The sequence below is a fragment of the Nostoc sp. JL33 genome (assembly GCF_017114985.1).
Lineage (GTDB): Bacteria > Cyanobacteriota > Cyanobacteriia > Cyanobacteriales > Nostocaceae > Nostoc.
On sequence record NZ_JABXKP010000059.1, the window covers coordinates 1 to 57671 of the forward strand.

General features: G+C 42.9%; 55 protein-coding genes (1 of these 55 running past the window's edge). 30 read left to right on the forward strand and 25 right to left on the reverse strand.

The genetic code is table 11. The features are described 5' to 3' along the window. Positions 1-179: 179 nt before the first annotated feature. From HWQ23_RS16095 to HWQ23_RS16100, 3 genes are all read right to left on the reverse strand, one after another. Positions 180-371 (reverse strand): DUF6887 family protein, encoded by a 192-nt coding sequence (locus tag HWQ23_RS16095; protein WP_292829885.1) that lies wholly within the window; start codon positions 369-371, stop codon positions 180-182. Continuing rightward, entirely contained in the window at positions 368-493 is a 126-nt protein-coding gene (locus tag HWQ23_RS33675; protein WP_375466624.1) for a DUF6888 family protein, read from the reverse strand. Before HWQ23_RS33675 ends, HWQ23_RS16095 begins: the two co-directional genes overlap by 4 nt. 424 nt (positions 494-917) lie before the next feature. Continuing rightward, positions 918-2132, reverse strand: a complete 1215-nt coding sequence (locus tag HWQ23_RS16100) for a ScyD/ScyE family protein (RefSeq protein WP_292829887.1) — start codon at positions 2130-2132, stop codon at positions 918-920. A 640-nt stretch (positions 2133-2772) separates the two neighbouring features. Between HWQ23_RS16100 and HWQ23_RS16105 the strand changes: the two genes are divergently transcribed. Further along, positions 2773-3324: a hypothetical protein gene (locus HWQ23_RS16105; protein ID WP_292829889.1), complete on the forward strand. Its 552-nt coding sequence runs from the start codon at positions 2773-2775 to the stop codon at positions 3322-3324. A gap of 71 nt (positions 3325-3395) precedes the next feature. Here the strand turns inward: HWQ23_RS16105 and HWQ23_RS16110 are convergent, their stop codons facing one another. Both HWQ23_RS16110 and HWQ23_RS16115 read right to left on the reverse strand, forming a co-directional pair. Next, the gene (locus HWQ23_RS16110) at positions 3396-7094 is read right to left on the reverse strand and encodes a PAS domain S-box protein (protein ID WP_292829891.1); all 3699 of its coding nucleotides are present in this window, start codon (positions 7092-7094) and stop codon (positions 3396-3398) included. Between the two features lies 1 nt (position 7095). Then, positions 7096-7350 carry a helix-turn-helix domain-containing protein gene (locus HWQ23_RS16115; protein ID WP_292829893.1) on the reverse strand — a complete coding sequence of 85 codons (255 nt, stop codon included), beginning with the start codon at positions 7348-7350 and terminating at the stop codon, positions 7096-7098. 339 nt (positions 7351-7689) lie between these two features. On the opposite strand from HWQ23_RS16115, the gene HWQ23_RS16120 reads away from it, so the two are divergent. The 10 genes from HWQ23_RS16120 (at position 7690) to HWQ23_RS16165 (ending at position 19056) form a co-directional block, all read left to right on the forward strand. After that, positions 7690-8718 (forward strand): 1-acyl-sn-glycerol-3-phosphate acyltransferase, encoded by a 1029-nt coding sequence (locus HWQ23_RS16120; protein ID WP_292829895.1) that lies wholly within the window; start codon positions 7690-7692, stop codon positions 8716-8718. Between the two features lie 857 nt (positions 8719-9575). After that, positions 9576-10076, forward strand: a complete 501-nt coding sequence (locus tag HWQ23_RS16125; RefSeq protein ID WP_292829898.1) for a hypothetical protein — start codon at positions 9576-9578, stop codon at positions 10074-10076. A 227-nt stretch (positions 10077-10303) separates the two neighbouring features. After that, complete coding sequence (locus HWQ23_RS16130) at positions 10304-10630, forward strand: DUF6464 family protein (RefSeq protein ID WP_292829900.1); 327 nt, start codon at positions 10304-10306, stop codon at positions 10628-10630. A gap of 260 nt (positions 10631-10890) precedes the next feature. Next, complete coding sequence (locus HWQ23_RS16135) at positions 10891-12153, forward strand: ABC transporter substrate-binding protein (RefSeq protein WP_292829902.1); 1263 nt, start codon at positions 10891-10893, stop codon at positions 12151-12153. A gap of 7 nt (positions 12154-12160) precedes the next feature. Continuing rightward, positions 12161-13111: a branched-chain amino acid ABC transporter permease gene (locus HWQ23_RS16140; protein ID WP_292829904.1), complete on the forward strand. Its 951-nt coding sequence runs from the start codon at positions 12161-12163 to the stop codon at positions 13109-13111. A 289-nt stretch (positions 13112-13400) separates the two neighbouring features. Next, a complete protein-coding gene (locus tag HWQ23_RS16145) occupies positions 13401-14003 on the forward strand; it encodes a Uma2 family endonuclease (protein ID WP_292829906.1) in 603 nt (200 codons plus the stop codon). Positions 14004-14052: 49 nt separating this feature from the next. Beyond that, complete coding sequence (locus HWQ23_RS16150; RefSeq protein WP_292829908.1) at positions 14053-14976, forward strand: branched-chain amino acid ABC transporter permease; 924 nt, start codon at positions 14053-14055, stop codon at positions 14974-14976. Positions 14977-15240: 264 nt separating this feature from the next. Beyond that, positions 15241-16032: an ABC transporter ATP-binding protein gene (locus tag HWQ23_RS16155; RefSeq protein ID WP_292829910.1), complete on the forward strand. Its 792-nt coding sequence runs from the start codon at positions 15241-15243 to the stop codon at positions 16030-16032. A 307-nt stretch (positions 16033-16339) separates the two neighbouring features. Further along, positions 16340-17485: an ATP-binding response regulator gene (locus tag HWQ23_RS16160; RefSeq protein WP_292829912.1), complete on the forward strand. Its 1146-nt coding sequence runs from the start codon at positions 16340-16342 to the stop codon at positions 17483-17485. 188 nt (positions 17486-17673) lie between these two features. Then, positions 17674-19056, forward strand: coding sequence for an aldehyde dehydrogenase (locus tag HWQ23_RS16165; protein WP_292829914.1), 1383 nt, complete (start codon positions 17674-17676; stop codon positions 19054-19056). A 367-nt stretch (positions 19057-19423) separates the two neighbouring features. Here HWQ23_RS16165 and HWQ23_RS16170 read toward each other — a convergent pair whose 3' ends face one another. From HWQ23_RS16170 to HWQ23_RS16180, 3 genes are all read right to left on the reverse strand, one after another. After that, complete coding sequence (locus HWQ23_RS16170; RefSeq protein ID WP_292829916.1) at positions 19424-20029, reverse strand: sulfite oxidase-like oxidoreductase; 606 nt, start codon at positions 20027-20029, stop codon at positions 19424-19426. A gap of 286 nt (positions 20030-20315) precedes the next feature. Further along, positions 20316-20489: a 50S ribosomal protein L32 gene (gene rpmF / locus HWQ23_RS16175; protein WP_094328804.1), complete on the reverse strand. Its 174-nt coding sequence runs from the start codon at positions 20487-20489 to the stop codon at positions 20316-20318. Between the two features lie 184 nt (positions 20490-20673). Beyond that, positions 20674-21165: a hypothetical protein gene (locus HWQ23_RS16180; protein WP_292829918.1), complete on the reverse strand. Its 492-nt coding sequence runs from the start codon at positions 21163-21165 to the stop codon at positions 20674-20676. Positions 21166-21364: 199 nt separating this feature from the next. On the opposite strand from HWQ23_RS16180, the gene HWQ23_RS16185 reads away from it, so the two are divergent. After that, positions 21365-23257 carry a caspase family protein gene (locus HWQ23_RS16185; protein ID WP_292829920.1) on the forward strand — a complete coding sequence of 631 codons (1893 nt, stop codon included), beginning with the start codon at positions 21365-21367 and terminating at the stop codon, positions 23255-23257. Positions 23258-23367: 110 nt separating this feature from the next. Here HWQ23_RS16185 and HWQ23_RS16190 read toward each other — a convergent pair whose 3' ends face one another. Further along, positions 23368-23745, reverse strand: coding sequence for a Mo-dependent nitrogenase C-terminal domain-containing protein (locus HWQ23_RS16190; RefSeq protein WP_292829922.1), 378 nt, complete (start codon positions 23743-23745; stop codon positions 23368-23370). Positions 23746-24272: 527 nt separating this feature from the next. Here HWQ23_RS16190 and HWQ23_RS16195 point away from each other — a divergent pair. Further along, positions 24273-24560, forward strand: a complete 288-nt coding sequence (locus HWQ23_RS16195) for a hypothetical protein (RefSeq protein WP_292829924.1) — start codon at positions 24273-24275, stop codon at positions 24558-24560. Positions 24561-24766: 206 nt separating this feature from the next. On the opposite strand, the gene HWQ23_RS16200 is transcribed toward HWQ23_RS16195, so the two are convergent. The 3 genes from HWQ23_RS16200 to HWQ23_RS16210 all read right to left on the reverse strand — a co-directional run bounded on the left by HWQ23_RS16200 (position 24767) and on the right by HWQ23_RS16210 (position 28858). After that, positions 24767-26539, reverse strand: a complete 1773-nt coding sequence (locus HWQ23_RS16200) for a ribonuclease J (protein WP_292829926.1) — start codon at positions 26537-26539, stop codon at positions 24767-24769. Positions 26540-26818: 279 nt separating this feature from the next. After that, positions 26819-27703: a 4-hydroxy-tetrahydrodipicolinate synthase gene (gene dapA / locus HWQ23_RS16205; protein ID WP_292829927.1), complete on the reverse strand. Its 885-nt coding sequence runs from the start codon at positions 27701-27703 to the stop codon at positions 26819-26821. Positions 27704-27820: 117 nt separating this feature from the next. After that, a complete protein-coding gene (locus HWQ23_RS16210) occupies positions 27821-28858 on the reverse strand; it encodes an aspartate-semialdehyde dehydrogenase (RefSeq protein ID WP_292829928.1) in 1038 nt (345 codons plus the stop codon). A gap of 843 nt (positions 28859-29701) precedes the next feature. Between HWQ23_RS16210 and tig the strand changes: the two genes are divergently transcribed. Then, positions 29702-31141 carry a trigger factor gene (tig, locus tag HWQ23_RS16215; protein ID WP_292829930.1) on the forward strand — a complete coding sequence of 480 codons (1440 nt, stop codon included), beginning with the start codon at positions 29702-29704 and terminating at the stop codon, positions 31139-31141. Positions 31142-31420: 279 nt separating this feature from the next. Here tig and HWQ23_RS16220 read toward each other — a convergent pair whose 3' ends face one another. After that, complete coding sequence (locus tag HWQ23_RS16220) at positions 31421-31615, reverse strand: hypothetical protein (protein ID WP_292829932.1); 195 nt, start codon at positions 31613-31615, stop codon at positions 31421-31423. Between HWQ23_RS16220 and clpP the strand changes: the two genes are divergently transcribed. From clpP to HWQ23_RS16240, 4 genes are all read left to right on the forward strand, one after another. Beyond that, positions 31614-32198 (forward strand): ATP-dependent Clp endopeptidase proteolytic subunit ClpP, encoded by a 585-nt coding sequence (gene clpP, locus HWQ23_RS16225; protein WP_292829934.1) that lies wholly within the window; start codon positions 31614-31616, stop codon positions 32196-32198. The two genes, HWQ23_RS16220 and clpP, sit on opposite strands and share 2 nt — an antisense overlap. 9 nt (positions 32199-32207) lie before the next feature. Next, positions 32208-33548 (forward strand): ATP-dependent protease ATP-binding subunit ClpX, encoded by a 1341-nt coding sequence (gene clpX / locus HWQ23_RS16230; RefSeq protein WP_292829936.1) that lies wholly within the window; start codon positions 32208-32210, stop codon positions 33546-33548. A gap of 114 nt (positions 33549-33662) precedes the next feature. Continuing rightward, positions 33663-34571 carry an alpha/beta fold hydrolase gene (locus HWQ23_RS16235; RefSeq protein WP_292829938.1) on the forward strand — a complete coding sequence of 303 codons (909 nt, stop codon included), beginning with the start codon at positions 33663-33665 and terminating at the stop codon, positions 34569-34571. Positions 34572-34809: 238 nt separating this feature from the next. Then, positions 34810-35418 carry a DUF1963 domain-containing protein gene (locus tag HWQ23_RS16240; RefSeq protein ID WP_292829940.1) on the forward strand — a complete coding sequence of 203 codons (609 nt, stop codon included), beginning with the start codon at positions 34810-34812 and terminating at the stop codon, positions 35416-35418. Positions 35419-35528: 110 nt separating this feature from the next. Here HWQ23_RS16240 and HWQ23_RS16245 read toward each other — a convergent pair whose 3' ends face one another. Next, positions 35529-36512 (reverse strand): GntR family transcriptional regulator, encoded by a 984-nt coding sequence (locus HWQ23_RS16245; RefSeq protein ID WP_292829942.1) that lies wholly within the window; start codon positions 36510-36512, stop codon positions 35529-35531. 343 nt (positions 36513-36855) lie between these two features. Between HWQ23_RS16245 and HWQ23_RS16250 the strand changes: the two genes are divergently transcribed. The 3 genes from HWQ23_RS16250 to HWQ23_RS16260 all read left to right on the forward strand — a co-directional run bounded on the left by HWQ23_RS16250 (position 36856) and on the right by HWQ23_RS16260 (position 39357). Continuing rightward, a complete protein-coding gene (locus HWQ23_RS16250) occupies positions 36856-37596 on the forward strand; it encodes a dienelactone hydrolase family protein (protein ID WP_292829944.1) in 741 nt (246 codons plus the stop codon). A 272-nt stretch (positions 37597-37868) separates the two neighbouring features. Next, entirely contained in the window at positions 37869-38771 is a 903-nt protein-coding gene (locus HWQ23_RS16255) for a S1 RNA-binding domain-containing protein (protein ID WP_292829946.1), read from the forward strand. 352 nt (positions 38772-39123) lie between these two features. After that, entirely contained in the window at positions 39124-39357 is a 234-nt protein-coding gene (locus HWQ23_RS16260) for a DUF433 domain-containing protein (RefSeq protein ID WP_292829948.1), read from the forward strand. Between the two features lie 33 nt (positions 39358-39390). Here HWQ23_RS16260 and HWQ23_RS16265 read toward each other — a convergent pair whose 3' ends face one another. The 4 genes from HWQ23_RS16265 to HWQ23_RS16280 all read right to left on the reverse strand — a co-directional run bounded on the left by HWQ23_RS16265 (position 39391) and on the right by HWQ23_RS16280 (position 40370). Then, entirely contained in the window at positions 39391-39669 is a 279-nt protein-coding gene (locus HWQ23_RS16265; RefSeq protein ID WP_292829950.1) for a hypothetical protein, read from the reverse strand. Next, a complete protein-coding gene (locus tag HWQ23_RS16270; protein ID WP_292829952.1) occupies positions 39638-39925 on the reverse strand; it encodes a BrnT family toxin in 288 nt (95 codons plus the stop codon). The genes HWQ23_RS16265 and HWQ23_RS16270 overlap by 32 nt, the downstream gene beginning before the upstream one ends. 64 nt (positions 39926-39989) lie before the next feature. After that, positions 39990-40211, reverse strand: a complete 222-nt coding sequence (locus HWQ23_RS16275; protein WP_292829954.1) for a hypothetical protein — start codon at positions 40209-40211, stop codon at positions 39990-39992. An 18-nt stretch (positions 40212-40229) separates the two neighbouring features. Continuing rightward, a complete protein-coding gene (locus HWQ23_RS16280) occupies positions 40230-40370 on the reverse strand; it encodes a hypothetical protein (RefSeq protein WP_292829956.1) in 141 nt (46 codons plus the stop codon). A 138-nt stretch (positions 40371-40508) separates the two neighbouring features. On the opposite strand from HWQ23_RS16280, the gene HWQ23_RS16285 reads away from it, so the two are divergent. Together HWQ23_RS16285 and HWQ23_RS16290 are read left to right on the forward strand one after the other, a co-directional pair. After that, positions 40509-41480 (forward strand): hypothetical protein, encoded by a 972-nt coding sequence (locus HWQ23_RS16285; protein WP_292829958.1) that lies wholly within the window; start codon positions 40509-40511, stop codon positions 41478-41480. A gap of 2 nt (positions 41481-41482) precedes the next feature. Continuing rightward, positions 41483-41887: a hypothetical protein gene (locus HWQ23_RS16290; protein ID WP_292829960.1), complete on the forward strand. Its 405-nt coding sequence runs from the start codon at positions 41483-41485 to the stop codon at positions 41885-41887. A gap of 142 nt (positions 41888-42029) precedes the next feature. Here the strand turns inward: HWQ23_RS16290 and HWQ23_RS16295 are convergent, their stop codons facing one another. The 5 genes from HWQ23_RS16295 to HWQ23_RS16315 form a co-directional block, all read right to left on the reverse strand. After that, positions 42030-42473 (reverse strand): DUF29 domain-containing protein, encoded by a 444-nt coding sequence (locus HWQ23_RS16295; RefSeq protein ID WP_292829962.1) that lies wholly within the window; start codon positions 42471-42473, stop codon positions 42030-42032. Between the two features lie 34 nt (positions 42474-42507). Then, on the reverse strand, positions 42508-42765 hold the full coding sequence (locus tag HWQ23_RS16300; RefSeq protein WP_292829964.1) for a BrnA antitoxin family protein: 258 nt from the start codon (positions 42763-42765) through the stop codon (positions 42508-42510). A gap of 28 nt (positions 42766-42793) precedes the next feature. Continuing rightward, the gene (locus tag HWQ23_RS16305; protein WP_292829966.1) at positions 42794-43039 is read right to left on the reverse strand and encodes a BrnT family toxin; all 246 of its coding nucleotides are present in this window, start codon (positions 43037-43039) and stop codon (positions 42794-42796) included. Between the two features lie 83 nt (positions 43040-43122). Then, the gene (locus HWQ23_RS16310; RefSeq protein ID WP_292829968.1) at positions 43123-43401 is read right to left on the reverse strand and encodes a LapA family protein; all 279 of its coding nucleotides are present in this window, start codon (positions 43399-43401) and stop codon (positions 43123-43125) included. Positions 43402-43685: 284 nt separating this feature from the next. Continuing rightward, entirely contained in the window at positions 43686-45101 is a 1416-nt protein-coding gene (locus tag HWQ23_RS16315; protein ID WP_292829970.1) for a phosphoglucomutase/phosphomannomutase family protein, read from the reverse strand. Between the two features lie 158 nt (positions 45102-45259). Here HWQ23_RS16315 and HWQ23_RS16320 point away from each other — a divergent pair, with 158 nt between their 5' ends. The 4 genes from HWQ23_RS16320 to HWQ23_RS16335 all read left to right on the forward strand — a co-directional run bounded on the left by HWQ23_RS16320 (position 45260) and on the right by HWQ23_RS16335 (position 49103). Beyond that, on the forward strand, positions 45260-46114 hold the full coding sequence (locus HWQ23_RS16320) for a PD-(D/E)XK nuclease family protein (RefSeq protein ID WP_292829972.1): 855 nt from the start codon (positions 45260-45262) through the stop codon (positions 46112-46114). Positions 46115-46134: 20 nt separating this feature from the next. Further along, positions 46135-46338, forward strand: coding sequence for a hypothetical protein (locus tag HWQ23_RS16325; RefSeq protein ID WP_292829974.1), 204 nt, complete (start codon positions 46135-46137; stop codon positions 46336-46338). A gap of 263 nt (positions 46339-46601) precedes the next feature. Next, positions 46602-47669, forward strand: a complete 1068-nt coding sequence (locus tag HWQ23_RS16330) for a leucine-rich repeat domain-containing protein (protein WP_292829976.1) — start codon at positions 46602-46604, stop codon at positions 47667-47669. A gap of 555 nt (positions 47670-48224) precedes the next feature. Beyond that, on the forward strand, positions 48225-49103 hold the full coding sequence (locus tag HWQ23_RS16335; protein ID WP_292829978.1) for an N-acetylmuramoyl-L-alanine amidase: 879 nt from the start codon (positions 48225-48227) through the stop codon (positions 49101-49103). A 211-nt stretch (positions 49104-49314) separates the two neighbouring features. On the opposite strand, the gene ribBA is transcribed toward HWQ23_RS16335, so the two are convergent. Further along, complete coding sequence (gene ribBA, locus HWQ23_RS16340; protein WP_292829980.1) at positions 49315-50988, reverse strand: bifunctional 3,4-dihydroxy-2-butanone-4-phosphate synthase/GTP cyclohydrolase II; 1674 nt, start codon at positions 50986-50988, stop codon at positions 49315-49317. A 354-nt stretch (positions 50989-51342) separates the two neighbouring features. Here ribBA and argC point away from each other — a divergent pair, with 354 nt between their 5' ends. Then, a complete protein-coding gene (gene argC, locus HWQ23_RS16345; protein ID WP_292829982.1) occupies positions 51343-52401 on the forward strand; it encodes an N-acetyl-gamma-glutamyl-phosphate reductase in 1059 nt (352 codons plus the stop codon). A gap of 94 nt (positions 52402-52495) precedes the next feature. On the opposite strand, the gene eno is transcribed toward argC, so the two are convergent. Then, positions 52496-53785 carry a phosphopyruvate hydratase gene (gene eno, locus HWQ23_RS16350; RefSeq protein WP_292829984.1) on the reverse strand — a complete coding sequence of 430 codons (1290 nt, stop codon included), beginning with the start codon at positions 53783-53785 and terminating at the stop codon, positions 52496-52498. 256 nt (positions 53786-54041) lie between these two features. Between eno and gloA the strand changes: the two genes are divergently transcribed. After that, entirely contained in the window at positions 54042-54476 is a 435-nt protein-coding gene (gene gloA, locus HWQ23_RS16355; protein WP_292829986.1) for a lactoylglutathione lyase, read from the forward strand. A gap of 790 nt (positions 54477-55266) precedes the next feature. Continuing rightward, a protein-coding gene (clpB, locus tag HWQ23_RS16360) for an ATP-dependent chaperone ClpB (RefSeq protein WP_292829988.1) crosses the window boundary here: on the forward strand, positions 55267-57671 show its 5' portion. It continues 238 nt past the right edge of the window; only the first 2405 of its 2643 coding nucleotides appear in the window; its start codon is at positions 55267-55269; its stop codon lies beyond the right edge, outside the window.

The following is a 57671-nucleotide window of genomic DNA, read 5'->3' on the forward strand; positions in this document are numbered from 1 at the left end:
TCTTAAAGCTCAATTAATGTCTTCTTAGAAGAGTCGTTGAGAAGCCCACACTCAAGAAAGAAAGGGGAGTGTGTGGAGTATGTCACCAGATCCGAATGAACCCGTTATTTCTCCTGATGATTGGGAAATGAATCACAATTTTGAAGTGAATGATTTGTGATCGTTCTTGATACTGAATGCTATCTTTGTCCCTGGCTGACTCTCCTTTCTAATTCCGCCTCTGCTTCTTCAATTGACATTAGCCTTGGGTTTGGATTGGCTGCGTGCAAACGATCGACGTAGGCATGAAACGCTTCGGTATTATCGGGATTCTGTAATACATAAGCTCGTAACTCGGCATCGGTCATATCCATAAAGTTGGTTTGTTTCATTTTGTAACTACCTCCCCATTAGGATAAATTTCTATCTCTATTGTCTCTCCCACCAACATCACTATGCGTTTTGTTCTTTCGTCCATCCGCACTAGATTTATAGGTCGGAGCAAATTGCTCATTCTCAGAGGTTGTTTGAAAAGTGATATGTTGTGATTTTAATCGAATTGTTACCCCCCTTAATCCCCCCTTATAAAGGGGGGAAACAAGAAAAATTCGCTTCCCTCCCCAATATATCGGGGAGGGTTAGGGTGGGGTAAAAAAATATTTGATACATCAATCATGACTTTTCAAACATCCTCTCACCGACATCCGGTAAAAGCTCCGCAATTGTTCTACTGTTAGTTCCAATTTGACCTCATTTTAGGTGTTTGTTCCATAAGGTAAATTAGAGAGTCAAAAATAGTTCTGTTCAAGCGCGATCGCAGCTTCAGCTTTACTATTATAGGACTTACGCAAAATTACATGCTGTAGGGGGAATTCATGAATTGCCCCTACAGGATGTAATCACGGTTTCGGCTATTGTTTGCGTAAGTCCTATATTAATTAGTTATTAAGTCCTTTGGCTTTACCCTTTTGCAACAAAGTAACGCTTGCAGTGCCAACAAGCGCTAATAAGCCCAAAGTAGAACTAGATTCAGGAACAGACTTGGGATTCTCAATTTTGAGAACTTGTCCTTGTCCTGGGCGATCGCCTCGGTTTGTCACATAAATAGCACCATCAGCACCAATAGTCAAAGCAGTAGGAGATTCTAGTCCCTTGCCACTAAGAAGAGTTGTGCGAGTTCCATCGGTCGCTATTTTAATCACAGAACCATCTAGATTACCTTTCCAGAGTGACTGATTAGCGTACTGCAAAGCATATAAATTACCCTGAGGATCAAAAGCTAAGTCAGTAAGTTGGGTAAAGCCATCAGTATAGACTGTTGGTTTACCATCAGAACCAATTCGATAGATATTTGCTTTACCTTCTGGAAAAGGAAAACCAGTTAATTGGCTAATATAATAAGCACCATCTGGGCCTTTGGCAACATTTGTGGGTACTGCTTGGATTTGAAATGGCGATGACGATGCACCAGAGGGAAAAACTGGGTTAGTTAATGTCTGCCGGGGAATTGTGGCGATCGCGTTTAAATTACTTCCATCAGTCCCTACACTGAATAATTCATTGGCACCCGTATCAACTGCAACAATATTATTTCCCTGTAAAAGAAGAGAGAAGGGATTACTAATTACATCGCCTTTATCAGGATTATTTGCAAGTTCATAATTAGCTAAATCAGCAACGCTAGTCCAGGAATTTGTATTGAAATTAGCAGTGATGATTTTTCCTAAGTCTGTGTTACCTAATGTGGCGCGAAATGTGGGATTTGAACCATACCCAACCGCAATATAAGGCTTGCCAGCAGCATCAAATTTGATATCTTGAGGCCCAGAAGTATCAGTACCATCTGATAGTGCTAAAGAAGGAAGCCCTGTAAGTATACGTTTTTGCGTACCATTTCCAATTTTTGTCACTGCACCAGTTGTGCCATAACATAAAGATTGGTTTTCAACGCTCGGTGAAGGAACACAAGCTCCACTTCCGCCTGTTCCTGCTTCTGTGACGTAGAGGCTGCCGTCAGGGCCAAAAGTTAGACCCCGTGGATTATCAAGACCATCGGCAACTACCGAAAACGATGCCGCCTCTGCTGCTCTCATTCCCGAAAAAGCAGCAATACAAACACTCAAAAATGTAATCCCAAATTGGTTTAGTTTCATTAAACCCGTCCGAAAATTAAATTTGCGTAAAGGTAAAGAATACCAGTTGAAATCTGAATTTATTAATTTTGAGTTGAATTATACCATTGATAAAAATCTTTGCAACACATGAATCGGCTGTAGGGACGTAAACCTCACCGATACGTGTCAACTTAATGTGAAAGCCAGTCTAGAATCAGCTTTTAGCAGATTATCTCATTATCTCGTTAAGAGTCTCCGACTGGGAATGCCCCTCATTGAGGCTCCGCCTCCGTAACTTGCGGCACCACCAGGAACTGCATTTCCAGCCTCTGGCTGGAAACGAGGTTTTAAAAGGATTTTGAGCTTAAGTTGACACCAATGAAACCTCACCCCAACCCTCTCCGTGGGTTCGGAGAGGGAGCAAGAATCTTGTTTCTTATCTGGTATATTTGCTTTCACTGAGATGCTCCCCAGTTAGTGGCTGCTTCAGCGTAGCCCGCCGCAGGTATCGCAGTTTCAGCTTTACTATTAAACGGATTTTGCAGTTTCAAAGAATAAAAGAGCAAGATTTATGAAGATTTGAAAAACTATCCTGATTTGCGGATAACGGCAATGTATTTACTAATCTACAGAGTGTTATAGAAATTAAAATACTAGTTGATTTAGTATAAATAATTTTATGTTATCTAATTTAGATTTAGTTCGAGAATTTATCGGCAACTCTATCCAAAAAAAAGATATTTTATTGGCAAATCGTTCTTTAACAGCACAAACAATTTATAACATTAGCAATCTGGCAACAAAGGCTGAAGGCGTAATTGCCACTGTCCAACTAAATACCCCACTAACTGAATTCTTGATTTTGTCTAACTCATCCCATTGGGAATTACTCAATCAGACTTTGCCAGAATCCAATTATTTCCTGAAAGGGAAGATAGATAGTCATAGTTTCTATCACTATCAATACTGCCAAATCCCTAAGAACTATAAGTTGCAATGTACTAAATCTGTCATTTTATGGCGAGCTTGGTGGAAATATCGCAAGAATGCTTTACAACTAGGAATTCAATCGGATCTTTTAATCCAGACACGAGATTCATGGTATCCAATCAGAGATTTAATCATTAGTGATGGAATTCTGTATGTCAAAACTTTAGGACATGAGATAGGAATTGATGCAGATGACTTAGTGATTTGGTTAAGCAAAATTGATGTAAATTCTCAAAATTAGTCATTTGTCATTTGTCATTTGTTATTGCTTAAAGCACAAGGGTTTTGGCTTTTCAAGCGTGCCATTCATCGTTAATTATCTCTTTTTCGAGCTTCCAAGAGTTGTAAAGTTTTCAGATCGCTACAGCTAGAAATCAGGTTAGCGATCGCTCGAAGTAATTTAGCTGGTTCCACAGGCTTGGTGATATGCTGCCCAAATCCGGCGGCAATTGCCTGTTGGTAATCAGCCTCAGCTGCGTAAGCTGTAAGAGCGATCGCCGGAATTTGCCCCCCAAGTTCGGGTAACATCGCTCTGATTTGACGCATCAGCATATAGCCGTCTACTTCCGGCATTCCAATGTCGCTTAAGAGCAGATTTGGCTGGAACTGAGGCATAATTCCTAGTGCTTCCACAGCCGATGCAGCCTGGATTACTACCGCGCCAGACTGCTCCAAAATGAAAGCAATTAACTCTCGCGTATCACGCTCATCATCCACAAGCAGAACTTTCACCCCACTTAGATCGGGCGAATCATCAAGTTGTCTATCAATTTGGTGGCTATTTAGATGAATCTTCACCAGTGGTAGCATGACTGTAAAGGTTGCTCCCTGTTCTTCACCCAAACTTTCTGCCTTAACTGTGCCGCCATGTAGCTCTACGATGTGACGAACAATAGCTAATCCTAATCCCAGTCCGCCAAATTTCCTGGTAGTTGCACCATCAGCTTGTCGGAAGTAGTCAAATACATAGGGTAAAAAATCTGGGCTAATTCCTTTACCTGTATCACGGACTCGAAGTTGAACCTGAGAACCAACAGACTCTAAACTGATTTCTACCTCTCCACCTGGGGGCGTAAACTTAATCGCATTGGAAACTAGATTCCAGATAACTTGCTGCAAACGACCCGAATCACCGGTTACTAGGAATTTTGGGTTGGCCCTTTGGTCTGCTTCCAGCGCAACTTGGATTTCGGATTTGAGATTGTCAGGTTGCTTGTTAAAATCGATAGATTCTAAATTGCTGTGAGGATTTTCTAATCCAAAATCAAAAATCGTAAATCGCAAATTGATAGATTTGGCTTCAGCAGCTAGACGTACAGTTTCTATTGCGGCGGCGATCGCAGTTGACAAATTCACAGAAGTAATATTCAGCCTGAGTTTACCTTGCAAAATGCGAGAAACATCTAGCAAATCTTCAATTAGTTGAGTCTGAAGCTTGGCATTGCGCTCAATAGTTTCCAGAGCGCGAGCGGTAGTTGCTTGATCATACTTTTTAGTTTGCAGTAACTTCGCCCATCCCAGGATCGGGTTTAGCGGCGTGCGAAGTTCGTGGGAAAGAACCGCCAAAAATTCATCTTTGATTCGGTTAGCTTGGACTAATTCCTCTTTTTGCTGCTGTAACGAAGCTATTAACTGAGCGCGTTCCAGAGCAACCGCTACCTGATCGGAGGTTGCTTGTAATAGAGCAATTTCCTCAGAAGTGAAGTGGGTACGCGTGCGGCTGGCAAAGGAGAGGACACCAAGCAGCTTTCCCTGAGCAATTAACGGTTGACCTGCATAGGCTGTGATTCCCAAAGTCTGGAGGATTTGGACATTTGGCTCGGTAGAGTGCAGCAGATTATTGAGGACAATTTGATGGCCTTCTTGCAACACGACTCCGCACATCCCTTGATTAAATTCCAGGTATTCAATTGCTTGAAATACTTCATCAGTAATGCCGTCCCAACCTACTAACCGCAGTTTCTGCTTATTTTCCTGTGTATCGATTAAATAGTGAAAGTAAAAATGCAAATCCATCTGCGCCGAGAGTTTGCTAAACAAGCTGTTCATTAAATCCAAGGGGCGCTCGGTTGAAAGCAAATCGCTGGTTGTTTCAGAGAGCAGCTTGAGTCTTTCGCTGCGCTCTTGCAAGGCTTGTTCTGCAAGCTGACGTTCACGAAGGGCGCGTTCGCGTTCGGTGATGTCAACTGCAACCCCTCCTACCAGGCGTTGTCCAGATGCATCTGCAATCGGAAATTTATATACCAAAAATTCCCCTAGTGTGCCATCTGTGCGTGGGGCAGACTCGATCGCTTCAACAACTTGATTCGTCTCGGCAACCATTCTAATGTTATCGAGGAAGGGTTGAGCGATTTGGGCTGGGTATAGGTCAAAAATATTTTTATTAATTGCCTTATTTGTTCTTAAATCAAATATCCTCAGATAAGTTGGACTCAGGTAAAATACACGCCCGTCTGCATTCGTAATCCATGCTGCGGCGGGAATATTGTCCATAAAAGCTTGAAATTGCTCTTGACTCTGACTCAGCGCTTTTTTAGCTTGTTTGAGATCACTAATATCCAGAATGAATACGACATTCTGCCGAGATCTTAACAGAGAGTAACCAACTACAACCGGGACACAGGAACCATCCTTGCGAATAAATTCCTTCTCATAGGGAGTACAGGTTCCCTTCGCTGTGGCCTCGGCAATAGCCAGTTCATCTAAATATTGGTACTCATGGGGCGTGATATCAGTCCAGCCTAGTCTACCTGCCTGGATATCCTCCTGGGTATAGCCGACAATCCGCAAGAACTCGTCATTGGCTTCAGTGATCTCACCATTTACATCGCCAAAGAGAATACCAACTACATTCGCTTTGAAAAAACTCCTGAGGCGTTCCTCACTTGCTTGGACTGCCTTCTCTGCTTGCTTGCGTTCGCTGATGTCACGGAAGAAAATATCAAGACCATCTTCACAAGGGTAGGCGTGAATCTCCAGCCACAGATCATACTTAGAGGGTAAGTAGTAGTGATGCTCGAAATGGACGGGAATTTGTTCGGCGATCGCCCGTCGATACTGTAGCTCTACATTAGTACCTACTGATAAAGGCCACTCTTCCCAGTGTGACTTACCGATCACCTCTGTGCGAAGTTTGCCGTTAATTCGCTGTGCTTCCGCATTTTGGTAGATGATTCGCCAGTCTCGGTCTAGAGTAATAAATGCATCACTCATGTTTTCCAGAGTGCGGTTGTTCCGCTCATTGGCTTGCTGTAATGCCGCTTCTGCTTGTTTGCGTTCGCTCAAATCAACAACAAAGCCAATAACTGTTTGTTGAGTATCTCCCACCAGGGCAGAACCGAGTAGAACCGGAATGCGATCGCCATCTTTACGAATGTATTCTTTCTCAAATGGCTTACATACTCCGGTAGTTTTCAGTTCTTCCACTGAACGCTCACTCAAAAGAAGATACTCAGGTGGGGTGATCTCGCGCCAGTTAATTTGGTTAGCAGACAAATTTTCTCGCGTATAGCCGACCATTTTCAGAAAAGCATCATTGGCTTCGATGATCGAGCCGTTGTTCACATCAGTTAGGATCACCCCAATGATGTTCGATTCTGCCAGCCGGCTAAACCGCATTTCGCTATTTTGCAACAATTTTAGGCTTGTTTCTGCCTTGCCTCTAGCAGTTCGCAACTCTGAAGAGAGTGCAGTAATTAACAAGGATACTAGTGAGAAGGTGGTTAATCGTACTAAGACGCTTAGGTTAAGAATATCGAACGAGTAGACCGGCTCGATAAAAAAGAAAAAGGCAGTTGTAACAGATAAAGCGATCGCCAATACTCCAAGTCCCATGCCGCCATACCATGCACTGATTGCCACAGCAGCATAAAATAATGTAAATACGCTCGGATCGAAGACTGGCAGCAACAGTTTTGTCAGCAGCATCGCCGCCATGACTGCCAGAATCATCACACCATAGCTTACTAACCAAGAGCGCATCAAAATTTTTTCGGGTACTTTCACGATCATCTTAGAAGTCCTGCGATTGCTCTGCTGTTGGGAGATACTCGTTTACTAGTTTTTCGCCTGGTTTACCCATTTTATGTAACATTTCTTCAATTAGCTTTAGTGCCATCTGTGAAGGCACTGTAGATCCGTTCTCCCAGCGATTGACTGTTCGCAGTGAAACTCCCAACTTGGCTGCAAACTTTTCCTGAGAGAGATTGAGCTGCTGCCGAAGTTCACGGATTAAATCGGAAATTTTTACTGGCTTTCTTAGTTCCATAATAGGAAGATTAGGACAGGTGTCTTGCCATTTGTCTCCAGCTTCAGGAAGAATTTAAACAATCATCAGTTATTATCAATTTTATCTTTTGGCGGAATACTGATATCAGTTATTAAGTGAAGCTGTAAAGCTATAATAAGATTTAAATCAAATATTTGCCTAAGAGGATGTTTGAAAAGTATTGGGCGAATAGAATTCGCTACTACACAAAGCTTAGTCCACCTCCGTAGGCTAATACACTCATCAAGGGTTTTAACCCACGGAGGTGGGTTTTGTTTGTATAGCCAGGGCTAGTAACAAATTAGACTTTTCAAACAACCTCTAATCTATATCACTGTTTTGATTAATCAACACTCCGAAAACCTCCCCAATACTCAACTGAAAAAGGCACCACTTGAAGGCTATAAATTTAGCTGGTTTGATTGGTTTTGTTTATGGTATCCTCCAGGCTGGCTAATTTTATTCAACCGCCATTGGCAGCACTATCAAAACGATCCAGAAGGTTGGAATTGGCTAGAATATGGATTATTTTTAATTCCTGGCGGATTTTATCTGGCGCTGCTGAGTCGCTGGTTGCGTCTTGGCTTTCGTTCACCCCGAAAAGAAATTGGTGAATTTGATCCTAAATATCAACAAGCTTTTGGCGAAGAAGTTCTCGGCCCGATTGTTAAATACTATTTTCGGGGAGAATTGCAACAAGTCGAAAACTTGCCGCCAACAGGGCCATTGATTGTAGCAATGAATCACGCAGGGATGTGTTTTCCTTGGGATTTTTTGACTTTGGGTTATTTATTAACTGAAGCTCAAGGATGGGTGGTACAACCCGTAACAAATCCAGCATTATTTGAACATCCTTGGGTGATTTGGTGGCTACCATCTAAATGGTCGCAGGTTTTGGGTGGTGTGCGAGCCGAATTAGATGATTTTGAGGCAGCGATTGCCCAAGGTAAAATTCTATTATATGCACCCGAAGGTATCCGTGGCCCTCTGAAAGGTTGGAAAAGACGCTATCAACTACAAAAGTTTGATGTGAGCTTTATTCAATTGAGCGATCGCTATCAAGTTCCCATTCTCCCAGTAGTTTGCATCGGGAGTGAATTTTTACATCCTTGGACTGTTAATTTCACCAAATTGCAACGACTAGTCAAATTACCATTCTTGCCTTTCTCGCCTTTAATGTTTGCCTTAATTCTGTTTCCTTCAATGGGAATTTGGGCAATGAGAACTCGTCTGCGTTACTTTATTCAGCCTTTGGAACAAGTAGGGCTGAAAACTCACTCCGGTAAAAGGCGTGTAGCAATCTATCAACAGGCGCAAAAATTACGAGAAAAACTGCAAATTCAAATTACTTTGATGGTAAATAAGTAAGAGCCTTGGCGAATTCTATGAGACTGTTGATCACTTAAGGGACTTCCAAATAAAAAAATACTCAACTACTTCTTGTGGGGTGGTCATTGGTGTCAACTTAACGTAAAACCCTTGTCAAGACGTGATATTCAGTTCTCTGGCTTCCGATCACGATCCGCGTCACCCCACCCTAACCCTCCCCGATGTATTGGGGAGGGAACTGGATTTCTTATTTCCCCCCAATGCATCGGGGGGATTAAGGGGGGTAAAACGCCTGTGGGTGATGCATTTGAACTTAAGTTGACACCAATGAGCTTTTTCTGTGCCCTTACGAAAGATATGGTTTTTAACCTTGACTCATATTTGGTATTTCTTGTCAATGCGTAAGTCCTATTCTCTATGAATGCATAAGTCCTATTTAAGAAAAAAATCGTGATTTTAAGAAAAAAATCATGATTTTAAGAAAAAAATCGTGACTTTAAGAAAAAAATCGTGACTTTAAGGAAAAAATCATGATTTTAAGGAAAAAATCGTGATTTTAAGAAAAAACTCGTGATATTAAGGAAAAAAAAATCAACTTAAGGGAAATATTGTGATAGTAAGGGGAAAATTACAACTTTAATAACAAAAGCATCATTTTAGTAACGATTGCTTCTACATGCGGGGTGATGGTTGTTGAAGTGGTGACAACTTGCCTAATAGCCAAACACACCCTTGTCTTGGGCTGAGGAAATGTAGGCGCAATTCATCAACTGCCCCGACGCTAAATCAAGGCTTTCACTGCCTTTTTGCGTAAGTTTTGGTAAATATATTTTAATTTAGTACATTTATACTATTTAACTGCTAAAATGCCTTACAAGTCAGCTAGCCTTGCTTGTATGAAAAAAATCCAAGACACGGACAAAAAGCCCATTTTGCTGAAAGTTTCCCTGTTGCAGCTTGCATCTGTTACTAGTGCTATAGAGCCATTGCAACCCCAAGAGGAAAAAATCATCAGTGAACAAGAGCGTTTGATAGCGCAAGTCAAACGCATCAATCAGATGGCAGAAGAGTTAGAAGCAGCGATATTAGAGTTAAAAGCGATCGCTAATACACTCAAAACTCAAAAAGGTTATCCAGTTTTAAATCAGGAGCCATGCAAAAATATTTGTCAGTATTTCGCAGTTAGCGTTCCTTGGGTAAAACGAAAGCCTGACGAATCATTTATTCTGACGACGCGAAGAGTTGATTTATTCCGAGCCGAAAGGGAAGCCGCACAGCTAGCAGAGCAACTTCGTCAGCAAACCAAAAAAAGATTAGCATTGCAGCGACACAAAAAAAATAAGAGTGGTGCTGGCACAAAATGCTTATTCAAAAAGGTATTAGTCAACAAATCTTAAAATTATCAATATTCAACGGCAGATCACCCTTGAGGTTGTAACAGTTATGCTGATTGAAGTGGCAGAAGAAATTTCTTCCTCAAAATTGCTAGATACCACACTGCCATTGCTCATTGCAGCCACAGTTGGTGGCGAATAGGCAAAGCTGCCCTAAGATTTGCACTTTTGTAAAACCAGAGTGCAACATCACGGCCAATCAATCAGCGCACAGAAGAGGTAAAAAGAAGGTGTTAAAGACACTTTTAGTGATTGCCGTTGGTTTTTTACCGTCCCTGATTTCCCTGTGGGTAATCCACAAAACCCATTTGCGATCGCGCTTACGGCTTAGACAAGCAGCCATGAATTTTTCATCGGTGCAGGGAGGGCAAAACCTCAGATTGGTTCAAGGCGATCGCTATTATTTAGAAGGGGTGGGTTATCTGATTGGCGACATTAGCTGCAAATTTAATGCCCGATCTGGTTACATTCGTTGTGCTGTCAATCCCGACGGCCCATGTAACGGTTGCCGTCACTACGAAGCTAAGGGATTAGCTGGTAGTGAAAAAAAGGTTTAAGAGTGCTTACTTAGTAATCAGCTAAACTGACAAAGCGACTTCATAGCATATTCCCAAATAGAACCGGGGAATGGTAAGATCATGACTATTTATAATAATTTGTATATACAAACACTTTGAATATTTGTCTTTGCATGGTCAAATAAGAATGATTTAATAGAATTCGTGCAAAAGTGTAAATCTGCGTCATTTTGTTTGCAGATTATAAACTTTACTATGGGCTTTTGCGGAATATCTAATAACTACATGATTATCCAACGATGAACAACGCGATCGCTCGAGCAACAGGATTATTATCAACTTGCGCTTTGCTACTAACAGGCTGTGGCGGTGGCACTAACACTGTGACAAATTCTCCAACTAATAGTCCGAATAGTACCACAAATAACCCTGCAACTGATAGCGCACCGGCAACGGGTACATCATCGGCTGCTATTCCCATCGGTATTGCTGTTGCCCAAACGAGCAATGTGGCATTACTAGGACAAGAACAAGTCGCCGGAGCCAAACTTGCCGAGAAATATTTTAATAGTAAAGGTGGTGTTAATGGCACACCAATTAAATTGGTGTTTCAAGATACTAGCGGTGATGAAACAGGGGCAATAAACGCTTTTCAGACTTTAATTAACAAAGATAAAGTTATTGGGATTGTCGGCCCAACTTTATCACAGCAAGCCTTTAGTGCTGACCCGATTGGCGAACGTGCAAAAGTACCAATTATTGGCCCATCGAATACTGCTAAAAACATTCCCGAAATTGGTAATTACGTTGCTCGTGTTTCTGCACCAGTTTCCATTGTCGCGCCTAATTCGGTAAAAGCTGCACTGAAGCAAAACCCCCAACTGAAAAAAGTTGCAGTTTTCTATGCTCAAAATGATGCATTTAGCAAGTCAGAAACGGAAATCTTTCAACAAACAGTTAAGGATCAAGGGCTGGAATTGGTAACAGTACAAAAGTTCCAAACCAGTGATACAGATTTTCAAAGCCAAGCTACCAATGCGATTAATCTCAAACCAGATTTGGTGATTATTTCTGGCTTGGCTGCGGATGGTGGTAATTTAATCCGGCAATTGCGGGAACTGGGTTATAAAGGTTTAATTGTCGGTGGTAATGGTTTAAATACATCGAATATATTGGCAGTTTGTAAAGCATTTTGTGATGGTGTGTTAATTGCTCAAGCTTACAGCCCAGAACATCCAGGTGAAATTAACGCAGCATTTCGTAAAGCCTATACTGACGAATACAAAAAAGAGCCGCCCCAATTTAGCGCCCAAGCTTTTGCAGCAGTGCAGGTTTATGTCGAAGCACTCCAAACTTTAGATAAAAAGAGCAAAGTTAACAAATTACAGCTACCAGAGTTGCGGACAGAATTAAATAAACAGATACTTGTCGGAAGATACAATACACCACTGGGTGAAATTGGTTTTACTCCTATAGGTGAAGTTGTTCAAAAAGATTTCTATGTAGCCCAAATCAAGATGGGAAACGACGGAAGCCAGGGTAAATTCACCTTTATAAAGTAGTTGCTAGATGAATATAAATCTGTTTTTGCAGCAATTATTAAATGGGTTATCCATCGGCAGCGTCTATGCAATTTTTGCTTTAGGATATACCTTGGTTTATTCTATTTTGGGCATCATTAATTTAGCTCATGGCGCGATTTTTACCTTGGGTGCATATTTCACTTATGCACTCATGGGCGGTAACTTTGGATTTAATGGCTTGTTGGCTAATGCAGTCCTGCCGATAAAATTACCATTTGCTATATCCTTGATTTTAGGAAGTACCTTGGCGGGATTGGTAGGGGTAGTGATGGAACGGGTTGCTTTTCAACCTTTGCGCCGTCAAGGGTCTGACCCTTTACTAACTGTTGTTTCCAGCTTGGGGGTAGCAGTGGTAATTGTGAATTTAATCCAGTATTTAGTAGGCGCGGAAAGTTACACATATCCCGCAAATACTTACGGTAATTTGCCACCTGCGATTAACTTTGGGAGTCCAGAAAACCCAATTCCAATTCGCAGCGTCCAGGTGGTAATTTTTACTGTGTCGGTTGTGATTGTGTCAATTCTTACCTATTTTATCAATCGAACTAAATATGGTAAAGCAATGCAGGCGATCGCAGAAGATCCAACTACAGCTAGTTTGTTAGGAATTAATAGCGATCGCTTTATCATTTTAACATTCTTCATCAGCAGTTTTTTAGCAGGATTAGCAGGAACTTTAGTCGCATCTAGTGTTAGTATTGCAGGGCCATATTTCGGGATTGCTTTTGGTTTGCGGGGTTTAGCGGTAATTGTTTTAGGTGGTTTAGGTAGTATTCCCGGTGCAGTGTTGGGAGGGTTGGTAATTGGATTAGTGGAGGCATTTGTACCCGCCGAATTCTCTGGATATAAAGACGCAGTAGCATTTGCAATTTTGTTTATCATGCTATTAGTTAGACCCCAAGGTTTGCTAGGTCGGCGGTTTATTCAGAAAGTTTAAAGTGACGTACCAGCGCTATTTCATTCTCATCTAGCCCGCCTTAGAATGAATTCACCAGTCTCATAGCAATCATTCGTCTAAAGAGGACTAAGAAAAGGTTATAGTCCCTTAAATAATCCTATCTGAGTGGGGAAAATTACTTTTTAATCGAACCACAGAGGCGCAGAGAACACAGAGAGAAGAATCAACAGGAATTTTCACAAATGATTTAGGACTGTTATATTAGCCCAGAACTAAACTTCTGGGCGGTTTATGTCAAAAACGAAATAGTCTTGAAAGACGTAGCCCTATGAAAACATACACCAAACAAAAATTAACTTTTGATCAGTTTTTGGAACAGTGTCCAGAGGAAGGTTTATATGAACTTGTGGATGGAGAAATTGTAGAACTGCGTGCGACTATAAATCATGATGATGTCGCTGGCTTTACGGCTGACTCTTTCAATGATGAAATTAGGCGAAAAAACCTAAATTATGTAGTTAATAACACAGCAGTCTTTAAAACTATAACTGCCAATGGAATACAACAAGGGCGCAAGCCTGATGTAAGTGTCATAGATAAAGATAGATGGCGCTCAAATCGTTCTGCTTACTCTGCACTTGAAGAACCCATCCAGTTAGCTATAGAAGTGACATCAACTAATTGGGAAGATGACTACATTGATAAATTGGATGAATACCAACGTTTAGGTATTACAGAATATTGGATTGTAGATTATTTAGCAATTGGGCTAAGAGAGTATTTAGGAAATCCAAAAGTTCCGGCTGTATTTGTTTTTCTATTAGATGCTGAGGGGAAATACCAACGCACACAGTTTAGAGGTTCAGAACGAATTGTGTCACGAACTTTTCCTGAATTGACGCTGACAGCAGAGCAAATATTAACAGCTTAATAGTTGATAAAAGCGATAGTTTGATTAAGCTTCATGAAAATGTATTAAAATGGCTGATTTTTTCGCTACTTACGGTTCTTTAATTGTCTCTATGGTATTGGGGGCGCTACTAGGGTTATCGCTTTACTTACCGCTAATGACAGGGCAATTGTCTTTAGCTAGTCCAGGATTTTATGCTTTAGGTGGATATATTGGAGCAATTTTATCCACAAAGGTTTTTACATCTAGTAGTAGTTTATATCCCATTCCATTGCTATTATTAGAGATGTTAATTGCTGGTACAATTTCTGGTTTCTTGGGTGTAGCAGTGGGAATTCCAGCGTTGAGATTACGAGGAATTTATTTAGCGATCGCTACTATTGCCTTTGTGGAAGTTCTGCGCGTCATCTCCCTCAATCTAGATATTACAGGCGGTGCTGTCGGAATTTTTGGCATTCCTCAACCTTTCCATACACAACTTGAATATTTATGGATTGCTTTACCCTTACTATTAATTAGTATGGTGCTGCTTTACCGTTTAGAACGCATCCGCGTAGGTAGGGCTTTTATCGCTATCCGCGAAGATGAATTAGCTGCGGGTGCAATGGGAATTAATCCCACTTATTACAAAGTTTTGGCGTTTACATTAGGGGCTATGCTTGCAGGGGTTGTAGGTGCAATTAGCGCTCACTTTCTCAACACCTGGAATGCTCGCCAAGGTACTTTTGATGCCAGTATTATATATTTAACTTTTGTTTTAATTGGTGGTTCGAGAACTTTTTTAGGACCAGTAGTCGGAGGTATAGTATTTACAGCCTTACCAGAGGTTCTGCGAAGCCTCGCTGATACTGGTGGCTTACCTAATTGGTTAGCAGAGTTTTTGCGCGATGGGAGATTAATTATTTTTGGCTTGCTAATAGTAATAGGTACAATCTTTTTCCCCCAAGGGTTAATTACTCCAGATATTTTCCAAAGACGCAAAATCCCAAAGTGAACTATATAATATGCAAGAGGATGTTTGAAAAGTATTAGGCGAATAGAATTCGCTACTACACAAACGAAGTCCACCTCCGTGGACTAAGAGAAAATCAACACTACACAAACGAACGCGAACAGCGTCTCGCAGAGAAGTCCACCTCCGTGGACTAAGAGAAAATTAAGAGTTTTTAACCCACGGAGGTGGGTAAAGTCTCGTGTAGCCGCGAATTATATTCGCCAAGGCTAATAATAAATTAGACTTTTCAAACAAGCTCTAAAAATGTCACATAGTATTCCAGCAGCTAACAGTAATATTGTCTTAGAAGCAAAAGCATTGACTCGCCGCTTTGGTGGTCTAGTGGCGGTAAATAATGTATCTTTTAGTGTAAATAAACATGAGATTTTTGGATTGATTGGCCCTAATGGTGCTGGCAAAACAACACTGTTTAATTTGATTACCGCCTTCATTCCACCTTCTAGCGGTAAATTAATTTATCAAGGTGCAGAGATTTACCAACTGCGTCCTCATGAAATTGCTGCTTTAGGTATCGCCCGTACCTTCCAAAATATCCGCTTGTTTGGGGAATTATCGGCGTTAGAAAATGTGATAATTGCCCGACATTTACACACTAAAAGTAATATGATTACAGGAGTTTTGGGATTACCACCAGCGCCTAGTGAAGAATTTAAAACTAAGCAAAAAGCTTTAGAGTTATTGGATTTGGTGGGATTGAGCGATCGCGCTGACGAAAAAGCCAAAAACTTTGCCTACGGTGATCAGCGTCGGTTGGAAATTGCCCGCGCTTTAGCATTAAAACCGCAAGTCTTACTTCTCGATGAACCTGCGGCGGGGATGAACCCCAACGAAAAGCAGCAACTCAGTGCATTTATTCGCAGCCTTCGCGATCGCTTCAATTTGACGATCATCCTTATAGAACACCATGTACCATTGGTTATGGGTTTGTGCGATCGCATTGCTGTGCTAGATTTTGGTCAATTGATCGCATTGGGTGAACCAACAGTTGTCAGAAATAATCCGGCTGTAATTGAAGCTTATTTGGGAAATGAATAATATCTGATTCTCTATCTTACAATTACCAAACTAGCTTGTGGCTATCTGTTCAAAAGGGAAGTAAAGTAGTTTTTAAAATACATTTATATAAATTTAGGACTTACGCACGAGTTACGGAATAACGAACCGCAGAGGCGCAGAGGACACGGAGAAATCAGAGTTTGAGAGATATTTTGCGTAAGTCCTATAAATTTATTGGTAAACAATTTTTCTTCGGATAAAGTATACCTAAGGATAATATCTAAAAGACTATAGCAATAAACCCGTTACTCTAAAAATTTACTTTTACCCTGTACCTTGCAGTTTTATGGCTTCACAATCTTCTCGCTCTAACAAAATTCTGGTTGTTGATGACTCTCCTGATAACGTATTTTTGATCAAAACCATTTTGGAGGAAGAAGGTTATACGATTAGCACCGCAGAAAATGGTATTTCCGCCTTGGCACAATTGAAAGCTTCTCCTTGTGACTTGGTTCTGCTGGATCTGATGATGCCAGGTATGGATGGGTACGAAGTCACCAAGCATATTCGTGGAGAGATGAAATTGCCGCAATACATCCCCATTTTGCTGATAACTGCCCACGATGCGCCCAACGTCGCCCACGGTTTAGACTTGGGTGCTGATGATTTCATCCGCAAACCTGTAACAGTAGACGAATTGCTGGCAAGAGTGCGATCGCTCCTGCGTTTGAAGCATAGTATGGATGAACGTGATGAAATTGCCCGTCAGCGAGAAGATTTTGTCTCCCGTCTCACCCACGATTTACGCACTCCCTTAGTAGCCGCCGATCGCATGTTAATGCTATTTCAGCAAGGTGCATTGGGAACATTATCAGCGCAAATGCAGGAAGTAATCGCGATCATGGCGCGTAGCAATATCAACCTGCTTTCTATGGTCAATACCTTATTGGAAGTTTATCGTTTTGAAGCAGGTCGCAAAACTTTGGCATTTCAACCAGTGAATCTGGGCCAATTGCTAGAGGAGGTGACTGGAGAATTAGCACCTCTAGCTGAAGAAAAAGCACTGTCCATTAATCTAGACAAAACTTCCGAGTCAAGCACAAACACAGTGATGGGCGATCGCTTAGAATTGCATCGTCTATTCACTAATCTTCTAGGGAATGCGATCAAATTTACCGATTCTGGGTCTGTTACTATTCGTTTAACTTCTCAAAGCAAGTTCGACAAAAGTAGTCAATCTCAGTTCTCAGGAAAATCCAATTCTGTTGACTACATTAAAATTGAAATAGCGGATACAGGCCCAGGTATCCGTCCTGAAGAACAAGCCACCATCTTTGAACGATTTCGTCAAGGTAGCCACAAGAGTTCTGGTAGCGGCTTAGGACTCTACCTTGCTCGCCGAATTGTCGAGGCACATCAAGGCATGATTATGCTTAATTCCGAGTTGGGCAAAGGTAGTGTATTTATTGTTCTTCTACCCACCCAAACATGAGAAGATTAGCAATTATGAATTATGGAACAATTTACCCTGATAATTCATAATTTATAACATTACTACTATTTACCAATAATTTAAAGTAAATATTCAAATTAAAAAATCAAATAATAAAATCTGGCAAATAAAATATGCTGACATCGCAGCGCTAACATTAAATAAATAGTTTTTTATGGGGTAAAACAATGATTGCCACTGACTTATCTAACGTTGGTGATATTATCCAGAATCAGCGTCAGTTTTTTCAAACTGGTAAAACTAAAGATGTCACTTTCCGCATTGAGCAGCTTAAAAATCTCAAGCAAGCAATTATTGAGCATGAACAGTTAATAGTGGAGGCATTACAAGCAGATTTACATAAACCAGAATTGGAGACTTATCTTACAGAAATCGGCGTAATTAAGGAAATTGATTACGCTATAAAACATCTTCAAAACTGGACTAAGCCCAAAAAAGCAGCCGTTTCCTTTGATTTTTTTTCCTACTCAGCGAGAATTTATCCAGAACCGTTGGGGGTTGTCTTAATTATTGGCCCTTGGAACTATCCATTTCAGTTAATTATGTCACCGTTAGTAGGTGCGATCGCAGCCGGGAATTGTACAATTATCAAACCTTCAGAAATTGCTTCTCATACTTCCGGTATCATTGCTAAAATTGTTGCCAAACATTTTGACCCTGCTTATATTGCAGTGGTTGAAGGAGGCGTGGAAGCAAGCGAAAAACTACTGGCAGAAAAGTTTGACCATATCTTTTATACTGGTGGCACAGCCGTCGGCAAAATCATTATGGCAGCAGCAGCAAAATATCTTACACCAGTTACTTTAGAATTGGGTGGCAAAAGTCCTTGTATTGTAGATAGTGACATTAATCTCGAACACACTATCAGACGAATTACTTGGGGAAAATTTATTAATGCTGGGCAAACTTGTATCGCCCCTGACTATCTTTTAGTTAATAAAACAATCAAAAAAGATTTAATAAATGGGCTGGGAAAATGCCTAAAAGAATTTTATGGCGATAATCCAGCAAACAGTCCTGATTATGCCAGGATTATCAGTCAAAAACACTTTGATAGGTTGGTTAACTTTCTCAAAGATGCTGAAGTTATCATCGGTGGAGAAAATCAACCTTCAGAGCGTTATATCGCCCCCACAGTGGTTGATAATGTCTCCTTAGAAGATTCTGTAATGCAGGAAGAAATTTTTGGCCCGATTCTACCCATCATTGAATATACTGACATTGCAGAAGCGATCGCTTTGATTAACTCTAGACCCAAACCCTTGGCGTTATACTTATTTTCTCAAAACAAAAACCTCCAAAATCGAGTTTTGCAGGAAACCTCCTCTGGCGGAGTTTGTATTAACGACACAGTGATGCAGGTTGGTGTCTCGTCTTTACCGTTTGGTGGAGTGGGAGATAGCGGTATTGGCAACTATCACGGCAAAGCTAGTTTTGACACCTTTTCCCATAACAAAAGTGTATTGCAAAACTCATTCTGGCTCGATTTAAAATGGCGATACGCTCCATATCAGGGCAAATTGCCTCTAATCAAGAAACTTCTGGGTTAAAAGTTATGAGTTATGAATTTTTAACTTCAAACTCCTAACTCTACCCCTGTCAAAGTAGGTAAAAATTCTCGAAAATCAATTCCTCTCTAATCTCTTCTCTCTGTGTTCTCTGTGCCTCTGCGGTTCAATAAATTACTTATAAACCAATACGCTTGGCTTTGTGGAAAATTGTAGGTTGGGTTAAGCAAAGCGCAACCCAACAAAGCCCCGGAAATGTTGGGTTTCGTTCCTCAACCCAACCTACACAATTTAAGGTATTTGGCGCTAACCCAAGCGTATTGACTTATAAACCACACAGACGCAGAGTAACCACAAGGAGAAAGATTTTACAACTCACCTTGACAGGACTACTCTAAACTGCTAACTATTACAACCCAAAAGCGTTGCTGTAACGCTCCTCAGCCCAAGGTTCACCACGGCGATGGTAGCCATTGCGCTCCCAAAAACCAAGTTCTTCACCAGCTAAAAATTCCAAACCATTAATCCACTTAGCACTTTTCCAAGCGTAGAGGTGGGGTACAACTAGCCGCATCGGCCCACCGTGTTCAGCTGGAAGCGCTTCACCAAAGACTTTAAAGGCAAAGAAGTTTTCTTCGCGCATAAAATCTTCTATAGAAATATTGGTAGTGTAGCCACCGTAGCAGTGTTCCATAATGTGGGCTACTTTGGGGTCTAGCTCAATCAGACCGATGAAATCTGCCACTTTAATGCCAGTCCATTTGACATCCAGTTTAGACCAGCGCGTTACACAGTGGAAGTCTGCTGTGAATTCGTGTTGAGGTAGCGCCATAAAGTCTGACCAACTAAAGGTAGCAGGTTTTGCCAAACCCCAAACTCGAAACTCCCATTCCTCAGTGCTGACTTCGGGAGTTGCACCGTAAGTTAAGACGGGGAAACCTTTAGCTAAGTGTTGACCAGGAGGGACGCGTTCGCCTTCTTCTTTCCCTGGTTTCTGAAAAAATTTTCCTAGCATAGTTGGAGAAAAATAAGTTTTCTCAAGATATTTACAAGCTTTTTTGCAAATACTCTTTATATTACTTGATCATTACTCATTAATCATAGGTAATGGGTAATGGATGTTCCCAATTACTCACTACCAATTTCCTCGTTCTAATGAGCTTGTGTAGAGTATCTATTATTCATCATAATCCAATCAGGAAAGCTAAGAAAAAGCGTTTATCCAGTAGTAAGAAGTTTGATTGGTTATTTATTGCCAATCAAATCTATCGGTGCTGTTCATGCTTTTCCTGACTGGGAAATTATGATTCTTCTTCCTCTTCTTCAGCAGCTGGATAGACAAATGTAGAACGTCCAGTCAAAATTGACTTGCCCAAAGAGAGAGCTTTCTGAGCTTCGACGACGGCTTTATGCCTCCAGGTAGCTCGACGTTTATCTCGTTTTGATTTTGAAGTTTTCTTCTTAGGAACAGCCATGTCAGCAGATATCGCGATTCTTGACAACCTTCTTATTCTAGGCCATCCACTGACGCTAAGGACAACAGTTGAGTCAGGAATAAGTAAGTTGAATGGATCGGTTGAGACTGAAGTGGGAACATCGGCGCACCCAACCTTAAGTAAGCTACGCACAAGTCTTCTGTGTCAATCTAATCTAAACCCGCTATTTTGGGGTTGACACACCGCTAGCTGCTGGAACTGGATTAGAGTTATTTTCAAAGAAAAGTAGCGATCGCGCTGTTTTGAAGTAAGTAGCCCAACTTTGAGCATCAGGGCGCGATCGCCATTGTGGACGAGTGACTTCTAATGTCAGAACTGGTGCAATCGATCCATAATTTTGTACGGACACAATGATTGAAACATCTGTCACCAAAATATCTTGGTCGAAACTCCGTTGAGCAGCTGCCCTAGCGGCTGCTTCCCCTCTGGTGAGAATGGTTTCGTAGTTTTCATCTGGCAGGCGGTCAATAGCTAGATCAACTCTAGCGGTGTAAGCTCGCACAACCTTATGTGCGAGCGCTTCCGTCAAAAACCACGCAGGAACAGTAGATATGAGCAAAACTACTAAAGGAACTATCCGGATTCTTCTGGCAATTTGGCTAATAACTGAAAAGGGAGTGATCGATGATGGTAGGTGAGCAGAAATCTTGCTCATGACCTTCTATCTCCTTAGTAATGATCTGTTATTGAAATTAGGTGAAAGTATTTTCCGGTCAAATAACGTAATAAAAATTACATTCTAACTTAAGATTCGATGAGAATCACCTAGACTATAAGACATAGGTTAGCTTTGTTTTTTGGGCAAAGCCAACCGCAATTTTAAGACCAGCAAACAATAACTGACAAAGAGCGGGATGGCAAATTACTGGGCGATCGCGATTGGCATCAATCAATATCAGTTATTTCAACCTTTAAGTTATGCCCAAGCAGATGCTGAGGCACTAGAGGAATTTTTGGCGACAGATGCAGGTTTTGTCCCCAAACACTGTCTAGTGATGACAGATACTTCGCCGCCGATTGGGGATAGGTCAACTTATCCGACGAAGGAGAATATTCTGCTGCTGCTTGAGGATTTGGCAGCGACAAGTTGGCAACCAGAAGACTATCTGTGGTTCTTCTTTAGCGGTTATGGAGTCAACTACAAGGGCAAAGATTACTTAATGCCAGTAGAGGGCAACCCCGAACTCGTGCAAGAGACTGGCATAGAATTGCGATCGCTAATGCAAAGTCTGCAACTTGCTGATTTAAATGTATTGCTACTACTCGATATCAACCGCGCTTTTGGGACTCAAGCGGATGCTCCTGTTGGCGAAGAAACAATAGAACTAGCCCAAGAACTACAACTGGCGACAATTCTTTCTTGCCAACCAGAGCAATTTTCCCATGAAAGTAGCGAATTAGGTCACGGATTCTTTACAGCAGCTTTGTTAGAAGCTTTGCGTTCTGGTAATGGCAGCAACTTGGCAGATTTAGAAAGCTACCTAAGCCTGCTCATGCCAAAATTATGTCAACACCACTGGAATCCTGTCCAAAACCCTGCGACTATCATCCCATCAAGGCAGCAAGTAATCTTGCCAAAATTGGCAATGGAAACTGACTTTCAAGCAGAATCGGTGATTTATCCGGAAGAATCCTTTGCTGTTGCCCTTGCGGCTCCTCCCCTCGACGATTATCCTAGAACTTCACCAGAACGGGGCAGATGGGCAGAAGCTACTGTGAACTCCTCCCAACAGGTGAAGGCTCACAAGGTCGAGAAGTCTAAGGGTCAAAAAGTCCAGGAGTCATCTGGCGGCTTAGTTTCCCAGCCAATGCCAGAAACTTCTTTAGGGGTGAATACCAGAGGAAGATTTATCCCCAATCCTTCCCAAAACTACGTCTCTCGATTGCCTGCGAATCAGCCAGGTATGCCTTTTTGGAAACAGTTTATCTTATGGGGCGGAGGCAGCTTGCTGGTAGCAGGTTTAATGGCCGTAGTTTTTCTCCGTAATCAAGAAACTTTTAGAATTAAGCAAATATCAAGCAGATCACCCAATGCTACTGCTAGTAACCCCAAGGCTGTCCAAAATTTAGCAAACGATCGCACTCCAACAGTTAGACTCAACAATCAATCTAGCGCCCAAATAGCCTCTAGTTCCGAGTCAAAAAAGCAAAATCAAGCAGTATTAGACCTAGCGAAAATGTCGCTCAGACAAACTCAGGCTAGCGATTTGAGCTTGGCGATCGCTACAGCCGGGAAAATAAAACCCGGTGAACCACTGTATGAACAAGCTCAGGAGAATATTAAGATTTGGAGCCGGATGATTTTAGATTTAGCAGAAGGTCGTGCCAAGCAAAGACAGTATGGTAGCGCTATTGCTGCCGCACGGTTAATCACCAAAGATGAAGCCCCCTATGCCAAAGCACAAGCAGCAATTAACCTGTGGCGACTAGAGGGCAAGCAGTATGTAAGTAACACAACTCTTTTAGATGCAGCTAATGCCTTGATTAAGCCTGGACAGGCATCTACCTACAATCGTGCGATCGAAGTTGCCAAGAAAGTACCAGCAGGTCAACCGGGCTTCGATACTGCCCAAAAATCGATCAATAACTGGAGTGAGAAAATTTTAGATTTGGCCAAGCGTCGCGCCGCCGAAGGAGAACGTAATGCCGCAATTGCGACTGCTGCTTTAGTGCCAGAAGAGACAGGCGCTTACGAAGATGCTCAGGATGCTATCCAAAAATGGCAAAAAAATATAGTAAAAAAATAGTTAGGAGTCGGGAGTCGGGAGTTAGGAGTTTTATTTTTAATTCCTCACTCATCACTCCTCACTCGTAATTTTTCCCTCAGCACGGGGTACCTAGCTACCGCTAACAGCACTCAGCAGTACTGCGACACATCTTCGCCACAATCGTCGGCTAGATAGCACATTGCTCGGAAACGTAAACTAACCACTTCTTCATATAAGGGGTTGAGCTTGCACATGGGCGGAATGTGAAACAGAGTTTTCCCAAATAATTTCACATCTCGCTCAAAGGGACACTGAGATGGAATCAGTTTGCACAAGCGGTGAGCTAGTTGGCGATCGCGGACTTGAATGCTATCTATCTGCTGCCGTAGAGGTTGGAGAATATCCCAGTAAGGCTTGGAAACAGGACGGTTTAGCTGGGTTATTTTATGAGCACTAGTCTCTGCTTGATTGATTGATACCCAGCTTGCCAGAAAAATCTTTTTTGTGGTAATGTCGAATACCTTCATGGTTAATCCCCTGTATAATTGAGGCTATTCACCTTTTTGATGAATATATACAACGTGGCGACGACCTTTACCGGAAGAATCGCGTCCTGACTGCGATATAATGTAATACCTGAATCGCCACTTAAGTCAGAACTTAATTTGTTACTACGTCAAGTTAATCTCAATTTTCTGGGGATCGGTAGTGTAATATTACGATCTTATTCATAACTTGACATACGTTAAATTTTAGTAAAGACATCTGTCATTAGGTAGGTTTTAGTGTAGCATTTACAATCCTTAATATAAAGTCATTCTACAACTATTTTTGCTAAGTATAAATATTGGTAATACCCTAGTAGGCGTTTTTCCTCTCTGTATTCCCACCTTCCGCACGTCGCCGCGTCCTGTTCATTGCTGGCTGAATGCCGTAGAAGTAGTAATTTTTGATCGAGTAGAATCGATTGCATTTCACAAAACTTAGGTTGGCAGTGGCGATTTGAGAATGATAATGATCTAGTCTGAAGCGTTAAAATGAGTTGAACTTGCTTATGGGTGTTTCTGTACTCTACAGCGCAATTCCTCCTTGCAGTACGCTGTACACACGCCTTCAACGTGAAAAGGCACTCAGCATCCTTGTAGTTTATCTTTTCCCCTATGGTTGCGGTATTTTCCGCTTTTTTCAGATTGAGCCTGAAGAGATTAATGAAATTCTTGAAGATATTATCGAAACACACCAAGAGGCTTTTGGATCTGAGCTTGACGACTTCGAGCGGTGGAAAGATTTGTATCTTTCAGGAGCTGAGAAAAATGAGGAGATATTGGTTGCAGTTGCTTGAGGCGATCGCAACCTAACAACTTAGATCGCTCTGCCGAGTTTAACATTGCAAGATTTAGGCGAACGCAATCACTAATAAAAGACTATATCTCACGCCAAAGCGCAAAGACGTTCAGAAAAATTCTGTGTCTTTGCGCCTACCGAAGTTTGAGCGGCGGCTTCAACCGCTCAAACTTCTATCTGCATGAGATTTTTATGTTAAATTCCCTATGATGCTACCTGAGCAGCAGTCCGAGTCCGGCGTCTTCTGCCATCAGCAACTTTCACAGGTGGCTCATCAGGAATTTGCATCAACAAAGTCACAGATGGTTGACATTGCAGTTCGCGACGGATGGAACGTTGCAATTCTCGCTCTAAAGTTCCTTGCAATCCACCCCAGTCTATATCTGCTGCTTCACCTTCCCCAGCAGCAAATTCTGACCAACGCACAGTCAGGATTTCTTCAATCCGTTGTTTTACCCAGGTTTGCAGGAGCGATCGCTCTACACTTGTAACTACACCCCGGAGGTGAACTTCTGGTTTTGCCAACAGTTTACCATTCCAATCAATGGCAGCTGCAATGGTGATAATACCTTCTGAAGCCATGCGTTGCCGTTCTTGTAAAACTTTGGCACTGACCATACCCGAACTAGTAGTATCCACCAATTCGATCCCAGATGGCACTTTACCAGCGACGCGGATGGCATCTTCAGTCAGTTCGACAATATCACCATTCTGGATAATGATCATGTTTTCTGCGGGAATGCCCATACTTTGAGCCGTTTCTGCGTGCTTCACCAACATCCGATGTTCGCCGTGAAATGGCACAAAGAATTTGGGTCGAGTTAAGGCAATCATCAGCTTTTGTTCTTCCTGACAGCCGTGACCGGAGACGTGAATCCCTTTATCCCGACCATAGACTACTTTCGCTCCCTGAATCATCAACTTATCGATGGTGTTGACTACAGCGATCGTATTTCCGGGAATTGGGTTAGCAGAGAATACTACTGTATCTCCTTGGCGGATTTTAATGTGAGGATGTTCTTTGTTGGCAATGCGGGTCATTGCTGCCATCGTTTCACCCTGAGAACCTGTAGTTAAAATTAGTACTCTCTCATCAGGTAGATTGCGGACTGCGTGCAATGGTTGCAGCAGATTATCTTCACACTTGATGTAACCTAAATTGCGGGCATGAGCAATCAAGTTCAGCATGGAACGCCCCACAATCGTCACTACACGGTTTTGCTTCTTGGCGATATCCAAAATCATGTTGATGCGATGCACGCTGGAAGCAAAGGTAGTGACAAATAATCGCCCAGTAGCTTGACTAAATACTCTCTCCAGATTGGGATAAACTGAACGCTCGGAAGGTGTAAATCCTGGCACTTCTGAGTTAGTGGAATCACTTAAAAGGCAAAGAACGCCTTTTTCGCCATGTTCTGCTAGGCGTTGCAAATCAAACTTTTCACCATCCACTGGGGTATGGTCAATTTTAAAATCCCCTGTGTGAATGACTACACCAAGGGGAGTATGAATGGCAACAGTGAAACTATCAGCGATGGAGTGGGTGTTACGGATATATTCCACCAAAAAGTTTTTGCCAATCCGCACGACATCACGGGGGAGAACAGTTCTGATTTCTGTGCGATCGCGCACTCCTGCTTCTTCCAATTTACCCTCTAGCATTGCCATTGCTAGTCTGGGCCCATAAATCACGGGGATATCAAATTGCTTGAGATGAAAAGCAATCCCGCCGATATGGTCTTCATGACCGTGAGTAACGATCATCCCTTTAATTTTGTGGCGATTTTCCCGCAGATAAGTCGTATCTGGCAGAACAATATTTACTCCATGCATCGCCTCTGTGGGGAAAGCCAATCCTGCATCTAGCAGAATAATTTCATCATCATACTCAAAAAGACAGGTATTTTTCCCAATTTCATGCAAACCGCCCAAAGGAATAATTTTCAAGGCGGAATTATTAGCTTCGTTTTTAGCCATTTTCTCCTTAGATTGTTACTTGTGGTTAATTTAGTTGATAGTTAACGAACTTGTATTTAAGACAACATCATTTGTCTCTAATTCAGTCCCAAAGCAATCAAGTTTTAATTGAAGATTTCAATTTTTTATTCAATAAAATCGACTGTACACTGAAGAATTTATAGTATGTCTATCAGTCCTAGCACAGATTTTTAAATTGCAACTTATGAACAATTATGACCATTGATTATATGTATCTTTAGAAAGGCAGCAAATTAACAGCGCTTAACCAGCTGGTGGCTAGATTAAACTAAGTTCTTTCAGAACCGCTTCTAACTTTTGACTAACTTCTAAATCAGCTTCACATAGCGGCGGACGAGTTGAACCAACCTCCCAACCTTGAAGTTTCAGTGCTTTTTTCACTGGAATGGGATTTGAAGTCAGAAATAGAGCTTTAAACAACGGGAAAAGTTGCAGATGAATCTCGCTGGCTACCTCAATTTTACCCGCACTAAAAGCTTGGATCATCTGCTGTAGTTGGTTTCCTACCAGATGAGAAGCCACACTTACCACACCCTTTGCCCCGATCGCTAACAAGGGCAAAGTCATGTAATCATCACCAGAATAGATGTGGAATTCTTTTGGTGTCAAGCGACGAATTTCGCTTGCCTGATCTATACTACCAGTGGATTCTTTAATCCCGACAATATTGCTAACCTCAGCTAATCGGGCAACTGTTTCTGGCTGAAGGTTTTGTCCGGTACGACTGGGGACATTGTATAACAACAATGGTAGGTCGGGGCACGCTTGTGCTATCGCCTGAAAGTGCGCTTCCAATCCCGCTTGTGGCGGTTTGTTGTAATAAGGAACAACTTGTAAGGAACCATGTACTCCTATTTTAGACGCTTTTTGGGTAGCAGCGATCGCTTCTTTGGTGGAATTTGAACCACAACCTGCGATTACCTTAGCTTTTCCTGCCACGGACTGCAATACTTCGACAAACAACTGGTATTCCTCATCCCAACTTAGCGTCGGAGATTCTCCTGTTGTGCCGCACATCACCAATGTATCTGTACCGTTGTTAGCTAGATGCGCCGCCAGTTCTGCCGCTACATCATAGTTGACACTACCATCTGCTTTAAACGGCGTAATCATCGCGGTTAAAACATTACCAAAATCTCCCACCCTTTTTTCACTCCTGATTACCCATGTTTTTGTATCTTGGTGGTTTTCTATTGTAATAACCTATCTGCAAATTACTTTCAATCATTAGTCATTTGTCAGTTAACCAATGACCAATGACTAATGACTAATAGCTAATGGTTTGAGTAGATTTTTCTCTACCAATAACTCCGCGATTTGTATTGCATTCAATGCTGCGCCTTTGCGGATTTGGTCGCCACACAACCATAATTCCAACCCACAAGGATGAGAAATATCCTGACGAATTCTTCCCACTAAAACTTCATCTTTACCTGTTGCTTCAATTGGCATCGGAAAATGATTAGTTCCCCAATCTTCGACCAATTTCACTCCAGGGGAGGATTTTAAAATTTCTCTGGCTTCCTTCGCACTAAAGGGAGTCTCAAATTCTAAATTAATCGCTTCTGAGTGGGCGCGGAGTACGGGAACCCGTATACAGGTTGCAGTGATTCTGATTTGCTGCGTGCCAAATATTTTTCGGGTTTCGTTGACCATTTTCATTTCTTCCTCACAATAACCCAAATCGTTTAATGGGGAGTTATGCGGGAATAAATTAAATGCCAATGGGTAAGGCAATATTTCCGCAATTGGCGGCTGTCCTTGTAGTATAGCGCTTGTTTGGGTTTTGACTTCTGCCATTGCTCTGGCCCCAGCACCACTAGCAGATTGGTAGGTTGAGGCGACGATGCGTTGCACTGGTTTTACTTTATGCAATGGCCATACTGCCACAGCCATTAAAATTGTTGTGCAGTTGGGGTTGGCAATAATGCCTTGGTGATTAGCTGCGGCTAGTGGATTCACCTCTGGGACTACTAAGGGAACTTCCGGGTTCATCCGAAAGGCACTGGAGTTATCAATTACCACTGCACCCTTTTGGACTGCAACTGCTGCCCAAGTTTTGGATGTGGAACCACCTGCACTAGCTAGTACTATATCGACATTTTCAAAGGCGCGATCGCCAACTTCCTCTACTGGTATATTTTCCCCTTTAAACAGCAGCGATCGCCCTACACTCCGCTCTGATGCCAATAACTTCAGGTTAGCAACAGGAAAATTACGGCTTTCTAATAATTCCAGCAACTCTGTGCCAACTGCACCAGTCGCTCCCAAAATAGCTACACGATAGGATTTCGACAAACTTGCTTCCTCCTTTAAGAGATTTCTCTGCAATTTTTTGGAACAATTGACAATTTACTTATATTTAAATGGCGATCGCAATCTTGAAATACATTTTGAACAGGTTTAGATTTTTCTCTAATTTAGTCGATCTCTATATATCTAATACATTTATTTTCTTGGCTATTTATTAAGTTAAGTGATGTTGCATTTTACAACAATGGCTATCCCATTTTTCCATCGATTTAAACTATATATTATTATACAACAAACCGCCTTATTCCAGAAAAATGGAGATATCTGCACTTAGACGTTTAACAGGCATCCCACCTATAAGGCTGACAAACCTCTTGGCTGCAAAGTTGCTTACCAAGATGATAAATATACTAGGATCGAAATGCATAAAATTGGTACAGCATAAAACTGAGCTATGCGGCTAGGCAACAGATGCGCTCTCGTACCACAACTTAATAATAGCTAGACTCAATACTATAACTTTAACTTGGGGGTACTAACCACTCGCTGAGAACCAGGATATCACGGCATTAGCCAGCTGAATAATTAATTCCTAACTTTCAGAGGGAGTGGGGAGTGGGGAGTGGGGAGTGGGGAAGAGTTTTCCAATGCCCTGTTTGGCCAATGCCCCCATTAACTAAATTGTTATGAAGGTAAAATGTCAAGTCCTTGGTCATTGGCAGTAAACTGGATGTTTGCCCCAGGACAAACAAACATCCATCCTTGGATGTCATCAGACCTTTTGGCAAACTCCCATTGCCCCTAAGAGACATCAAGCCATAAACGCGAACAATTATTGCGTCTTGTGTGTACTCGGAGTATAAAATACCAGAAAACTAGAGACGAAGCATGAAAGTCACCCAGGAAAAACTTCCCGCCAGCCAAATTGGTCTGGAAATAGAGATTACGCCGGAAATTACCAAGAAAACTTACGAACAGGTCATTAAAAACTTAGCGAGTACTGCCAATATTCCTGGGTTTCGTAAAGGTAAAGTGCCTCGGCCGATATTACTACAACGGCTGGGTACAACTCGAATCAAGGCAGCAGCGCTAGAAGAACTAATTCAAGATGGCATTGAGCAAGCAGTCAAACAAGAAGCTATCCCGGCAATCGGTCAGCCGCAATTGCGCTCCTCTTTTGAGGATTTGATTAAGAATTATGAACCGGGAAAACCCCTGACGATTTCGGCTGCTGTCGATGTAGAACCAGAAGTGAATCTAGTGCAATACACTGATTTGCAAGCTAAGGCCGAAGAAGTCAAGTTCGATCCAGAACGAGTGGAAAACACGTTGGATAAGGAACGTCAAGAATTAGCGACATTGATTCCTGTGGAAGGACGTACAGCCCAAATCGGCGATGTCGCCGTAGTCGATTTTAAAGGTTCATTCGCCAGAGTTGAGGGCGAGGACGAAACAGCTGAACTAGAACCGATTCCCGGAGCCGAAGCAACTGATTTTCAAGTTGAGTTGCAGGAAGATAAGTTTATTCCAGGCTTTATTTCGGGAATAGTGGGGATGAATCCGGAAGAAACCAAAGAAATTGCGGCGCAGTTCCCAGATCCGTATGCTAATGAAGAATTAGCTGGAAAAGCGGCAACGTTCAGCGTGACACTTAAAGAACTCAAGGAAAAGGAGCTACCAGAAGTAAATGACGATTTCGCTCAAGAAATCAGCGATTTTGAAACCTTAGAGGAGTTACGCGCTTCTTTGGTAGAGCGATATCAAAAAGAGGCGGACGAAAAAACAAAAACCAATAAGCAGGAAGCCTTATTAACGGAACTGCTCAAGCACGTAGAAGTTGACTTACCAGCAACATTGATTGAGCAAGAAGTGGATGCGATGTTAACGCAAACAGCAATGCGCCTGTCTCAACAGGGATTGGATGTGAAAAAGTTGTTCACTCAAGATATTATTCCTCAGTTGCGGGAGCGATCGCGCACTGAGGCAATTGAACGCATCAAACGCTCCTTGTCCTTGCGGGAAATCGGTAAACGCGAATCTATCGAGGTAACACCAGAAGAAATCGCAGCCAGAGTCACAGAACTTTTGGAGCAATACCCGGAGGAACAAGAGGTTGATGAAGATAAACTGCGCTCAATCGTGGAAAACGAACTATTAACCGAAAAAATCATCGATTGGCTCTTAGAACACTCCTCCGTTGAACTTGTACCCGAAGGTTCCTTGAGTCCCGCAGAGGAAACGGAAGCCGCAGAATCAGATGCTGATGCTGATGCACCTCAGACTGAGGAAGAAAACAGCGAAGCTTCTACAGAAGTCCCAGAAGGATAATAAAAAATCCCACAGCCATGAGTTCACCAGTTCTGAGTTAAAGTACTGGTGAAATGGGTAAGGTAAGAGCGAGCAAGGAGCAGGGAGCAGGGAACAGGGGGAGAAATAACCAATGCCCTGTTTGGCTCATGATTTTTAACTCCTGGCGACTCAGGGATGAAGGCAGAATAATTAAAGAATTAATGAATTTTCAGCAAATAGTCACACCTGTTATCACCTCGGCTTGGTACTGTGTTAGACGAGAGGAAATTATATGAGGCATAATGGTTAACACGTAGGTTATAAAAATCCCATTCGTTGAAAAGGCAGCATCTGCTGCTGAAACATTTGTCCTAAATTATCGTCAAAGAAAGCTTGTATGCTTCTATCGCAGTCGGGAAATTCCCCCATCAGTAACTTAAGTCGAATAAACATTAACTCCCAGTTAAGCAGCCCTAGCAACATCGTGCCGATGGTTATAGAGCAATCTGGCATGGGAGAAAGGGCTTTCGACATCTACTCCCGCCTGCTGCGAGAGCGGATTATCTTTTTGGGAACGCCAATAGACGATGCCGTAGCCAACTCAATTGTGGCTCAGTTGTTATTCCTAGACGCCGAGGACTCAGAAAAGGACATCCAACTGTATGTTAATTCTCCTGGCGGCTCGGTCTACGCAGGGATGGCAATCTATGATACAATACAACAAATTCGCCCTGATGTTGTTACCATCTGTTTTGGATTAGCCGCAAGCATGGGAGCGTTTTTGTTGACAGCAGGGGCTGCTGGTAAGCGAATGTCTCTGCCCGACTCCCGGATTATGATTCACCAACCACTTGGTGGCGCTCAAGGTCAAGCCATTGACATTGAAATTCAAGCCAGAGAAATTCTTTACATTAAGGCTAAGTTGAATCAGTTAATGGCTCATCATACTGGTCAACCCTTAGAAAGAATTGAAGCAGATACTGAGCGCGACTTTTTTATGTCGGCAGAAGAGGCGAAGAACTACGGTTTGATTGATCAGGTCATTTCCAGGCAAAATCTTCCCACAGCAGGGGAAAACGTCACCATTCTGAAATAAGAGGCTGGTATGTCTAAGTACGACTCCCATTTAAAGTGTTCATTCTGTGGCAAGTCTCAAGAGCAGGTGCGTAAATTAATCGCAGGGCCGGGAGTCTACATCTGCGATGAATGCGTTGATTTGTGTAATGAAATACTAGACGAGGAGTTACTCGATACCAATGGTGCAGCAGCACAACCAGCACCAAGAGTAGAACCACCTGAAAAACGGCGTACTCGCTCTTCTAGTATTTCGTTTAATCAAATACCCAAGCCAAGAGAGATTAAAAAGTATCTAGACGAACACGTCATTGGTCAAGACGAAGCGAAGAAAGTGCTGTCAGTAGCTGTTTACAATCACTACAAGCGGCTGGCGGTCATTCAGTCTAAAGCCAGTGGCAAAGGTGGGGCGGATGATGCAATAGAACTGCAAAAGTCCAACATTTTGTTAATTGGCCCGACTGGTTGCGGCAAAACTCTATTGGCGCAAACCCTAGCAAAAATCTTGGATGTACCCTTTGCCGTCGCCGATGCCACGACGCTGACGGAAGCGGGGTATGTGGGAGAAGATGTAGAAAATATCTTGCTGCGACTGTTGCAGGTGGCAGATTTGGATATAGAGGAGGCACAACGGGGAATTATTTACATTGACGAAATTGATAAAATTGCGCGTAAAAGCGAGAATCCATCAATTACCCGCGATGTTTCTGGGGAAGGTGTGCAGCAAGCTTTGCTGAAAATGCTAGAGGGAACGATCGCCAATGTACCACCCCAAGGAGGGCGCAAACATCCTTATCAAGACTGTATCCAGATTGATACAAGTAATATCTTGTTCGTCTGTGGTGGTGCCTTCGTGGGCTTAGAAAAGATTGTAGATCAGAGAGTTGGCAAAAAAGCAATCGGCTTTGTGCAACCGGGAGAAGGACAATCGAAGGAGAAACGAGCCGCAGACACTCTTCGCAGTCTAGAACCGGATGATTTAGTAAAATTTGGCATGATTCCAGAATTTATTGGGCGCGTGCCAATGGTAGCAGTAGTAGATCCGCTAGATGAAGAAACGCTGATGGCGATTCTCACCCAACCACGCAGCGCCTTAGTCAAGCAGTACCAAAAGCTGCTGAAGATGGATAATGTCCAGTTAGATTTTAAACCAGATGCTTTGCGAGCGATCGCTCAAGAAGCCTACCGCCGTAAAACTGGTGCTAGAGCGCTGCGGGGTATTGTCGAAGAACTGATGCTGGATGTAATGTACGAGTTACCATCTCGTAAGGATGTGACACGCTGTACAGTAACACGGGAAATGGTCGAGAAGCGATCGACTGCCGAACTGATAATACATCCATCTTCACTTCCAAAGCCAGAATCAGCGTAAATCAGTGCTGAGTAAAGTTAGGAGTCAAGAGTGGGGAGTGAGTAATTAACTTAAAACTCCGAATTCAAAACTCCTAACTCTTAACTTCTAACTCCTAACTCCTAACTCTCAAAAATGCCTTATATTAATGTTCGTGGCGTTGAGCATTACTACGAATGGGTGAAAAAACCATCTGGTTCTTTAGTGAAACCAGTGATGATTTTCATGCACGGTTGGGCTGGTTCGGCTAGATATTGGGAAAATACCGCTAATGCTTTATCGGAGCAATTTGATTGTTTACTCTACGATATGCGGGGATTTGGCCGTTCTGGTGGGAAGCCAACCATAGCCGAAGTAAGTGAAGCTGTTGCCGAATCTGAGTCCCCCCAGAAAGAATCACAACAGGCAATCACAGACTTAACCTATGAATTAGAGGAATACGCTGATGATCTGGCAGCTTTGTTAGATGGGTTGCATCTTCAGCGTGTCTATATTAATGCTCATTCAATGGGCGCGTCTGTTGCCACTTTATTTTTTAACCGCTACCCCCAACGAGTGGAACGAGGAATTTTAACCTGTAGCGGCGTTTTTGAGTACGACGAAAAATCCTTTAGTGCCTTTCATAAATTTGGTGGCTATGTAGTAAAATTCCGTCCCAAGTGGTTAAGCAAAATCCCATTTGTTGACCAGATGTTTATGGCGAGATTTTTGCATAGTTCCATACCACATTCTGAGCGTCAAGCTTTTTTGCAAGATTTTCTCGAAGCAGATTACGATGCGGCTTTAGGGACAATTTTTACTTCAGTCAGTAAGGCTCAAGCTGAATTGATGCCGCAAGAGTTTGCCAAGCTGACAGTGCCAACTTTGCTAGTGGCAGGGGAGTATGACAAAATTATTCCAGCCGAGATGGGGAGTCAAGCAGCCGCACTGAGTGACAAAGTGGAATTTGTGATGATTCGTAACACAGCTCATTTCCCGATGTTGGAAGATGCGTCAACTTACTTGCAACGGGTACAAGAGTTTTTGCAAATTAAAACTCAGTAGAGTAACCCTAACTGGGCTGAGTTCACACTTTAATCCTTTATTAATGACAACTTAATATCCATGTAGGTTAGGTTCTAAGTTTAAACTAAATCTAAGGGACTTCCAGAGAATAAAATATACAGGAATTAAAATGATAATCATTTTAAGGTTGAGAAAGCGATTGTCGTTGGCAACCGCTTTCTCATCCCAATAAATTGTTAATGTTAGATTTGAAGCTAACTTTTAGATCGATAAACTAATGGCTTTATTAATACGCGAATCTAATCAAATTTCCCTTCATCAGTTGACAAAGATGGGCGGGAAACCCCTTGCGCCTTCAAATACTCAATGGGGGAGTTGTAGCGTATGTGGTGGGTGGATGCAGTTCATTGGTCAAATTGACTTAGAAGAAACAGCAATAAAAGAGGTTAGTAAACGCAAACAGTTACTCCTCATATTTATGTGTACTAATAATCCTGGATCGTGTGATGAGTGGGATGCTGATTTAGGAGGCAATGCAGCGATATTGGTTTCTAAAACTAACCTGACAAGTCTTGAAGCACCTTGTGACAAAGAAGAATTTCTGTTAGAAGAAACATTATTAAGTCTGGATCACTGTGATGATTCGGCTGACACTTATTGTCAAATTTTAAACCAATCTCAAAACCAAGTATGCGGCAAAATTGGTGGTGAACCATTGTGGATTCAAGCGGATGAAACTCCTATCTGTAGTTGTGGAGCTAGGATGAGGTTTGTATTTCAGTTGCAATACAGCGCCGAAATCCAGTTTGGGGATGCGGGTTCTGGATATGGCTTTGTGTGTTTAGTATGTCAACAACGGGCAAAGTTTCTTTGGCAATGTTGCTAAATGGCTTTCAGAAATCCCCGTCCATTTATGGCGGGGAAGCTTAAAATCCTGAGTTATTTGTTAGGTGTGTCCGCCTATGCAATTCTTCCCCTCTCTTAATTATCTTGAGATTAACCCAAACCCAGTTCTCGTTTTAGCAAGTTAATCGAGTTAGTGCCGATATAATTTTCAACCTTAATCAGCTTTGGTCGCCGAATAATATCTTCATCAAATGCTTGCACGGCTGCTTGCACTGCGGCAAAACTGGCTTGATCGGTTATGATTACCTCAGCCCGTTTAACCATTGCTTGAAGTTTATAACCATCTTTTGGTTGCGAAGTCATCACCAGTAGTTCATCCCCTCGTAGACCGTGGAGGATAACTTCTGCTGCTCGTGCAATCCCGGAACTGAGGCTAACTATGCCTACACAGTTTTCTTTTGGTAGGGTTTTCAAGAGGCTAAGTTCTTTGCTGTAGTCGTAGATATCTAGAGGAATTACCCGTGCAGCTTTTGGAGCTGCGATCGCTTCCACGTTACTGATAAAATAACGACTTGTGACTACTGTTGCAGAGGTAGTTTTATCTAACACAGCTGTTAATTCTTCCATTGCTACCAACTGGACTGGGATTTTCAAAGATCGTTCTAATTCATATACCATCAACTCACCAGCACCCATGTCATAAGATGGAACTGCAACCAGCACTCGCGCACTACAACGCAAGCGCCAGTCAATTTCCGCTAAAAATAGCTCTCTGGCTTGATTGAGTGAACATCCTTGAGAGAGCAGATCATCAAGTGCTTTCTGGACAACTTGATATGCATTAGGATTTTGTTTGAGAATTGGTGATTGCAGCCTACTACCGCCTTCATGACCTTGGGGACGAACATAAATTCCTGAACCAGCCATACTTTCAACAAATCCGTCTTCCTCCAGTTGACGGTAAACTTTGCTAATGGTATTACGGTGTAATCCAGTTTGCATTGCCAGCGCCCGTGTACTTGGCAATTTGTAAGCAGGGGGATATTGCCGGGAAGCGATCGCAAACCGGATTTGATTAAACAGCTGGGTTGATGCGGGAATTTCGCTGTCTGGCTGAATACGAAATTGAATCATCAGCAAACCTCTTGAATACTAAGTGCTGAATTTGGGAGTGGGAAAGGTGGGGCCCCCTCTGGGGATAAGGGGTAATGGGGAGTATTAAGTGCTGCTTTCCTACTTCAGCACGGGCTAAACCTTAGCTATCCACTAACAGCACTTTTAACTCAGCACTCTTTTAGTGACCAGCTGCATTTGCTACATATCAAATATTTGGTTTACAGATAAAGTTTTTCTCGTAGAAATTTTTAATGTGCTCATTATTGGTAATTAATAATTTAATTGCAAAAAACCTGGACATACTGGCATAGTTATATCAAATAAACACACGGTTAATCATATAGCACTAGTAAAAATTATTATGGCAGAGCAAGCAATAATTACCACAACAGTTAATCTTTTGCAAGATAATGTTCAAGTGTCTGCTTATCTGGCAGAGCCAAAAGAATCTGGATCTTACCCTGGAGTTGTAGTATTACAGGAGATTTTTGGTGTCAACGTTCACATTCGGGAAGTTACAGAACGGATTGCCAAACTTGGGTATGTAGCAATTGCACCTGCACTTTTTCAACGTATTGCTCCTGGTTTTGAAACCGGATATACACCCGAAGATATTGAAACTGGCAGAAGCTACGCTATGCAAACTCAAGCATCAGAGTTATTGAGCGATATTCAACTAGCAATTGACTACCTGAAAAATCTGCCTCAAGTGAAAAAAGATGGTTTTGGCTGTATTGGCTTCTGCTTTGGCGGTCACGTCGCATATCTTGCAGCTACCTTACCAGATATTAAAGCTACGGCTTCCTTCTACGGTGCTGGAATTACCACCCGCACACCGGGAGGTGGCGCTCCTAGTGTCACCCGCACCAGAGAAATAACGGGTACTCTGTATGCCTTCTCTGGGAGAGAAGATGCTAGCATCCCAGCCGAACAAGTAGATGAGATTGAAGCAGAGTTAGAAAAATATAAAATTCCTCATCGTGTGTTTCGCTACGATGGAGCTGATCACGGATTTTTCTGTGACCATCGTGGCAGTTATAATCCTAAAGCTGCTGCCGATGCTTGGGAGCAAGTAAAACAACTCTTTAGTCAACTGAACTGAAGTCTATGCAGCCAAGTTCGTTTTTTGTCATTTGTCATTTGTCATTAGTAATAACCACAACGCCGTGTGCCATTTTTACTCAAGCCTAAGCCCCCAGGCCCCTTTCCTATGAAGGAAAAGAGGAAAATTCAAAGCCTCTCTCCTTTTAGAAGAGAGGTCAGAATATTAAGTTGCATATCGCGTAACCACAGACAAAGGACAAAGGACAAAGGACAAATGACAATCTAAACTCCAGTTGCATCATCTCAAATAACAATTAATCTTCAAAAGTCATGAATTCCGAATCGAAACTTTCTCAAACAGCCAATTCGTCGTTTACAATGGACGATTTTGCTAAAGCACTAGAAAAACACGACTACCAGTTTCAAAAGGGACAAGTTGTACATGGCAAAGTGTTCCAACTTGACCATGATGGAGCTTATGTCGATATTGGTGGTAAGTCGTCAGCTTTTCTGCCGCGCGATGAGGCTTCTTTGAGAGCAGTTACCGATTTATCGGAGGTGCTGCCATTGCAAGAGGATCTGGAGTTTTTGATTATCCGAGATCAGGATGCAGAAGGTCAAGTCACTCTTTCTCGAAAGCAGTTAGAAATTCAGCAAATCTGGCAACGACTGACCGAAATGCAGGAGAATGCCCAAACTGTGCAAGTACGGGTTATGGGTGTGAATAAAGGTGGTGTCACTGTCGATATTCTTTCTTTGCGGGGATTTATTCCGCGATCGCACCTGGCCGAGCGTGATAATTTAGAAGCACTCAAAGGTCAAAATCTAACTGTGGGTTTTTTGGAAATTAATCGTAACACCAACAAGCTCATCCTTTCGCAGCGTTTAGCAACTCGTTCTAGCAACTTCAGCTTATTAGAACTAGGTCAGTTGGTGGAAGGCAAAGTTACTGGCATCAAACCTTTTGGTGTATTTGTCGATTTAAATGGGATGGGCGCTTTGCTTCATATCAAGCAGGTAAGCCAAAAATTCATTGAATCTCTAGAAAAGGTATTTAAAGTTGGTCAGCCCATTAAAGCTGTAATTATTGACTTGGATGAGGGTAAAGGGCGGGTTGCTCTTTCTACCAGAGTTTTGGAAAACTTCCCTGGCGAAGTGCTAGAGAATTTTGATGAGGTGATGGCTTCAGCTGAAGCGCGTGCCAATAGAGCTAATAACAAAACATCTGAATAGTTTTGAGATGGACTTGATCAATAATCCAAGTTGTGGGTTATTTGATAATTCCCCCTGCATCTACAAAGATGTGGGGGGATTTTAAATTAGGAAAACTTTTCACAGACTCATTATTGGACATAATAAACCCTCCTGTTCGTTATCCTAACAGTTGCGATGCCTGCGGTAAGCCGTGCTGGGTTTCCTTACTTCAAATCAATCTACAGTGATGTGCGTCACCGAATAGCCCGTCGTAGACATCGCTAATCCGTTGCATTGAAGTTTTTGTTGGAGATCAGGGCAAGCACGGAATTAGTGCGATCGCTAACTGTAGGATAGAGTTAGATAAAATACCTGATATTAAAATACTTGCATGAACCCAAGGGCTGATTTGTTGACTCGCATTACTCAAACTCCTGGTCAGTGTGGTGGTCGTCCTTGTATTCGAGGTATGAGAATTCGTGTGAGTGACATTTTAGAAATGTTGGCTGAGAATGTCAGTGTTTCTGAGATTTTAGAGGATTTTCCCGATCTTGAACTCGAAGATATCCAACCCTATCTATTGTTTGCAGCACGGCGAACAGACTTTCCTCGATTGAGAGCATGAAAATTTGGATTGATGCTCAGTTTTAGTATTGTATTAGGTTGACTTCGCCTCAGACGCTGGATAAGCTTTGTGTGCTTCTGCGTAAATCTTTAATGCTACAGCCATCTGCTGTTCGGCAGTCTCTCCCTGCTCTTTGAACCAAGCAAAAGTTTCAGGATCTACCTTAACTGTTATTGTTACAGCTGACTTGGGCATTCGCAATTGTGCTTTAGCAAAAAATTCTTCTGACAAGGGTGGAATATCTGAGGTGTCGATGTCTTCGTCATTCATTGCATCGACTCTAACCCAATCGGTTCTTGAGGTATTGTTCATAGCGTTTTCGTTCGTGAGACAGTGCCTTTCTTAATGAGATGATCCGAACCATTTCTTCACCTGGCTCGGTGTAAATAACTACTACAATTCGACCATCAAGTAGTCCAATACTGAGATACCGATCCTCTCCATAGTCTTCTCGTTCATCTAGGTAGACAAGCATGGGTAGATTAAACACGCGAAAAGCATCAGCAAAGTCTAAACCATGCTTTGTAATATTGCTTTGGTTTTTACGCTCATCCCACTCAAACTTCATGGACTCAATATACCAGTGACACCGGAAAAATCAACTGTGACTACATCACCGGGATTGAATGTCACTAAACTGTCTGCTCACTTTCAGGAAAAATTGAAGCTGCGTACTGTAAGGAGAAGGATGCTAAATCAACCTGATCTTGCTCAGTCCAAGTATCACTTTGCTCGGTGATCGACAAGTTTTGCTCGACTAGCTCATTTAGAATCAGGGTTGCCAAGCGTAGCCGCTCAGTCGCTGACAAGTTAGAAACAACTTGGCTGTATATCTCTTGGGCAGTATTGGACATAATTAATCCTCCTGTCATCTATCTAAACAGTTGCGATGCCTGCGGCAAGCCGAGTGCGACGCCGAATAGCCCGTCGTAGACATCGCTTGTCCATTGCATTGAGATTTTAGCCTCTGTGCGATCGCACTCAACACGAAAAGGATTGACAACTGCATTCATCGCAGCATCAAATTTATACCTTCTGAATGTTCATTAGTTAGTGTCTCTGGGAAATATAAGTATAAGGAGATGCCTTGTTTTTATGTTTAACCCGTAGACAAGTACTAACCAAATACTAATCACAATCAGGAGTATTTCATGATTCCACTGATTTTGGGTGCTATTGCTTTAGCAAGCGCTGCTTTCGGAGCAGTAAAAGGTGCTGAAGGTGTTGGCAATATGAATGAGGCAAAGGAAATTGGTGAACGTGCCGAAAAGCGTCACTCAGATGCAGTCAGGGAGTTGAAAGCAGATTGGGAGGCAACTAACAAGCTTGCAGAAGAATATGGCCAGCTTCAGCTTGATGTGATGATGAGTACAATTGGGCGCTTTGTTGACTTTATCGAACTAAATATCGGTAAAGCAAAACAAAGCGAGAAAAAGTTTTTAGAAGGACTGGAAGGAATTTCAGTTCAGCAGATCAAGGAGTACAAAGCTGCCGCAGTAGAAGCTGAACAGTTTTTCAAAGGTGGCACTAAGGCGATTGGGGCAGCAGCAGCAGGATACGGTGGTGCAATGAGTCTTGCTACCTCTGTAGGAGTAGCCAGTACTGGGACACTAATAGGAGGACTTAGCGGTGCAGCAGCCTGGAATGCGACTCTAGCATGGCTGGGCGGTGGCTCATTAGTTACCGGTGGCGGAGGTATGGCTCTTGGTTCTCTTGTCTTAGGTGGTATCACCGTTGGCCCTGCTGTCCTTATTGGAGGCTTTGTGCTTGCTGGTGAAGGCGAAAAAGCATTGACAAAGGCACGGGAGTACAACGCTCAAGTCAACACTGCGATCACTAAAATTGAAGCAGCAAAAGACTTTATGCAACAAGTAAGACGGCGGATTACTGAGTTACAGAGTGTATTTGAATGTCTGAATAAATCTTCTATTTTAGGTCTTCAAGAACTTGAATCTTTACCATCATTCAACAAAAACAGAGACGCTAGTAAGTTTCAAAAAGTCGCACTTTTTGTTAAAGCACTTGCAGAAATCATGAAAACTCCTGTTTTAGATAGTGAAGGGCAGTTGAATCCTGTTACTGCGACTATACAAGCCAAGTATCGTACTTTGGAAGGTAATTAGGAATGTCAGTCAAAAAAGTTACCACCGTAGTCAATGAATTTATCAATCCTGCTGAATACCTACAGCAAATGGTTTTAACTTACACCGATTACCTGAAGGTTGCCGAACAGGAACAGACAAAGAGACGAGACATTGAGGCTTGGGAAAAACAAACAATTACCAAGATTAAGGCCCAGCGAGAGTTGCTGATGGCGTATCTAGATCGCTCTTTTGATGAACGTGCAGAAAACTTTCGCGCTTTGTTTTCTGTCGTTGATAATGCGATCGCATCTGGCAATAATGACCAACTAGCCCTTACTTTAAACTCAATTACAGAAATAGCTAAATCTAGCCCCTTCAAAGACCTTGCAAATTTAGCTTCTGTTCGCGCCGCCCTGGATGATCCAGATCACGAATGGACATTTTGATTTTATAACAGTGCGATCGCTCTCCCAAAACTTTCTAAAAAGTCTGTATTGTCAGGCTTTTTTTTGTAGCGCAGGCTTACAGGCTACAAACGCTTTGAGAAAATAGCGATCGCCACTACCCACACAGTCACAACTACACTTATCAAATATCGCTTGCTTCCGGTAGCCAGTCTTCATTCAACACTAAATCTACAGAATATGGGCACTCTTCTGGAAACACGGATACAAGTATCCCCGTTTGCTTGGCTGCTTGGCGACGCGCCCTTTGATAACTTTCCTCAAGTTGCTCTGTAGGATAGCTCTTAAGACTAGGACTATCTTCTATGGCTAACTCAATTTGGGTGCGAGAATCGGTGATAGAATCCAGCCAACTATCTGAGCGACGCTGGGGTTGATATTGCCACTTGAGCAGATGCAACAGCAAGCGAATTAGTTGACTGGCAATCGCCCGCCGTTCACTTTTGCCCAAGCCTTCAACCTCTTCAATCAGATATTTTACATCAACTTCTTGCCAACGATGCGATCGCAATAGTTGGGCTGTCTGTTCAATCCACAAATTAAAATCTGTTTTATAAGTTCCGTTCATAACCTTTATCGATCTTAGGCAAGCCAAAATATTCTCATTTTCCGATGCGCTCAAGTTCCTCTCGCAATACTCGCCGTAATGTCTCTTCTAACGGTTCACGGCGCTGCTGAATATACTCACGCAAGGCATCGTTAATCAAAGTTTGGTAATTTCCCCCACCTGCTGCGTGAACTTGGTCACGAAACCATGCTAGTACTTCATCATCTAGGCGAATTGTAATTCGAGTTTTGCCTGTTGGTGTTGATTCAATCGCTCCCCGCTTGCCCTGGCTAAAATCATACTCAGTTTCCATCACTTATCCATCCTCATACTGCTTTTGTTCATAGCGCGTAGCTTTCTTTGCGGGCAGAAATCAATCGAATCTGATCATTGCGCCATGTATACACAACTACTAAAACTCGACCGAAAGCATCTATCCCAATAGTGATAAATCTCTCTTCATCAAAACGTTCATCTGTGATCGTAATTGCTAAATCGTCAGAAAATACGGTTACTGCATCAGCAAAGTCAACGCCATGCTTGCGAAGATTGGCTGCTGCCTTATCCGTATCCCACTGATACGCCATCTAAATATATTGTATGCACATTCGTGCATATTAGAAGACGAAGAGTACTTGACTGGTGTACTTGTGTATGTTTTTCTCAAACCTCAAAAATCTTCATCATCAACAAAAAATTCCGCATCGTCTTCTAATCGAGAATTACGCTGGCCAATACCAGCAAGTCCCCACAGAGGTTGCAGCAGTGCCATGCCAATTAACCCTACACCGGCACTAAAAGCTAGCACTAAACCCATTGGTATCTGAATCGATTGGAATGTTAAGAATTTTAACGATACGGGTGTAGCATTTTGGACTGAAATAATTGCGATCGCTATTACCCAAACCGCTACAACTAGAGCTGTCAAAAAAGGAGCGAAAGTTTTCATATCTTAATAAAAGTTAGTAGTTAGGGGTTATATCATGTCCGCTTGATTACTTATTAAACCCGAAGAACCCCACCCCTTAATCCCCTCCCCGCAGGCGGTGAGGGGAGACAAAGCGCAGCTTTGGCGGGGTGGGGTGCAATGACTATGGGAATCACAAGTAATTACCCGGACACGATATTATTAAATTAGAACTCATAACTCTTAATAGGAGCCATAAGTTAAGAATTGTAAATTAACAAATCTTAACTCTTAACTCTTAACTCTTAACTCTTAATTCGTAATTCTTATGCCTCTAGTTTAGCAATGGTACTCTGTAACTCTTGGGCGATTTGGATGAGTTTTTCGGGAGTGTTGGTTTCTAGGTAAACGCGCACTAGTGGTTCTGTACCGGAAGGACGCAGTAAAACCCAGCTACCTTCTTCTAAATAGAGCTTAATACCGTCTTTACGCCCCACTTCCTTGACTTTAATTCCTGCTACCTCTGTAGGCGGATTTTTAGTAAAAGAGTCGATGACGGCGGTTTTGTGCGCTTCTGTGAGGTGTAAGTCTAGGCGGTTATTGTAAAGTGGGCCATCGGCTTCGGCGATCGCTTCTTTGACAAGTTGACTCAAAGGTTTGCCTTCATAGGCGATCGCTTCTGCCACGAGCATATCGGCTAATACTCCGTCTTTTTCGGGAATATGCCCAATAATACTCAAACCGCCTGATTCTTCTCCACCAATTAATACAGCAGTTTCGCGCATTTTTTCGCCGATGTATTTAAAACCTACTGGTGTTTCATAAATTTGCAGTCCATTTTTAGCAGCGAAATTATCCAGCAGGTGGGTTGTAGCCACAGTGCGAACTATCGCGCCAGTTTTACCTTTGTTTTTGATTAAATGACCTGCTAGAACTAACAGTACAGTATTGGGAGTGAGGACGGTTCCTTGTTCATCAACGATACCAAAGCGATCGCCATCTCCATCAGTCGCCAAACCCAAATCAGCGCGATCGCGAACTACTGCTTCTACTAACTCAACTAATTGTTCTCCTTTGGGTTCTGGCATTCCACCGCCAAATAAAACATCCCGCCAATCGTGGAAACTTTCTAACTGAACCCCACTAAGTTGCAAAACTTCATCTAAATAGCCGCGAGAGGTAGAATACAGAGCATCGTACTTTACCTTTAAATTAGCGCTTTTGATCTTTTCTATATCAAGTAGAGTGTAGATAAATTGCAGATAATCTGGTTTCGGATCGAAAATTGAAATTGAACCTGATGGGCTGTTCCCAGGCAACTCATCCGATGCACTTTCTATATTTGCCACAATAGTATCAGTAATCTCTGGAGTGGCAGGCCCAGCATAATCGGGTATATATTTAATTCCACAGTAGGGTGCTGGATTATGGCTAGCAGTAAACATCAACGCCCCAGCCGAATTTAGGTGACGGGCGTTGTAGGCAATTACTGGTGTGGGGCAATCTCGATCAGTAATTTTGACAGTCCAACCCAAGTCTGCCAGTACTTTAGCTGCTGTTTGGGCAAACTCGTCAGCTAAAAAGCGAGTATCGTAGGCAATAAGTACTGGTCTGGCTTTCGTGTAGGCTGTTTCTAGATAAGTGGCGATCGCCCTTGTTACTTTCCGCACATTAGGGAAAGTAAAGTCATCGGCAATAATCCCTCGCCATCCATCAGTGCCAAATTTTATCTTGCTGGACATTTTTGCGACTTGCTCCCGTACATTATCCCGTACATTATTAGTACTATAAAAGCTTGGCGCAAAGCCTGTGTAGCAGCAAGTATCCCCGGAAGTTCTTTTCTAAGCAAGCCTTAGCTGAAACTTCTTCCCACCATATTTTTTCTCACTGTTTCTGAGCAATGTCAACCCCCGATCGACCTTTTGCCAGTTATCACCTTTGGTCTCTAGTTGCCCCAGCGATCGGGCAAGAACGCTGGCATTGCCAGATGAGACGGGGGTTTATCAAAGCGCGGCAACACGAACCACAAGTCAAAGCGCTTTTAGCGCAAGCCACCGCACCCCAGCGAATTGGCATACTTGCCCAAAAAGGCATTTATGAGTTTCATCATCACAGGCATCTGTTAAAGCAATCAGATGGTGTGGAAAGAGTTGCACAGCTACTTAAATTAGCTAACTCCAGCGAGCAAGTCCAGCAACGCGTGCTGCAAATTTTGAAAAAATATCACGATGCTCCGTTGCTTTTGGATAAAGATATTATCCAATTAACTCCGGGTGATGAAGGCTTCCCTAAAGCGATTTTAATTGAACAAGAAGATTATTGCTTTCGCTTATATGCGGCTATGGATTGCGTTTTCATTGAATCTGATAGCACTTTACATATTTTAGATTTCAAAACTGGTAAATCGGCTTTTGACCGACGACAGGCATTAGTTTATTTGTTAGCTGCTCGTTATCTTTACCCTGGACGAAAAGCTGTTGCATCATTTTATAATTTGGAAATATCTAAAAAATCTGAGTTAATTAGTATTAATAATAGTGAGTTAGAATCCTTAAAATTTGAGTTAGCTAATGTTGCTCACAAGCACCAGCACGATTTGCAAAAATATCAGGATGAAACTAGTAATTTCAGTAAAATTTTCCCTCCCAACCCTGGCTCTCACTGCCGCTTTTGTCCATTTAACTCCATCTGTGAGTTTGCCGATTTTAAGCAGCATCAATCATCTCCACTGCCCAGTTTAAGAGTTAATAGCTAGTGGGGAGTGGGGAGTGGGGAGTGGGGAAAATAACTAATGCATTTTGCCTCGTGCCTCGTTCCCAGTCGGAGACTGGGAATGCATTCCGAGAGGCTCCGCCTCAAGACTTGCGGCAGAGCCGCAATGAGACGCATTTCCAGCCAGAGGCTGGAAACGAGGTTTTAAAAGGGTTTTGGCTTAAGTTGACACCAATGGCTTTTCGTCCCACCCCACAAGATGGATAATTTATTTCTTGGAAGTCCCCGAGTCTTTTAGCTTCGTCGATGAACCTTAGAGCTTTGTGAATGCACCTTAGAGCTTTGTGAATCAGTGAATATTATTGCAAGGTTAGGGATGCCTACGTCAAGTACTGCGTCCTACGCACCCAGCTAATTTAAACATTACAGCCCTTTCTACGCAGATAGAACACATTAATCTAGCCCCATTCCCCATAACCTGCGATACACTAATCTGGTAAATATTGCTACAGAGTTGGTGAGGTTTGCTGATGACAAACGAAGAACTGTTGCAAATTATTGAAAAAGCTGCCAGGGAAAAGGCAACGCATCTATCCCTCAATAACAATCAACTAAGCAGCCTGCCGCCAGAAATCAGCCAACTCTCAAACTTGACATGGTTATCCCTCTATAACAATCAACTCAGCAGCCTGCCACCAGAAATCAGCCAACTCTCAAACTTGATATCGCTACGCCTCGATCACAACCGACTTAGCAGCCTGCCGCCAGAAATCAGCCAACTCTCCAACTTGATATCGCTAGACCTCAATAACAATCGACTCAGCAACCTGCCGCCAGAAATCAGCCAACTCTCTAACTTGAAATGGCTATCCCTCTTTAACAATCAACTCAGCAGCCTGCCGTCAGAATTCAGCCAACTCTCCAAATTGACTGAGCTATACCTGAATCACAACCGACTTAGCAGCCTGCCGCCAGAATTCAGCCAACTCTCAAACTTGACAACGCTAGCCCTGAATCACAATCAACTCAGCAGCCTGCCGCCAGAATTCAGCCAATTTTCCAACTTGACATGGCTATCCCTGAATCACAATCAACTCAGTAGCTTACCACCAGAATTCAGCCAATTCTCCAACTTGATAACGCTACACCTCTCTGATAATCAACTCAGCAGTCTGCCACCAGAATTCAGCCAATTCTCCACCTTGACATGGCTATCCTTGAATCACAATCAATTCATTAGCCTGCCGCCAGAAATCTGCCAACTCTCAAACTTGACTGAGCTATCCCTGAATCACAATCAACTTAGCAGCCTGCCGCCAGAAATCAGCCAACTCTCCAACTTGGTTGAGCTAGACCTCTCTAACAATCAACTCAGTAGCTTGCCCCCAGAAATTAGCCAACTCTCAAACTTGACTGAGCTATACCTCGATAACAATCAACTTAGCAGCCTACCGCCAGAAATCAGCCAACTCTCCAACTTGACAACACTATCTCTCTCTGACAATCCACAATTAAGTTCGCCACCGCCTGAAATTGTCAAGCAGGGAACGGAGGCAATTTTGACCTATCTTCGAGCCAGGTTAGAAGCTAAAGGATAATATCTTTCTAAGCTGCTAGTAGTTGGTGAAGGAGGTGTAGGTAAAACATCCTTATTAAATGGCTCGTAACAGCACTATTGCAGAGATTATAAAGGTATATTTGACTAGAATTAAGGTATTATAGCGATTATTGTTTGAATACCATCTACGGTAGGGGTTTACAAAAGTGCGCCTCTACCAGGGACACGCCAGTTTAGCTATAAGTTAACGCCGTGTGCAACTTTCTTTCAAACCTAACCTCGAACCCCTTCTCTACCAGCGTTGGGGAGGAAGAATCAAAGCCTCTCGGACTGTGGGCTACGGTGTACACACAAGTCTATTGAGACGCAATTGACGCTTTCTCGAATAGCCCAAAGAAACCTCACCCTGGTTCTGCTACGCAAAACCTGTCCCTCTCTTTAGTAAGGAGAGGGATGTCTGATAGGACTCTTTGAGGTTTTGGAGGACTTTTGGGTAATCGGATAACTTGTGTGTACACCGTAGCTTCCTGTGGGGAAGAGGAATAAGTTGCACATCGCGTAAGTTAATATCTACCGTTTTACTGGTATTAGAAAAATGAGGTTTACAGACTGGGCGACTAGGGTGCTACTAATCTCGCTGATGTTCATGGCTTTAATTGTAGTGCTGCTAATTGGACGAGCAACAAAATTACAACATAATCCGACAATATCCCATACATCATATCCACAGGTTACAGCCTGGAGTCAATATCCACAGGCGCAATTCCAATCAGCGAAATACCCAGAAAAGAAATCTCAAGTTGTTATCAAGTCCCCAGTTAAGACTAACAAGGCTGTAGCAAGATACGTAACTACTCAAGCTTTTGCACGTTACAGACCTAATTATCAAGTTGCTTCGGTTGATGCAAGTAACTATGGAGAACGGTACGCCCAAGATGTTAACGGCGTTCCTGTCAACAATCAACCAATTATCGTCCTCCATGAAACTGGTTATTCTGCTTCCAGTGCCGTTAATTTCTTTCAAGTAGCCCATAATGATGAAAATGTGCAAGCAAGTTACCACGCTTTAATCAAGTTAGACGGAACGGTGGTTTATCTAGTACCGCCAGAGAAGCGGGCTTTTGGTGCAGCTAACTCAGTATTTGAGAGTTCAGAGGGAGTGGAAACTGTGCAGACTAATCCACATTTGCCTCCGTCTGTGAATAATTTTGCTTATCACGTTTCTTTGGAGACACCGCCAGATAGTTATGACAGTAGCAGCCAACAAACTCATAGCGGTTACACGGAGGCTCAATATCATTCTCTTGCTTGGTTAATTGCTCAAAGTCAAGTCAGAGACGATCGCATCACTACCCACCATCTCGTAGACCGTTCTGGTAAAAAAGTTGACCCGATTAATTTTGATGGTAATAAATTTCTGAACTTACTTAATACTTATCGTCAGGTCAGACCAATCTATAGGGTGAGTAATTAACAACCCCCTTCGGGGCGGGAGTAGGGAGTGGGGAGTGGGGAGTAGGGAGTGGGGAACAAAAGAGAAAACTAGAGATAGAAAACTTGGTTTTAAGCCTCGCCGGATGTGAAGCGAAAAAATCCCTATTTTCCAAGGTAGGTTGAAACCCCGCCCGATGTTAAGCGGCTTAGTTTCCCCACTCCCCACTCAAAATTCAAGGGAGTTAACGAAGCTATTTGGTAAAGCTATAAATTTGCTGCTTTTCCAGGCGATCGCTAATCGATGAAGGCAGTGTACCATCCGGGAATGTCTGTCGATCTAGTTGGACTTGTAAATTACTCAAAGGATCGCAACCAGAAGAAATCAGAAATTCTAGTTTCTGGATGTAAGGCAAAGTTGCGAGGTTGTCTAGAATTTGGAAGATAGCCTGTATATAAGGATGACCACTTTGGCTATACCAATCACAGCTAGCAACTTTTGGCTGATCAAAACCCAAGTGTACTGTCAAAGATGGCTCGTCAAATATAGCGATCGCTAAGGGACGCGCTTCTTCCTGCAATAATAAATCATTAGTTCTCGCTAAATGCCGCAGTTTCTCTAACCGTTCATAACGTTCTGTCACAGCTTCCGGGTCATCTTGCCAGTGGATTGCTACTGTCACCAGATAAGTCTGTAACAGCATATGACCGAGCTTTTTCGCCTTTGTCGCCAGGTAATAGGAATTGTAGTCGGTTGCCTCAATCAATAACGGTAAGCGATCGACTACTTCCAACCCATAGCCCTTGACTCCAGCAATTTTACGGGGATTATTCGTAATCAGGCGAATCTTTTTGATGCCCAAGTCCATGAGCATTTGTGCCCCCATGCCGTAGTCTCGCAAGTCGGCGGGAAATCCCAAGCGCTCATTTGCCTCGACTGTATCCAGTCCCATATCCTGCAATGAGTAGGCTTTCAGCTTGTTAATTAAGCCGATTCCCCGCCCTTCTTGGCGCAGGTATACAACTACACCTTGACCAGCAGCCTCAATCATTTTCAGTGCGGCTTCTAACTGCATCCGACAGTCGCAACGCAAAGAACCCAAAGCATCACCAGTTAAGCATTCTGAGTGCATCCGCACCATCACAGGCTCATCTTTGAAGTTAGCTGGATCGCCCTTGACAATTGCAACGTGTTCTGTATTATCCAGAGTATGGCGGTAGGCGTAAATTTCAAACTGACCGAATTGACTAGGCAGCTTGGTAATCACCTCACGATACACTAGGCGATCGTGCTGTAGGCGATAACTGATTAAATCCGCAATACTAATAATTTTTAAATTGTGACGTTTAGCATATTCAAATAACTGCTGCAACCGCGCCATTGAACCATCAGAGTTTTGAATTTCACAAATTACCCCGGCTGGGTATAGCCCTGCGAGTCGAGATAAGTCCACAGCCGCTTCTGTATGTCCGGCGCGTTTGAGTACGCCTCCTTCCTTAGCCCGAATCGGGAAAATGTGACCAGGACGACGTAAATCAGTAGGTTTTGTGGCTGGGTTGAGAGTAACCTGGATAGTGCGGGCGCGGTCTTCTGCTGAGATGCCTGTGCTAACGCCCAATTCTGGCCCGGCATCAATACTAACAGTGAAGGCAGTTTGGTTAGTATCTGTAATGTTGCTGACCATCAAGGGTAAGTCTAGCTCGTCTAGGCGATCGCCTGTCATTGCCAAACAAATTAGCCCTCTAGCTTCCACCGCCATAAAATTAATCATGTCGGGTGTGGCAAATTGGGCGGCACAGATTAAGTCGCCTTCATTTTCCCTATTTTCATCATCTACCACTACAATGACACGACCAGATTTTAGGTCTGCTAAAGCGGCATCAATCGAATCAAATTTAAAAGCTTGGGTAGTATTAGGCTGTGACACAGAAAGATTTCCAGCTACCAACGTAAATTTTTTTTACAATTTCTTCTTTTAGATTGTAGCTCCTTTATAAGGCAGAGAAGTAGACTAGCAATGATTTGATAAGTGGCAAAAATTTTTGCGATTAAAATTGGGTTTAGTAAAAGAGTGCAACGACAATCAAGGATGAACACGACAAGGGAGACAACAAAGACAAGGGAGGCAAATAAAATATTTGATAATTTCGCTGCGTCACTCCTTCCTGGCGTTTGAAAAAAGTAGAGGGGTTTGAGCTGTTTTGTACGCTGCGCGTCTGGTCGCTGATATTGTTGATAGCTGAGAACGAATTCACCATTCATGGGATAAGGATTTCAGATCATGGGCAAATTTAGACGCGTACCCGTTGGGATTGTTGGCGCGTCGGGCTATGGCGGAGTACAGTTAGTACGGCTACTGATGGATCATCCAGAAGTCGAACTGGTTTATTTAGGCGGTGAGAGCAGTATCGGAAAATCCTTTGGGGATCTGTACCCGCATCTGGCTCATGCAACTAACCTGCTAATAGAGGCGGTAGAACCAGAAATAATTGCTCATCGCTGTGAAGTAGTTTTCCTGTCTTTACCAAATGGTCTGGCTTGCCAAATCGTGCCCAAACTATTAGAAAAAGGATGTAAAGTACTAGATTTGAGTGCAGATTATCGGTTCAGTAATTTGACAACTTATACAAATTGGTATGGTACACAGAGAAGCGATCGCACTATTGCAGCTACAGCAGTTTATGGATTACCAGAACTTTATCGCGATCGCATTGCCGAAGCTCAACTCATTGGCTGTCCTGGTTCCTATCCCACTGCTAGTCTCCTTGCACTTTCGCCACTCTTAAAGCAAGGTTTAATCGTACCAGAAACAGCTATTATTGATGCCAAGTCTGGTACATCTAGCAGTGGACGCCAACCTCAAACTAACTTATTACTAGCTGAAGCAGACAACTCCATAGCAGCTTACAATGTCGGCCGTCACCGTCATACCCCAGAAATTGAGCAAATTTGCAGTGACCTAGCTGGCCACGAACTCATGATCCAATTTACACCCCACCTTATCCCAATGGTGCGCGGTATTTTGGCAACGGTATATGCCAAAATGAGCGATCCTGGTCTAGTGCGAGATGACTTAATCACAATTTTCTCAGCCTTCTACCGCAACTCTCCTTGGGTGAGAGTCTGCGGTAGCGGCATTTACCCCCAAACCAAGTGGGCAAGCGGCAGCAATCTTTGTTACATCGGTGTAGAAGTTGACCCGCGCACAGGTCGCGTGATTGTCATGTCAGCAATTGACAATCTAATTAAAGGACAGGCGGGACAAGCTATTCAGTGCCTAAACCTGATGATGGGCTGGGATGAAACCTTGGGGTTGCCCAAGTTGGGGTTTTATCCCTAAATCAGTTAGGAGTGAAAATCAGTTAGGAGTTAGGAGTGATGAGTGATTAGTTATGAATTAAAAACTCCTAACTCCTAACTCTCAACTCCTAACTCTATTTAGGCCCTAAACCCACAGCACCAGCATAAACGGCGCGATCGCCTAGTTCATCTTCAATTCGCAGCAAGCGATTATATTTTGCTACGCGTTCGCTACGACACAGAGAACCTGTTTTGATTTGACCGGCACGGGTTGCTACGGCTAAATCAGCGATGGTTGTGTCTTCTGTTTCACCAGAACGATGGCTAATTACTGAACGGATACTGTTGCGAGTTGCTAAATCAATCGTTTCCAAGGTTTCGGTGAGAGAACCAATTTGATTGAGTTTAATTAAAATGGCATTAGCAGCTTTTTCCTGGATGCCTCTTTGCAAGCGGGTAGCATTAGTTACAAATAAGTCATCTCCCACCAATTGCACCCGTGAACCTAACTTCTGGGTCAGCAATTGCCAACTTTGCCAATCTTCTTCATGCAAGCCATCCTCAATTGATACAATTGGATATTGATCAACCAATTGAGCAAGGTAATCAATAAACACCGTAGGAGCGTGAGGTTTACCATCATAGACATACTGCCCATTCTTGTAAAACTCACTAGCCGCCACATCCAACGCCAAAGCTACTTCTTCTCCTGGCTTATAACCAGCTTTCTCAATGGCAGCAACCAGCAATTCCAAAGCCACCTGATTAGACTCTAGGTTAGGGGCAAAACCGCCTTCATCGCCAACACCAGTGAGCAAACCCTTTTCATCCAATACCTGACTGAGGGTGGCAAACACCTCTGCACCCCAGCGCAATGCTTCCCGGAAGGAAGTTGCGCCAATTGGGACAATCATAAACTCTTGAAAATCCACGTTATTTGAGGCGTGTGCCCCACCGTTAATCACGTTCATTAACGGCACTGGGAGCAAATTCGCTAAAGGGCCACCCAAATAGCGATACAGAGGAATTTCTAAAGATTCAGCACCAGCTTTGGCTGCTGCTAGGGAAACCCCCAAAATCGCATTAGCCCCCAAATTGGATTTGTTAGGAGAACCATCTATAGCGATCATTGTCCGGTCTAGCAGTTCTTGGTTGAGGGCATCCAAGCCTAACAATTGGGGTGCAAGTGCTTCTTTGACGTTTTGTACTGCCTTGAGTACTCCTTTGCCCCCATAACGGCTTTTATCGCCATCACGCAGTTCGTGGGCTTCAAAAGTGCCAGTAGAGGCACCACTGGGAACTTGCGCTAGTCCGACAACACCGTTGGCTAAATGTACTTCGGCTTCAATTGTCGGTCTACCGCGTGAATCAAGAATTTCACGGGCTGCGATCGCCTCAATGGCAGTATCTAGAAATTTACTCATCTGTACTTTATCCTTTATTCGAGTGTGTTACGCATAAGTCCAGTTGCCTAACCCAATCGTTAGCATAGGTGGTTAAGAGGCTTTCTCGGCTGAGATTAAAGAAGATTTTCATTATATCGATGGGGATCAATGCCAAGAATGGGTAATTGTTTATCCTCTCCTTTACCTTGATCGCATTTTTACCTTCAGACTTTGAGCTAGGTAAAATAATATTTGCAGAGAATAACACTAAATCAATTACAGAGAAAAGGTCAATATGCGATTACTACACACAATGCTGCGGGTGGGCAACCTTGAAGAGTCCTTAAAGTTCTACTGTCAAGTTCTGGGAATGAAATTACTGCGCCGAAAAGATTTTCCATCGGGAGAATTTACCCTGGCTTTTGTCGGCTATGGTGACGAAAGCGACAACTCGGTGATCGAACTAACTTACAATTGGGGTGTGGAAAAATACGAATTGGGTAATGCTTATGGTCACATTGCCCTTGGCGTTGATGATATTTACGCTACGTGTGAAGAAATCCGCAATCAGGGCGGCAAAGTTGTGCGCGAACCAGGCCCGATGAAACATGGTTCGACAGTAATTGCTTTTGTAGAAGATCCAGATGGGTATAAAATTGAACTGATTCAACTGGGAACTCAAGGGTCAGCAGTCAAACAGGAATCACAAGAGCAACTTGTAAGTCAGTAATTGTTATAAGGGATTTCCAAAAAAATTATCCGTTAGGGTGAAATGTCACTTCCTAAATCGCTGGATTTAGATCCCCGACTTCTTGAAGAAGGCGGGGATATGGGCAGCAAGGTTTGCTTAGGGACTTCCAAATAAAAAAATATTCAATTATTTCTTGGAGTTCCCTTAAGAGCGATCGCAAAATTCCCACTGATGTCTTGAAAAGTTCAGCTAGATACGGGGAGATTGATTATTCCGGCATACTGGCATCTCATGCAGGTAAACCCAGATGTGTGAGACTTTTCGCTTTTTGCCTCCCCTTTTTAGGCTGTTTTGGGGATCTCCTCTGCGTAAATTTTATTAGTATTATCCTGATACTGTCGTTGATGAACAACACTCAATATGGTTCGGTTAAGAAGATGCACAGTCTAAACCCCCTTAGTTCCCCGATAAATTGGGGGAAATAGAGCGATTGTGAGCAAGCCTTATGAAGGGGGGTTGGAGGGATCGAGTCTTATGCGAACCGTATTGGAACAACACTAATAGCGTCACCTAACAGCCCGCGAACGTCAACGCTCCAATAGCACCATTTGGCAAAGTCCGCTCAGAACAGTATTTTCGTTTTAAATTAGAAAATAGCTAGTCGATTAAACTATCACCAATTACCAATCCCAAATTGCCACCGGAGATACACGCGGATATACGCCCAGAATGTTTGGATAATTGGAGATTAGGGAGTAGGGACTAATTCTGTTCCTAATCCCCAATACCCAATCCCTAAACTAAAAATCCAAATTCCAAAATTTTAAACATGCAACCTACAGATCCGAATAAATTTACTGATAAAGCCTGGGAAGCGATTGTTAAATCTCAGGATATAGTCCGTGCTTATCAACAACAGCAACTAGATGTTGAACATTTAATTATTGCCCTGTTAGAAGAACCCACTAGTCTAGCAATACGTATCCTGGCTCGATCTGAGGTCGATCCAATCCGGTTCCAACAGCAGTTAGAAGCTTTTACCCAACGTCAGCCGAAAGTTGGTAAAAGCGATCAGCTTTATCTTAGCCGCAGTTTAGATGTTTTACTAGACCGAGCTGAGGAAGCTAGAACTAGGATGAAAGATTCCTACATTTCTGTGGAACACATGCTCTTGGCATTTGCCGAAGACGATCGCATTGGACGAAAGATACTCAAAGGCTTTAGTGCGGATGCAGCTAAACTAGAAGCTGCGATCAAAACCATTCGCGGTAGCCAAAAGGTGACAGATCAAACCCCAGAATCCCGCTATGAAGCCTTACAAAAATTTGGTAGAGATTTGACAGAACAGGCAAAAGCTGGAAAACTCGATCCGGTGATTGGACGGGATGACGAAATTCGGCGGGTAATTCAAGTCTTGTCTCGTCGTAGCAAAAATAACCCCGTCTTAATTGGTGAACCTGGGGTAGGTAAAACAGCGATCGCTGAAGCTTTGGCACAGCGAATGGTAAACGGTGACGTTCCCGAATCTCTGAAAAACCGCAAGTTGATCTCCTTAGATATTGGTAGTTTGATTGCTGGGGCAAAATTACGAGGTGAATTTGAAGAACGCCTAAAAGCAGTTCTCAAGGAAGTTACAGAATCTAACGGTGACATTGTGCTGTTTATTGACGAATTGCATACCGTAGTCGGTACAGGTTCCAATCAACAAGGGGCAATGGATGCCGGAAATCTGCTCAAACCAATGCTGGCGCGGGGAGAACTGCGTTGTATTGGTGCCACTACCCTCGACGAGTTCCGCAAACACATTGAGAAAGATGCCGCCCTAGAACGCCGCTTTCAACAAGTATTTGTCGATCAGCCAAGTGTGGAAAATACTATTTCCATTCTGCGGGGATTGAAAGAACGTTATGAAGTTCATCACAACGTCAAAATTTCTGATTCGGCTTTGGTAGCAGCAGCAACTCTGTCAGCGCGTTACATTAGCGATCGCTTTTTGCCAGATAAAGCCATTGATTTGGTGGATGAGGCAGCAGCACAGTTGAAAATGGAGATTACCTCCAAACCAGCAGAATTGGAAACCATTGATCGCCGCCTGATGCAGTTAGAAATGGAAAAGCTGTCATTAGCTGGCGAAGAAAAGAGTACTCCTCAAACTAGAGAACGTTTAGAGCGCATTGAGCAAGAAATTGCCAATCTAACGGAAAAGCAGCAAATATTTAATGAACAATGGCAAGGTGAAAAGCAGATATTGGAGGCGATCAGCGCCTTAAAGAAAGAAGAAGATGCGCTGCGAGTGCAAATTGAACAGGCGGAACGTGCTTATGATCTCAATAAAGCTGCCCAATTAAAGTATGGCAAATTGGAGGGAGTGCAGCACGAGCGCGAAGCCAAAGAAGCGAGCCTTTTAGAAATTCAAAACCAAGGTTCCACGTTGCTGCGAGAACAAGTCACCGAAGCCGATATTGCGGAAATCGTCGCCAAATGGACAGGAATTCCCGTCAATCGCCTATTGGAATCAGAACGGCAAAAATTGCTGCAACTAGAAAGTCATTTACATCAACGAGTCATTGGGCAAGATGAGGCTGTAGAAGCAGTAGCAGCCGCAATTCGTCGCGCCCGTGCGGGAATGAAAGATCCCTCTCGTCCCATTGGTTCATTTTTGTTCATGGGCCCCACAGGCGTGGGCAAAACCGAACTCGCGCGTGCTTTAGCTCAGTTTCTCTTTGATTCTGATGATGCCTTGGTGCGCTTGGATATGTCTGAGTATATGGAAAAACACTCAGTTTCTCGCTTAGTGGGAGCGCCTCCAGGATACGTAGGCTATGAAGAAGGCGGTCAACTTTCCGAGGCAGTTCGCCGCCGTCCTTACTCAGTGGTGCTGTTGGATGAAGTCGAAAAGGCGCACCCCGATGTGTTCAATATTTTATTGCAGGTGTTAGATGATGGGAGAATTACTGACTCTCAGGGGAGAACGGTAGATTTTCGCAACAGCGTTATTGTGATGACCAGTAACATTGGTAGCGAACATATCTTGGATGTATCTGGTGATGATTCCGAGTATGAAACGATGCGGAAGCGAGTAATGGAAAACTTGCGATCGCATTTCCGCCCGGAATTTCTCAACCGCGTCGATGATATTATTCTCTTCCATACCTTAAATCGCACGGAAATGCGGCATATCATCCGTATTCAACTCAAGCGGGTAGAAAATCTCCTGCGTGAGCAAAAAATCTT

Bases quoted from the DNA above. Each gene is read 5' to 3' on its own strand.
- eno (WP_292829984.1), bottom strand. From the start codon at position 53,785: ATGAGTAAATTTCTAGATACTGCCATTGAGGCGATCGCAGCCCGTGAA.
- argC (WP_292829982.1), top strand. From the start codon at position 51,343: ATGGGCAAATTTAGACGCGTACCCGTTGGGATTGTTGGCGCGTCGGGC.
- HWQ23_RS16095 (WP_292829885.1), bottom strand. From the start codon at position 371: ATGAAACAAACCAACTTTATGGATATGACCGATGCCGAGTTACGAGCT.
- HWQ23_RS16305 (WP_292829966.1), bottom strand. From the start codon at position 43,039: ATGGCGTATCAGTGGGATACGGATAAGGCAGCAGCCAATCTTCGCAAG.
- HWQ23_RS16170 (WP_292829916.1), bottom strand. From the start codon at position 20,029: ATGCTAGGAAAATTTTTTCAGAAACCAGGGAAAGAAGAAGGCGAACGC.
- HWQ23_RS16110 (WP_292829891.1), bottom strand. From the start codon at position 7,094: ATGATCGTGAAAGTACCCGAAAAAATTTTGATGCGCTCTTGGTTAGTA.
- HWQ23_RS16300 (WP_292829964.1), bottom strand. From the start codon at position 42,765: ATGGAAACTGAGTATGATTTTAGCCAGGGCAAGCGGGGAGCGATTGAA.
- HWQ23_RS16140 (WP_292829904.1), top strand. From the start codon at position 12,161: ATGAATATAAATCTGTTTTTGCAGCAATTATTAAATGGGTTATCCATC.
- rpmF (WP_094328804.1), bottom strand. From the start codon at position 20,489: ATGGCTGTTCCTAAGAAGAAAACTTCAAAATCAAAACGAGATAAACGT.
- HWQ23_RS16335 (WP_292829978.1), top strand. From the start codon at position 48,225: ATGAGGTTTACAGACTGGGCGACTAGGGTGCTACTAATCTCGCTGATG.
- HWQ23_RS16100 (WP_292829887.1), bottom strand. From the start codon at position 2,132: ATGAAACTAAACCAATTTGGGATTACATTTTTGAGTGTTTGTATTGCT.
- HWQ23_RS16265 (WP_292829950.1), bottom strand. From the start codon at position 39,669: ATGAACAATACCTCAAGAACCGATTGGGTTAGAGTCGATGCAATGAAT.
- HWQ23_RS33675 (WP_375466624.1), bottom strand. From the start codon at position 493: ATGAGCAATTTGCTCCGACCTATAAATCTAGTGCGGATGGACGAAAGA.
- HWQ23_RS16255 (WP_292829946.1), top strand. From the start codon at position 37,869: ATGAATTCCGAATCGAAACTTTCTCAAACAGCCAATTCGTCGTTTACA.
- HWQ23_RS16165 (WP_292829914.1), top strand. From the start codon at position 17,674: ATGATTGCCACTGACTTATCTAACGTTGGTGATATTATCCAGAATCAG.
- HWQ23_RS16330 (WP_292829976.1), top strand. From the start codon at position 46,602: ATGACAAACGAAGAACTGTTGCAAATTATTGAAAAAGCTGCCAGGGAA.
- HWQ23_RS16160 (WP_292829912.1), top strand. From the start codon at position 16,340: ATGGCTTCACAATCTTCTCGCTCTAACAAAATTCTGGTTGTTGATGAC.
- clpP (WP_292829934.1), top strand. From the start codon at position 31,614: ATGGGAGAAAGGGCTTTCGACATCTACTCCCGCCTGCTGCGAGAGCGG.
- HWQ23_RS16280 (WP_292829956.1), bottom strand. From the start codon at position 40,370: ATGAATGCAGTTGTCAATCCTTTTCGTGTTGAGTGCGATCGCACAGAG.
- HWQ23_RS16250 (WP_292829944.1), top strand. From the start codon at position 36,856: ATGGCAGAGCAAGCAATAATTACCACAACAGTTAATCTTTTGCAAGAT.
- HWQ23_RS16190 (WP_292829922.1), bottom strand. From the start codon at position 23,745: ATGAAGGTATTCGACATTACCACAAAAAAGATTTTTCTGGCAAGCTGG.
- HWQ23_RS16315 (WP_292829970.1), bottom strand. From the start codon at position 45,101: ATGTCCAGCAAGATAAAATTTGGCACTGATGGATGGCGAGGGATTATT.
- clpX (WP_292829936.1), top strand. From the start codon at position 32,208: ATGTCTAAGTACGACTCCCATTTAAAGTGTTCATTCTGTGGCAAGTCT.
- HWQ23_RS16240 (WP_292829940.1), top strand. From the start codon at position 34,810: ATGGCTTTATTAATACGCGAATCTAATCAAATTTCCCTTCATCAGTTG.
- HWQ23_RS16105 (WP_292829889.1), top strand. From the start codon at position 2,773: ATGTTATCTAATTTAGATTTAGTTCGAGAATTTATCGGCAACTCTATC.
- HWQ23_RS16310 (WP_292829968.1), bottom strand. From the start codon at position 43,401: ATGAAAACTTTCGCTCCTTTTTTGACAGCTCTAGTTGTAGCGGTTTGG.
- HWQ23_RS16295 (WP_292829962.1), bottom strand. From the start codon at position 42,473: ATGAACGGAACTTATAAAACAGATTTTAATTTGTGGATTGAACAGACA.
- HWQ23_RS16145 (WP_292829906.1), top strand. From the start codon at position 13,401: ATGAAAACATACACCAAACAAAAATTAACTTTTGATCAGTTTTTGGAA.
- HWQ23_RS16285 (WP_292829958.1), top strand. From the start codon at position 40,509: ATGATTCCACTGATTTTGGGTGCTATTGCTTTAGCAAGCGCTGCTTTC.
- HWQ23_RS16290 (WP_292829960.1), top strand. From the start codon at position 41,483: ATGTCAGTCAAAAAAGTTACCACCGTAGTCAATGAATTTATCAATCCT.
- HWQ23_RS16115 (WP_292829893.1), bottom strand. From the start codon at position 7,350: ATGGAACTAAGAAAGCCAGTAAAAATTTCCGATTTAATCCGTGAACTT.
- HWQ23_RS16270 (WP_292829952.1), bottom strand. From the start codon at position 39,925: ATGAAGTTTGAGTGGGATGAGCGTAAAAACCAAAGCAATATTACAAAG.
- HWQ23_RS16135 (WP_292829902.1), top strand. From the start codon at position 10,891: ATGAACAACGCGATCGCTCGAGCAACAGGATTATTATCAACTTGCGCT.
- HWQ23_RS16220 (WP_292829932.1), bottom strand. From the start codon at position 31,615: ATGCCAGATTGCTCTATAACCATCGGCACGATGTTGCTAGGGCTGCTT.
- HWQ23_RS16155 (WP_292829910.1), top strand. From the start codon at position 15,241: ATGTCACATAGTATTCCAGCAGCTAACAGTAATATTGTCTTAGAAGCA.
- HWQ23_RS16245 (WP_292829942.1), bottom strand. From the start codon at position 36,512: ATGATTCAATTTCGTATTCAGCCAGACAGCGAAATTCCCGCATCAACC.
- HWQ23_RS16195 (WP_292829924.1), top strand. From the start codon at position 24,273: ATGGGTGTTTCTGTACTCTACAGCGCAATTCCTCCTTGCAGTACGCTG.
- gloA (WP_292829986.1), top strand. From the start codon at position 54,042: ATGCGATTACTACACACAATGCTGCGGGTGGGCAACCTTGAAGAGTCC.
- HWQ23_RS16125 (WP_292829898.1), top strand. From the start codon at position 9,576: ATGAAAAAAATCCAAGACACGGACAAAAAGCCCATTTTGCTGAAAGTT.
- HWQ23_RS16260 (WP_292829948.1), top strand. From the start codon at position 39,124: ATGAACCCAAGGGCTGATTTGTTGACTCGCATTACTCAAACTCCTGGT.
- tig (WP_292829930.1), top strand. From the start codon at position 29,702: ATGAAAGTCACCCAGGAAAAACTTCCCGCCAGCCAAATTGGTCTGGAA.
- HWQ23_RS16275 (WP_292829954.1), bottom strand. From the start codon at position 40,211: ATGTCCAATACTGCCCAAGAGATATACAGCCAAGTTGTTTCTAACTTG.
- HWQ23_RS16150 (WP_292829908.1), top strand. From the start codon at position 14,053: ATGGCTGATTTTTTCGCTACTTACGGTTCTTTAATTGTCTCTATGGTA.
- HWQ23_RS16235 (WP_292829938.1), top strand. From the start codon at position 33,663: ATGCCTTATATTAATGTTCGTGGCGTTGAGCATTACTACGAATGGGTG.
- HWQ23_RS16320 (WP_292829972.1), top strand. From the start codon at position 45,260: ATGTCAACCCCCGATCGACCTTTTGCCAGTTATCACCTTTGGTCTCTA.
- HWQ23_RS16180 (WP_292829918.1), bottom strand. From the start codon at position 21,165: ATGAGCAAGATTTCTGCTCACCTACCATCATCGATCACTCCCTTTTCA.
- HWQ23_RS16185 (WP_292829920.1), top strand. From the start codon at position 21,365: ATGGCAAATTACTGGGCGATCGCGATTGGCATCAATCAATATCAGTTA.
- HWQ23_RS16200 (WP_292829926.1), bottom strand. From the start codon at position 26,539: ATGGCTAAAAACGAAGCTAATAATTCCGCCTTGAAAATTATTCCTTTG.